The following is a 55,454-nucleotide window of genomic DNA, read 5'->3' as shown; positions in this document are numbered from 1 at the left end:
TCCAGCGAGTGATGAATCAGGGTGGCGAACAGCGGCCATAGCCACAGCAGCCACAACGCCAGCGGACCGAGGCTCGGGCTCTGCGGGTCGAAGCGATAGCCGCCCAACGCCGCCAGCGAGCCATCGATCACGACCCCAGCCAGCAGAAACCCCAGCAACCAGCGCCATTCTCCGGGCTTGGCCAACCAGCGCAGGTGAGCCACGATCACCGCCAGGGCAATGGCTCCGCCGGCCCAGGCGCCCATCAGCACACAGCCGAACCAGCCCAGCTGGAAGCCCGCCACATTGAGCAGCGAGGCCTGCCAGCGGGGGGGCATCGGTCCCCTGATCACGGCTTGCCGAGCCGAGTTCGCGGCCGCGCATCGGGCTTGGCCAGCAACAGGTGGCAGGTGCTGATGGTGCGCTCCGCGAAACCCGCCTCGCAGTAGCACAGATAGTAGCGCCACATGCGCACAAAACGCTCGTCGTAGCCCAGCTTGCCGACCTGATCGAGGCTCGCCTCGAAACGCTGGCGCCACTCACGCAGGGTGCGGGCGTAGTGCGGGCCGATATCATCCAGATCGACCAGGTTCATCGAGGTGTGTTTCGTCAGGTTCTGCAGCAGTACCGTGGGCGATGGCAGAAAACCACCGGGAAAGATGTAGCGCTTGATGAAGTCCATCTCTCTGCGCGCCGCTTCATAGCGCTGGTCACGTACGGTGATGGCCTGCAGCAACGCCAGCCCCTGGGGCGCCAGCAACTGGTCCAGGGTCTTGAGGTAGCGCGGCAGGTAGTCGGCGCCGACCGCCTCCACCATCTCCACCGAAATCAGCCGGTCATAGCGCCCGCTAAGTTCGCGGTAGTCCTCGTTGAGCAGGGTGACCTGGTCCTCGAGTCCCTCCTCGGCCAGGCGGCGAGCGGTATGCTCGTATTGCTCGCGGGAGATGGTGGTGGTGGTCACCCGGCAGCCGCGGGTACGGGCGGCATGGATCGCGAGTCCGCCCCAGCCGGTGCCGATCTCCAGCAGGTGGTGGTGAGGTCTGACGTCTAGCTTGTCGAGCATGACATCGAGCTTGTGCGTCGAGGCCTGCTCGAGGGTAGCCTCCGGGGAGGGGAAGATGGCACTGGAGTACATCCAGTGTTCACGGTCCAGAAAGGTCGCGAACAGGTCATTGCCGATGTCGTAGTGGGCCGCAATGTGGCGCCGGGAGCCCTTGCGGGTATTGCGCTGCAGACGCAGCAGCGTGGACAGCAGGGCGCGTCCCAGGCCGGCCAGGCCGCCTTCCACATCGTCATTGACCCGGTCGATGTTGCGCGCAAACAGACGCACCAGTCCGACCAGATCGTCCACGTCCCAGTCACCGTCCATGTAGGCTTCTGCCGCCCCCAGGGTGCCGCCCAGCGCCATGCGCTTCCACACCCGACTGCGGCGTACCACCAGGGTTACGCTCAGTTCCCCCTGTTCCCCAAGCTGATGGCGCTCATGGCCGTCGACAAGGGTGATGCTGCCGTGGCGCAGTTGGCCCAATTGCGCCAGCACCCGAGGCTTGAGCCAGTGGCTGAGCCTGTCGCCGCGTCGGCTGATGGTGACGCCTTGTTCGCTCCTGAGTGTGGTCAAGACGGAGTCTCCTCGGATCTGGATGAGAGGCCTTCGGCCGGCGGTGGGTGATCGTGCAGCGGGACGCCCTTGAGCCACAGCCTGATTGCCTCCCAGTGGATGGCAGCCAGGGTCTTGGTGGCCATCCAGGGTTGCCGCGCAAGGCCGGCGAGCAGCGCCGGTCGGGTAGCCGGCCGGCCTGCCAGGGTCAGGGTGGCATCGAAGTGGCGCTGGCCATCCCGCCAGGTCTCCATGTGCATGGCGAGCTCACGCCCCGGGCTGTTGAAGCGCCAGTGGTAAGTCATGCCCATGGGCAGAAAGGGCGATACGTGCAGGTCCTTGTCGAACTCAGCGCGGTGGCTGTGACGCTCGGGGTCTACCGCGGCAGCGTAACGGGTGCGCTCGCGCCAGGGGGTATTGGTGACTTCACCGAGTATCGCGCCCAGACGCTCGCGTCCCTCGCCGTCGGGTTCGTGGTAGAGGTAGTAGAGCGAGATGGGATTGAACGACACCCAGGGAGAGCCAAGCTGGGTCAGCAGGCAGACCCGGCCCTGGGGCGCCTGGCCCAGGCGCTCGCGGACCTCGGCCCTGGCGGCGTCGGCCAGGGTTATCTCGCTGCCCCGTGCCGGCAGGTAATCCTCGCGCCTGAAGCGGGCCAGCGCCGGCCTGCGGGCACTGAAGCCGGGCACCCGGTCGAACAGTTCGGGCAGCTCCTCCAGGTCGAGCCAGGCCATCCATACGCGATAGGCAAACTCGTGGGGTCGCGGCAGAAAGCGCCGATGGCGCAGGGTGCCGCGGTAGATCCGCGAACGCGGCTTGGCGATCATGGTGCCACCGCCTCCAGCCGCTCATGGTCGCTTTCCTCGCAGCCCAGCGCCTTTGCCACCCGCAGCGCGCTCCATACGCCATCCTCGTGAAAGCCGTTGCGCCAGTAGGCGCCACAGAAGTGAGTACGCAGCGCCGCAGAGGAGATCTCGGCATGACGCGCCTGGGCCAGGCTACCCTGGGCCGTGAACTGGGGATGGGCGTAGCGAAAGCGCCCGAGCACCTTGGCCGGGTCGATGCTGTCGGCGTCGTTCAGGGTCACGCAGAAGGTGTGCGGCGCGCTCAGGCGCTGGAGGATATTCATGTCGTAGGTGACCGAGACCCGGTCAGCGTCGCTGCGGCTGTCGAGGCGATAGTTCCAGCTGGCCCAGGCGCGCCGACGGCGCGGCAGCAGGCGAGTATCGGTGTGCAGTACCACCTCGTTGTCGGCGTAGGGCAACGCCGACAGCACCTCGCGTTCGGCGTAGCTGGGGTCATCGAGCAGCCCGAGCGCCTGGTCGGCGTGGCAGGCCAGCACCAGTTGGTCGAAGTGTTCCTCGCCGGCATCGGTGCGCAGCACCACGCCGTCGTGTTCCCGACGAATACCGCGCACCGGCGTCGCCATGCGGATGGCGTCGGCGTAGGGCGCCACCATGGCATCGATATAGCCGCGCGATCCCCCTTCCACGGTGTACCACTGGGGCCTGTCGTTGACCGACAGCAGCCCATGGTGGTGGAAGAAGCGCAGGAAAAAACGTGTGGGAAAGGCGCGGATATCGGCCAGGCTGGCCGACCAGATGGCGCCCCCCATGGGCAGCAGGTAGTGGCGCTGAAAGTCGTCGCTGAAGCCATGGCCATCGAGATAGTCGCCAAGGGGCATCAGCAGGGCATCGCTGGACGTATCCTGGCCCGGTCGCGCCAGATCGGCGATGGCCAGTCGGTTGAAGCGCAGGATCTCGCCCAGCAGGCGGTAGAACGCAGGGCGCAGCAGGTTGCGACGCTGGGCAAACAGCGAGGTCAGGGTGTGGCCGTTGTACTCGAAGTCGCGGTCGGTGCGATGCACCGAGAAGCTCATCTCGGTGGCCTGAGCGTTCACCCCGAGGTGTGCCAGCAGGCGCTGGAAGTGCGGATAGGTGCGATCGTTGAAGACGATGAAGCCGGTGTCGATGGCGTAGTCCCGTCCGTCCAGGCTGACATCCACGGTAGCGGTGTGTCCCCCCAGCCGGTCGGCGGCCTCGAACAGCGTCACCCGGTGACGCGCGCTCAAGTAGCGGGCGGCGGCCAGGCCGCTGATACCCCCACCGATCACCGCGATGCGCTGGGCCTCGAACGGCGGTTGAAGGCGAGTCACTGGTTGCGTTCCTTGTGGGGGGTGGAAGCGTCATCGTCTTCGCGCCTGACCAGGCGCTTGCCCAGGGCGATCCTCAGCCGCAGGGGCAGGATGCCCATGAACTTGACCAGGTAGGTGAAGCGCCGCGGGAAGTGGATGTCCCGTCGGCGTGCCGACAGTCCTTCGAAGATCGCCTTGGCCGCCTGTTCCGGCGTGACCGCCATGGGCATGGGGAAGTCGTTGCGTTCGGTCAACGGCGTCTTGACGAAGCCGGGGTGGATGACGCTGACGTCGATGCCTTGATGGGCCAGGTCGAGTCGCAGCGACTCGAGAAAGTAGCTCAGTGCCGCCTTGGACGCGCCGTAGGCTTCGGCACGCGGAAGCGCCAGATAGGCCGAAGCACTGGACGTCGCCACGATCTGCGGGCGGGCACCCTGGCGTCGGGCCTTGTGCAACAGCGGCAGAGCCACCTCGATGCCATGGATGGTGCCGAAGAAGTTGGGTTCGAAGTTGTCGCGAACCAGGGTGGTGTCGACGCGGCCGCCGTCGAGGTAGACGCAGGTCCCGGCGTTGAAGATCACCATGTCGAGGCCGTCGAAGGCCTCGTCGATGCGTGCGGCGGCGTCCTGCATCGACGCGCGGTCGGTGATGTCGGCGGGGACCGGCATGGCATTCTCGTGATCCTTGGCCAGTCGTTCGAGGCCAGCCTTGCCGCGCGAAGTCAGGGCGACGCGATGGCCATCGTCGAGCAGGCGTCGTGCCAGTGCCTCGCCGATGCCGGAGGTGGCGCCGGTCAGCCAGATGCGCTGAGGGTTGGGGTCGCGTGCCATCTACTGTCGCTCCTTTTGCGGTGCGGCCTTGCTGTCTGAGCTTGCTGTGGGCTCGATTCAAGCTCGCTGCGATTCACGCTTGTCGAGATTCACTCTTGTTGTACAAGGTCGGATCAGAATTCTGGGCCTGCTGTCAGCTACGTATCGGCGCCGTCCATGGTTTCAGCCGACGGTGCGTATATTTACCGAAGGCGCGGGCATTGGCCGGCGCTGCCAGCCTCAACCGGCGGCGTATCGCTTGATGCTGCGTATCACCGCGCCGAGCAACGGCAGGCGCTCGTAGAGCAGCGCACCGGCGTCGAAGTGGTCCTGGTGGTGGACCACCTTGCCGCCGTCTGGTGAGGCGAAGCGCAATACCGAGCAGCCTTCTACGTCGATCTGGCGGCCTTTGCAAAGGCGCCGGTGGCGCAGCGCCATGGTCCAGCACACGAAGCCCCGGTCGCCGTCCCGCAGGCCATGGTGAAAGCGGAAGCGGCAGTCGATCACGTTGGCGTATAGGGCGTCGAAGTCGCGCTTCAGTGCCTCTATGCCTTCCACCCGATGCAATGGGTCGATAAAGACGATGTCACTAGAATATATACTGTATAGCTTTTCTGTACAGGTATTGTCTAGTTTATTGAAGGTGTCGCAAAAGGTCGCCAGCACAGGGTCCTGGATCATGGGGTGCTCCTTGTCGGTGTTGTTGTCGTCGGCAGATCGGACTGAGGTGGATCGGGCTTAGGTGGATCGGGCTTAGGTGGATCGGTCTGAGGTGGTCAGGGCTTAGGTGGTTCGGGCTTAGGTGGTCAGGGTTTAGAGGGTTCGGGCTGGTGCGGATCAGCAAAGGGACCTCAGAATGACTCTGGCTTGTGCCGGGCTATCTCACGCCAGGCCAAGCCAGACAGTGTCCTTATCCCGCGTCCTTCGACAGGCTCTTGAAGGCGTCGAGTGCGCGCTCGCGGGCGGCGCGGTGGTCGACGATGGGGGCGGGGTAGTCGAGGTCGGTGAGCAGATCCCGGGTCGGGGCATGTCGCTTCTTCGGCGCCAGTGACGCAAGCTCCGGCACCCAGCGCGCGATGAACTCGCCTTCGGGATCGAAGCGTTCGGATTGGGTGGTGGGGTTGAAGATGCGGAAGTAGGGCGCGGCGTCGGTACCGGTGGACGCCGCCCACTGCCAGCCGCCGTTGTTGGCGGCGAATTCACCGTCGACCAGGTGCTCGAGGAAGAATCGCTCTCCACGTCGCCAGTCGATCAACAGATGCTTGGACAGGAACATGGCGGTCACCATGCGCAGGCGATTGTGCATCCAGCCGGTGGCGACCAGCTGGCGCATGGCGGCATCGACCAGCGGATAGCCGGTGCGTCCTTCGCACCAGGCGGCAAAATCCTCGGGGGCATCGCGCCAGTCCAGGGCCTCGGTGTGGCGTTGAAAGGCCCGATGGCGGCATACCCTGGGGAAGCCTGTGGCCACGTGCTGGTAGAACTCTCGCCACACCAGTTCGCTGACCCAGGCGGTCAGGCCGGCGTCGCCGTCGCTCAAGCTACCGTCGTTGACCGCCATCACCGCCTGCATGCACTGACGCCAGGAGATCATGCCCAGCGCCAGATAGGGCGATAGCTCGCTGGTGCCGCGTCTGGCCGGGAAGTCCCGCTGCTCCTTGTAGCGCTTCGCCGGGCTGTCAGGGAAACCTCGCAGAAAGCGCGACAGGCGGTCACTGGCGGCCTCCTCGCCGGCCGGCCAGTGGCGACCATCCACGCTCTTGTTCGGATAGTCGGGGCGCTGGCTGGCGCTGGAGGACAGCTCCAGCGGCGCCTGGCGCTCCGGTGGGTCCAGCACCTCGAGTCGCTCGGCGCTGATGGCCTTGTGCCAGGCCTTGGCGAAGGGGGTGAAGACGCCGTAGTAGTCGCCCTTGCCGGTGAGCAGCTCGCCGGGACTGAAGGCCACGGCGTCGCGCAGGGCACGCGCCTCGAGGCCGCTGTGCTCGGCCTGCGCCAGCACCGCCTGGTCGCGCTTGACCTCATCGAGGGGGTACTCGCGATTGAAATAGAGGGCGTCGGCGCCGAGCTCCTCGGCCAGCGCCATCAGTGCCTGGGGGGCGTCATCGAAGCGCGGCACCTGACGCTGGATCAACGGGATATTGCGCTCGGCCAGGGCTTCGCCCAGGGCCTCCACGCCACGACACAGAAAGTCGAGCTTGTTGTCGCCGTGGCCGTGTTCGCGCCACTGCTGCTCGGCGTGCAGAAAGACCCCGATGACCGGGCCGCGTCGGGCGGCGTGGTAAAGCGCAGTATTGTCGTGAATACGCAGATCGCTGCGAAACCAGACCAGAGTGACAGGCATGGGGAGCTCCCGCGAATCGTGTCGTGGTTAGAGGGGGCATCGCGCCGCGACGGGGATGATCAGGCTGTCTTGTCGTGGCTCAGTGCTGGCGAATCAGTGGCCTCAGCCGGTCCAGCGCCATGGGGATGTCGTCACCGAGCACCTCGATCTGGCTGTCGGCCAGTTCGGCGGCGCGGATGCGTGCCACCGGGCCGCACAGCGCCAGCGGAGTGTCGAGCTGTTCGGCCAGGCGAGGCAGCAGTCGACGGACCACGTCGGAGCGTTCAGCCTTGCCGCTGCACAGCACCACCGCACCGGGGCGCAGGCGCTCCAGCGCCAGCGGCAGATCGGTGAACGGCAGCGGCGCATCCATCAGGGCGATGCGGTAGCCGCGTTCACTGGCGGCGAGCGCCAGCATCAGGGTCCACAGCGAACCATCATCGTCTGGCAGGGTGTCCAGCAGCAGGGTGGAACCACGGGCGGTGCGATTGGCGTGAAACAGGCGAATACCGATGCGCGTGCGCAGGAAGCTCTCCAGACTGCGTCGCTGCAAGGCCGCGCCAAGCTGCCCTTCCCAGCGCTCCTCGAGTTCCTGGACCACCGGCTGCCATAGCTCACTGATGCAGGTGCCGACCGGGTAGAGGGCCAGGGACTGCTGGTACAGGCCGTCCAGATGATCCATGTCGAGGGCATCCACCGCGCCCAGCATCTGGCGGCGCTGCGAGGTCCAGTCACCGGCGGCGGGCGGTGCCGTCTCGGCGGGCTCGGGCTGGGTCAACAGGTCCTTGACCTGACTGACCGGGACACCGCGGTTGAGCCATTGCAGAATACGCTCGACCCGCTCGATGTCTTCCCGAGCGTAGAGGCGATGCCCCTTGGGCGTGCGGCGCGGCTCGATCAGTCCGTAGCGCCTCTCCCAGGCACGCAGGGTCACCGAATTGACCCCGGTGAGCCGCGACACTTCGCGGATGGGGTAGAGAGGAGATTCGGTGGGGGGCGCCGTATGACTCATGAGGGCCTCGATGCGTGTCCTGGTGCGATTGTGAAGGCGCAAGCTGCGCCCTGTCCCTGGAAGTTGTCGATGGCGTAGGTGACTCGACGTTTCCGTAGCTGTACAGACGCTACAAAGTGTACAACAGTTTTACCGCTTTTCGCTCACGCTGATTGAACGTCTAGGCTTAGTCTGAAAAGTCGGCGAGCGAAGGTTAGACAAGGCAAAAATCGGTGAGACAGCGCAGTTTACGGGGTGTAAATGAGCATGTTGATCCGATTTTTAACGCCGTATTACCGAGCGTAGGCACTTTTCAGACAAGCCCTAGGGGGCTGATCAGGGGGCGGGTGACAGCGTCTCGCCGACCTGGTCGGCCACTGCGCTTGCCAGCGCCTCGACGAACACGGGGTGTTCTCCTACCGGCGCCAGCAGCGTCAGCTCGAGCCCCGGGTGTTCGCTGCGCAGGGCGTCGATCTGGGCAGGCACATCCTTGCGCAGATGACGACCGGCGGCGAAGAACAGCGGCAGCACCTCGATGCGGGTAGCACCGGCTGCGCTCAGTTCGGCCACGGTGGACTCCAGCGACGGCTCGCACAGCTCCATGTAGGACAGCCGGATCGGCGTGCCAAGGCGTGGCGCCAGGGCGTCGCGGAAGTGCTCGAAGGGCGCCCGCCAGTTGGGATCGCTGGAGCCGTGTGCAAGTAGTACCAGTGCGTATGACATGTTCGGTTTCCTGATGACCTGAAAATGGGTAAGCCTGCGACTGGCGCCCGCTTCAGGCGTCGGTGGCAGTACGATGCAGGGCCTCGGCGACGTGCACGCCCGACAGCCAGGCATCCTCGATACGTCCGCCGCGCAGACCGTCACCGGCCAGTGCCAGGCCATCCTCGCCGAGACGGTGATCGGGCGCCGCCAGCGTAAGGTCCGCGGTGGCGTAGCGCCAGCGATGGGCACCGCTGGCCGTGATCTGGGGCAGAGAGGAACCTGTCGGCAACCGGGTTGCGAGGGCCTTCTGCAGGGCTGCCGTCAGCCTGCTGGCCACGTCCTCGGCGTCGTCCTCGAGATGGCGCTGACTCCATTCGTCCCGGGCCAGCAGCGAAAGCGTCTCGCTCTGGTGCTCGCGCCCGGGCTTGCGATTGTGGCGAACCGCCAGGCGCAGCGGCCCCTGGTCAAAGCGTACCACTGGCCAGTCGGCGTCGATGCCCTCGAGCGTCAGCGCTGTGTCGAAGCGCACCCAGGCACTCCAGCAGGGCAGCATGCGGATCTCACGACAGGCCTTCGCCAGCGCCTCGTCGTGGGGGCGCAGCAGGGGTTCGGCCTGGGCCGCCGGCGCGGTCACCACCACCCGGTCGAAGGGGCCGTAGCTGTCGCCCTGCGGGTCCTCTAGCCACCAGCCGTCCAGGCGATCGGTCAAGCGGGTGACGCGAGTCGCCGCAAACAGCTCATGGGGGGCGGCCAGGTGGCGGGTGATGGCGCTCATGCGTGGAGTGCCGCAGTAACGATGTTGATCGTCGCCTTCCTCATGCCAGGCGCCCGAGGCGTCGACCCGATAGCTGGAGGGCGGCCAGGGCGTGGCCACCCCTGCGGCTTCCCAGCGGTCGACCTCGGCGGCGAAGGCAGCGTCACGCACGCTGAAGTATTGAGCACCCAGGTCGAGGGATTCGTCTCCCTCCCGGCGAGAACTGGCGCGCCCACCGGGTCCTCGGCCCTTGTCGAACAGCACCGCACGGTGACCGTGTCGGCGGAGCTGGCCGGCGCAAGCCAGGCCGCTGAACCCCGCTCCAATGATGGCGACCTGCAGCATCGACGGAAGCCCTCCTCGAGTCTGTGGTGTCAGTATCTTGGATGTAGCGTATAAGTGATGTACAACTTGAGTCAAATGAAGTCCTAGGCTCTGTCCGAAAAGTCGACGAGCGAAGGTTAGACAAGGCAAAAATCGGTGAGAAAGCGCAGTTTACGGGGTGTAAATGAGCATTTTGACCGGGCTGGCGCACCAGCCGATTTTTAACGCCGTATTACCGAGCGCAGGCACTTTTCAGACAAGCCGTAGACCGGCCAGCGCACAACCGACTAGGCTGAAATCAGGCTGGTCGCACGCTGCGGTGGTCGCTGCCGTCAGAGAGGGCCGACGGTATGTGGTCGGGACCAGGGATCGTTGTGTATTGCGAGAGGACAAGCTATGCGAGTACTGATCACCGGTGGCAGTGGCTTTGTGGGCCAGCGTCTGTGTCGACGCTTGGTGGACGCCGGTCACCGCGTACAGGTGGTCTCCCGCTCACCGGCGCAGGCGGCGAAGGTGCTGCCCGAAGGAGCGGATGTACGGGTCAGCGCGCTGGACTTCGTCGACGCGCCGCCGGGGGTGCTGGTCAACCTGGCAGGCGAGCCCATTGCCGACAAGCGCTGGAGTGACACTCAGAAGGAAAGACTTATCGATTCGCGCATCAACGCCACCAGGGAACTGGTGATGCTGTGCGAACAGCTGTCGCAGACCGCCAAGGCCCCCAGGGTGCTGGTCAGTGGTTCGGCCATGGGCTTCTACGGCGATCAAGGCGGGGGCGAGGATGCGCCGACGGTAACCGAGCAGACAGCGCCCCATGATGAATTTGCCCACCGCCTGTGCAAGCGCTGGGAACAGGCCGCCGCTGGAGTGAAGGACTTCGGCGTGCGCCTGGCGATCCTGCGCACCGGCCTGGTGCTGGATGAAGGCGGCGGCATGCTCAAGAAGCTGCTGCCACCGTTCAAGCTGGGGCTGGGGGGGCGGCTCGGCAAGGGCGATCAGTATATGCCCTGGATCCATCGCGAGGATCTGGTGGAAATGATCCTGTGGTTGATCGAGAAGGAGCACCTGAGCGGGCCCTTCAACGGCAGTGCCCCGGAGCCCGTCACCAACCGCGAGTTCACCGAAGCGATCGGGCGTCACCTGAAGCGCCCGACGCCCTTTCCGGTGCCGGCGATGGTGCTGGAGACCGCCTTCGGCGAGATGTCGCGGCTGCTGCTGACCGGCGCGCGCATGGTGCCGCAGCGCTTCGAGGAGGAGGGCTTCAGCTTTCGCTACCCGACCCTGGACAAGGCGCTGGACGACATTCTTTAAGACGGCGCGAGTTCCGCTGTTCGACACCGGCGGTCGCTACTGCCGGTCGATACCCCAGGCGACTCACGTTACGCCAAGGCCTTGCACCGGACACATCTCGCAAACAGCAGGAGCCCCGCGCTGTCGGTCGCAGCGCGGGGCCACCCTTAGCGGCTGTCGTCGTCGATGGTCACGATCACACGCACGGCGTCCAGGCGCAGGCGGGTGCCTTCGATGGCCTGGTCCAGCGCCTGGCGCTCGTCGCGCAGGGCGGTGATCTCGTCCTCGCGTACCGACGGGTTGCGCTGTGCCAGGGCCTCGAGTCGGGTCAGCTCGTTGTCCAGCGTCTGGCGCATGCGCACCTGGGCGGCCTCGACGATCGTCGGCAGCTCTCGCTGGGCCTCGGCCTCGGCGCTGTCGAGCAGGTCTCGCAGCTGGTCGTGACGACTCTTGATCAGGTCCCGCGCCACCGCCTTCTTGACCTTCTTGAGGTTCTTCGAAAGACCGGTGAAAGACACCTTGTCGGTGAGGTTGGCGCCGGACTCGTCGAGCAGCACCCGCACCGCGGTGGGCGGCAGGAAGCGATTGAGGTGCAGGCGCTTCGGTGCCGGACAGTGGGTGCGGAACACCAGCTCCGCCATCAGCCGGCCGGCAGGGATCGCCGGATGCTTGAGCAGGGCAAGGGCGGTGTTGCCCATGTTGCCGTCGAGGATGCGGCCCATCATCTCGCGCAGCAGCGGGTGTTCCCAGGACAGCCGCTGGACGTCGTCCCGGGCCAGCGCGCGGGAGCGCGAGGTGGTCACGGTGAAGCCTTCCTCGCCCTTCACCAGCCCTGGCAGGCCGTCGAGCATGTGCGAGCCCGGTGACAGCAGGGTCAGGTCGTTGCCAAGTTCGCGACTGTCGACGCCGAAGATGTCCAGCGCCTGGTCGAGGTAGCGTGGCAGGGCGCGGTCCTCGTCGAGTTCGACGATCCCCTGCTTGACCGACTCGACCCGCTCGGGACGGCAGGCGTTGAGCTCCAGCAGGCGATTGCGACCGGCGTCGCGTTCCGCCAGCTTGGCGTCGAACAGCGCGCGGGTCTCGCCGATGACTTCTTCCAGGGCCTCGTCGTCGAGCAGGCTCTCGGCCAGGTCGTCGCCGAAGGCGTCGAACAGGTCATTGCCGATACCGTGCGGCGCACTGAAGGCGTCCATCCCCTCCTGATACCAGCGCAGCAGTTTCTCGCCGGGGCTGCCTTCGAACACCGGCACATGGATCTCGATGGCGTGGCGCTGGCCGATGCGATCGAGACGGCCGATGCGCTGCTCGAGCTGGTCCGGGTGGAGCGGCAGGTCGAACATCACCAGATGACGACAGAACTGGAAGTTGCGGCCTTCGGAGCCGATCTCGGAACACACCAGCACCTGGCAGCCGTCCTCGTCATCGGCGAAGGCGGCGGCGGCACGGTCGCGCTCGACCAGCGACAGGTCCTCGTGGAACACCGGCGCCTGTACTCCGCCGAGCACGCGCAGGCCGTCGGACAGCCCCTGGGCGGTCTCGCGGTCGTGGGCGATCACCAGTACCTTGTCGTCGCCCATCTCGGTCAGCCGTTCAAGCAGCCAGGTCACCCGGGGGTCGAACTGCCACCAGGGTTCGGCGTTGAGAGGGTCCTCGGTCAGGGCGCTGTACATGCCGTCCAGATAGACCATCACCTCGGGGTGGTCGAGGCCGGTCTCGATCAGCAGCTCGTCGAGGTAGTCCTCGTCCCGCGCCAGGCGACGCAGCACTCGGCGATAGGACGACGGCAGCTCCAGCTTGTCGACGTGCAGGCGACGTTCAGGGAAGCCGCCTACGTGGCGACGGCTGTTGCGGAACATCACCCGGCCGGTGCCGTGGCGGTCGAGCAGCTGGTCTCGCAGCTGGGCGCTGGCCTGCTGGCGCTGTTCCAGGCTGCATTCGGGGTTGGACAGGGTCGCCAGCAGCGCCTGGCTGTCGCCGTCGTCGGCGACCGCGCCGATGGTGTCCCGGGCGCCGGCATCCAGCGGCCCGTCGACATCGCCCAGGGCGTCGATGGCCTCGGCCACCGCCACATAGCCCTGCTCTTCGGCGCGGAAGGCCTCCAGGTCCGAGTAGCGTTCGCGATCGAGCAGGCGCAGCCTGGCAAAGTGGCTGGCCAGCCCCATCTGTTCCGGCGTCGCGGTCAGCAGCAGCACGCCGTCGGTGGCGCCGGCCAGGCGCTCGACGCAGGCGTAGCCGGGGCCGACCTCGTCCTCGCTCCACTCCAGGTGGTGGGCTTCGTCGACGATCAGCAGGTCCCACTCGCAGGCTTCGGCCTGTTGCTGACGGTGGGTGTTGGCGAACAGCCAGTCCTGGCTTGCCAGCACCAGCTGGCCGGCCTCGAAGGGATTGGCATCGCCATGGGCCTGGCTCTGCTGTTCGTCGAGCAGGGTCACCGACAGCGAGAAGCGTCGCAGCAATTCCACCAGCCACTGGTGAGTCAGGCTCGCCGGCACCAGGATCAGCGCGCGCTCGACCCGCCCGGTCAGCAGCAGGCGATGCAGGATCAGTCCGGCTTCGATGGTCTTGCCGAGGCCGACTTCATCGGCCAGCAGCACGCGAGGCGCCTGACGCGAGGAGACCTCGTCGGCGATGTACAGCTGATGGGGGATCAGATCGATGCGTGGGCCGGCCAGACCCAGCGCCGGGTTCTGCTCGATGCGATGGTAGTGATGCAGGGTGCGAAAGCGCAGGTCGAACCAGTCGTTGCGATCGACCTGGCCGGTCAGCAGACGATCTCGGGCCTGGTCGAACTGCATGCTGTCGGCCAGCCGGGCCTCCGGCAATTCGCACAGCTCGCCCTTGTCGTCTTCGCCGATATAGACGATCAGGCCATCGATTTCCTTGGTGTCGTCCACCGTCATCTGCCAGCCCTCGGCGGACTGGATGCGATCACCACTGCCGAAGGCGACTCGGGTCAACGGGGCAAGACGGGTACTGTAGGTGCGGGTTTCCTGGCTGGCGCCGAAGAGCACGGTGACGCTGCGCGCGTCGCAGTTCAGGATAGTGCCCAGGCCGAGTTCGGCCTCGCCGTCGCTGATCCAGCGCTGGCCGGGAGAGAAGTCGCTCATGATGCCTCGGGAGATGCGTCGTTACGGTTCGTGGTCGCGGGCCAGGCCCGCCGCCGACAGGGCGCGGTATCTTACAGCAATCTTCAGTCTGGCTTAAGCGCCATCGTCATGCCCGTGATCAGATGTCGCATGGCGGCTGAAACCTTCGCATCGAGGCGTTCCCGAAACGCCCCCGCGCTTGCCGCCGTGCCCGGGCCAGCGATGAGCTCGGCCGTGAGGTGGGGGATTCAGGCTACGTCAGTGCAGGAAAAGACAGGTTGGGCGGGCCGAGGCGGGGTGTCCCCCTCGGCCCTGAGACTGCGGGTGCGGTTCACCTGCAGTATGTGCTCAGGTTGGCAAAGTTTCAGCGCGCCAGCCAGTCGTCCAGCAGAGGCAGGGTCAGCTCCCCCACATGGCGCTCGAGCAGCTTCCCTTCGGCGTCGAACAGCAGTGTCGTGGGTAGCCCGGGAGATTGACTCGCTGCCAGCAGTTGCTGGCGCGGGTCGAGCAGGGGGTAGCGAAAGTCCAGGCCGGCCTCGTCCAGGTAGCGCGCGACCTGAACCAGCGGCTCGCCCTGATTGGCCACGACCACGGTGACGTCGTCGCGTTGGTCGATGTCGGCCAACAACGGCATCTCGCGCCGGCAAGGCGGGCACCAGGTAGCCCATAGATTGATGATCAGCGGCTTGCCGGTGGGGCCGCCTGCCAGCGAGGCCAGTTCGATGGGGGCGCCATCGACGTCTTCCAGGGTCAGCTCTGGCACGCGTTGTGGCGCCGGATTTGCCGACAGCGGCGCCCAGCTGACCAGCGCCAGCCAGGCAAGCGAGGCGACCAGCGTCAGACCCAGGGCACCGAGCAGGGCGCCGAGGCGATCACGCAGTGACCACAGGGTCCACAGGGCGGCGGCGACCAGCCCCCAGACCCCGCTGTAGCCGGGCAGCCACAGTTTGATGATATCCAGCCAGTTGTCCTGATAGGCGGCCCAGTGCGGCAGCACGTGCCCGAGGCGAGCGCCGACCAGCCAGGCCAGCATCAGGCCGTTGAACCAGCGACCGTGGCGGCGGCGGGGCAGGCCCATCAGGAAGGCGCTGGCGGCCAGCAGCAGCAGGGTGACGACGAGGGCGTAGAGACGCGGCAGGCTCACTAGCACCGGACCGATGGCGATGGCATCCATGGATGGGGCGAACTCCATTGGGGAAACGCGAAAGCACGAAAATGCGCAGGCGAGCAGGTACACTTGGTGGGCTCGATCCGGCAAGGCTACTGCGCCCGATGCGCGCTGTCATCTCGAGCCGCCTGCCGGGCCATCGGTTTTCGAGCCATCTCTCTGATCAGGATCTGTGATGTCACCACCCAAGACCTTCGACCCCCTGCGCGCCCTGGCCATCGGCAGCCAGGCCCTCGGCTTCGTGATGATCTTTGTGCTCGGCACCACCCTGGACCACCCGCGCCCGTGGCAGGGGCTCACCCTGGGGCTGATGCTGGTGGTGGCGTTGGTAGTAGCGATCGTCCGGCGCTACCGCAACAACCGCCTGCAGAAGTTCCGTGACGAACGGCGCCAGCGGCTGTTGGGTGATGATGAGGGCGATGACGAGGGGGACGAGGGACATGACTGACCAACAGCGTCAGGCCCGGACCTCTCGGGTCGATGAGGCGCAGCGGGCCGGATCGATGGCGGTAAGCCTCAGCCAGTGCCCCTCCGGCATCCGGCACAGCACCACCCGAAAGGCGCACTGACGCGAGGTGCTGTTGTCTCCCTCCCAGCTCTGTACAAAGCCGCACTCGTGTCCGCAGTCTTCCAGGCGTCGACGCAGCGCAGGAAAGCTGGCGGCGTCGACCTCGAGATTCAGTGTTCTCGGCGGCGTCGGGGTGTGGCTCGCCAGCAACATCAGCACCTGGGTGTTCTCGCCGCCCCCCAATTCCAGGGTCACCCCAGTGTCGCTGGCGACCAGCACCCGAAGGCCCAGTGTCGTCTCGAAGAACCGACGCATTCCCGCCAGGTCGCTGACCTCCAGGGCGCCCGGCTCCAGACTGAGATGCTGCATGACATGCCTCCGTGGGATCATGTGTCGGATTCAGTCTGGCGCCGAAGCCGCCGGTTTTCCCTTCAAGCCTGTTTATGGCCTCTATCGCCTGGCGCTATGGGCGTGGCGATTGGCCGCTTGCGGGTGCCTCCTTGCAGCCCTTTCCAGGGCGTCTTGTCCAACTTCCTTTTCGTACAAGTGGACGACGTCTTCGTCGACAGGTCGCCCTGCCTGAGTATGACGAATCGGCGGCAATGACGTGACCGCTGCATGACAGCCAACCCCAACTCCTTGTTTTTTATACCTCTGGCGAGGTAATGCCGGAGCGCTTGCTCCGTGTGCAGGGAAATTTGTCATCTCAATGACATTGTCTAGACAACTGGCCTTCATCTTTGATGTCCAGACTGGCGCCATTCCTAGAGGAGAGGCGTCATGTCCATTCCCACCATCATCGTCGAGCGGCTCAACAAGAACTTCGGCCATAGCCGAGTGCTCGAGGATGTCAGTTTCGAGATCACCCCGGGGGAGATCGTTGCGCTGATCGGCCCATCCGGCTCCGGCAAGTCCACCCTGATGCGTCATCTGGTCGGACTGACCTGCTGCAACCGTGATCGCGGTGGCCGAGTCAGCCTGCTGGGGCGCGAGATCCAGGCCAGCGGTCGCCTTCGCCGGGCCAGCCGTGGCCAGCGCTGCCGGGTCGGCTACATCTTCCAGCAGTTCAACCTGGTCAATCGCCTCAGCGTGCTGACCAATGTGCTGATTGGCCAGCTCGGGCGCATGCCGCGGGCGCGGGCGCTGCTCGGTCGTTTCAGCGACGAGGAACGCCAACGGGCCCTCAAGTGCCTGGCTCGGGTCGGCCTCGAGGGCATGGCCTACCAGCGTGCCAACACCCTTTCCGGCGGTCAGCAGCAGCGGGTGGCCATCGCCCGGGTGCTGATGCAGGACGCCGACGTCATCCTCGCCGACGAGCCCATCGCCTCGCTGGACCCGCGCAGCGCCCGGGAGGTGATGGAGATCCTCGAGCGGATTCACGCCGAGGATGGCCGCACCGTGGTCATCACCCTGCATCAGGTCGATATCGCCCGGCGCTACTGCCACCGGGCCATCGCGCTCAAGGATGGGCGCCTGTACTTCGACGGCAAGACCTCCGAGCTGACCGACGCACGCCTCAAGACCCTGTACGAGAACGCCGGCCTCGACGAGCTGCGTGCCGGCAGTCAACCCGACCTGCCGTCACCGCTGCGTGAGCCGAGCTACACCCAGGCCCAGACGGCTGTGTCGGCGCAGGTCGTCCATAGCTGAGCCACCACATCCTGCGACACCTGTTCCCACAACGACCGATAACCTTCAGGAGAATCCCATGTCTCTCGCATCCTTTCGTCGCCTGTCGCTGCCATTGATCGCCGGTATCGGCCTCGCCGCCAGTGCCCAGCTGGCCGCCGCCGAGACCGAGACCCTCAAGTTCGGCATCATCTCCACCGAGGCCAGCCAGAATCTGGCGCCGCTGTGGGACCCGTTCCTGGCCGATATGTCCGAGCAGATCGGCATGGAGGTCGAGCCCTTCTTCGCCACCGACTACGCCGCGGTGATCCAGGCCATGCGCTTTGATCAGATCGACCTGGCCTGGTACGGCAACAAGTCGGCCATGGAAGCCGTCGATCGTGCCGACGGCGAGATCTTCGCCCAGACCGTGGCGGCCAACGGAGCCCCGGGCTACTGGAGTCTGATGATCACCCACAAGGACAGCGACATCGAAAGCGTCGATGACGTCCTGGCCAACGCCTCCGAGCTGGTGTTCGGCAACGGCGATCCCAACTCCACCTCCGGCTATCTGGTGCCGGGCTACTACGTCTTCGCCAAGAACGGTGTCGACGCCTCGTCAGCCTTCAAGCGCACCCTGAACTCCAGCCACGAGACCAACGCCCTGGCGGTGGCCAATCAGCAGGTCGACGTGGCCACCTTCAATACCGAAGGCATGGAGCGTCTGGAAGTGACCGCGCCGGACAAGGCCGAGCAGCTGCGGGTGATCTGGAAGTCGCCGCTGATCCCGTCCGACCCGCTGGTGTGGCGCGGCGACCTGGACGACGCCACCAAGGAAAAGCTGCGTGAGTTCTTCCTGAACTACGGCGATGACGCCGAAGAGCAGCAGATTCTCGAGCCGCTGCAGTGGTCTGGCTTCGATGCCTCCGACAACGACCAGCTGTTGCCGATCCGTCAGCTGGCGCTGTTCAAGGAGCGCTCCGAGGTGGCAAAGGACGAAAGCCTGGACGAAGGCGATCGCGAGGCCCGACTGGCCGAGATCGACAGCCAGCTCGACGATCTCGATGCGCGCATGAAGGAAGTGCAGGCCGCCGAGGCGATGCCCGAGGATGCCGCCACCAACGCCGGCTGATGTGACGCCAGGCCGCGCCGGGACGAAGGCCCGGCGCGGCCTGGACCGCTCACGCTGTCACCGCTTTCTCAAGTTCCCCCAGGAAAACGCATGACCACCCAGACACAACTTTCCGGCATCAGCCTGCCGCCCAAGCGTAGCTGGACCACCCTGGCGCTGTGGGGCGTCGGCCTGGCGGTGCTGGCCTGGTCCTGGCAGGGCGTCGAGATGCGCCCGAGCCTGCTGGTGACCAACGCCGACAATATGGCGACCCTGGCCGGCGACTTCTTTCCCCCGGCCTTCGGCAACCTCGGCCACTACATCGAGCAGATGCTGGTGACCATCCAGATCGCCATCTGGGGCACCCTGCTGGCCATCCTGGTCGCCATTCCTGCGAGCCTTCTGTGCTCCGAGAATCTGGTGCCCTGGTGGGTCTACCAGCCGGTGCGCCGACTGATGGACGCCACCCGTGCCATCAACGAGCTGGTATTCGCCATGCTGTTCGTGGTGGCGGTGGGGCTTGGGCCTTTCGCCGGAACCCTGGCGCTGTTCATCCACACCACCGGGGTGCTGGCCAAGCTGTTTTCCGAAGCGGTGGAAGCCGCCGAGGCCGGGCCCATGGAAGGCATTCGGGTCACCGGAGCAGGGCGCATCGAGGAGATCGTGTTCGGTCTGATTCCCCAGGTGCTGCCGCTGTGGATCTCGGTGAGCCTGTATCGCTTCGAGTCCAACATCCGCTCGGCCACGGTGCTCGGCATGGTCGGTGGCGGCGGTATCGGGGTGGCGCTGTGGGAGACCATGCGCGGATTCCAGTACGCCGAGACGGCCACCATCATGCTGGTGATCATCATCGCCGTGACGGCGCTGGACATGGCCTCGCAGTTCGTACGCAAGCGCTTCATCTAGGCTGACACAGCAGAGCCGAGTAAGCAGACCAGAACGGCTGGTCTGCCGGTGGCTTCGGCCACCACCCGATACCTTCTTTTTTGGAGCGAAGATGTCTAGACAAGTGACCGAGGCAGGCAGCCCGCCGCGCTATCGCCAGTTGGCCGATGTCCTCTCGCGCGAAGTCCGGGCGCAGTACTCTCCCGGCGATCTGCTGCCCAGCGAAGCGGCGCTGTCCAGGCGCTTCGGCGTCAACCGCCACACCGTACGCCGGGCGCTGGACGAACTGGTGGCCGCCGGCATGGTGACCCGTCACCAGGGCCGTGGCACCCAGGTGGTGGACCGCCGCCTGGACTATGCGGTCAACGCCGCCAGCAAGGTCACCCACAACCTGGCGGAACTGGGCCTGGCCACCGAGACCTGCTGCCTGACCCAGGGCCTGGCGGTGCCGCCGGAGGCCATCGCCCAGCGCTTTGCGCGTGGGCCGGGCGAGAGCCTTCTGTGTGTCGACACCATGCGCCATGTCGACCGGGCCCCGCTGTTGCGGCTGCGCCACTGGTTCGACCCCGAACGGGTGCCGGGCTGGCTAGATCGCTATCGCGGTGGTTCGACCCGGGCGCTGCTGGACCAGCACTACGGGCTGCGCCTGAGGCGCTCCCGGGTGCGCCTGGAAGCGGTCCAGGCCGACGCCGACGACAGCCGCATGCTGCAGTGCGCCCGCCTGGCGCCGCTGGTGGTGCTGACCAGTGACAACGTCGACGCCGATGGTCGTCTGGTGGAGATCTCCGTCAGTCGGGCACGGGCCGATCGGCTGGCCTATCACTTCGACTTTCCCGCGGACGAGCGTCCGCAGTCCCACGACGACGAGGGCTTCTCATGACACCGACCATGACCCCGACGCAACGTCATCGCCTGCTCGCGTTGACTCCTTTCGACCGTCTTGCGCAAGGCTGGCAGTCCCTGGGCATCCAGGCGAGCCACCGCTGCGTGCGTGGCCCCGAGACCGGCATGGCGATGGTCCGTGGCCGCATGGGCGGCAGTGGATCGGCCTTCAACCTGGGCGAGATGACCCTGACCCGGGCCAGCGTCGCCCTCGATGACGGCACCCTTGGCCATGGCTGGGTGCGTGGTCGCGACAAGGCCCACGCCGAGCTGATCGCCCTGGTCGACGCCTGCGCTCACCACGACCACTGGGCCAGGCGTATCGACAGCGAACTGATGGCACCGCTCGAGCAGGCACTCGATGAGCAGCGCAACCAGGCCTCGCAGACCGCCGCCGCCACCCGCGTCGACTTCTTCACCATGGTAAGGGGCGAATGAACATGACCCAGCAGACCTCCGAGGCCGTCCGGCCCCACGACTGGCCGGGACTCGTCGATCCCGTTCACGACAGCCAGCGGCTGTTTCGTCAGCTGCTCAGCGCCATGTCCGAGCCCGGCACTCTGACCGAGCTTGTCTTGCCGGAGCTGCCGGCCGGCGCGGCGATCTCGCCCGCCGCCTGGGGCGCGCTGCTGGCACTGTGCGACCTCGATACCCGGGTGTGGGTGGACCAGGAGCTGGCTGGCGCCAACCTTGCCGCCGCCCTGGCCTTCCACACCGGGGCGCGACTGACCGACGACCCGGCCCAGGCCGACTTCGCCCTGGTGACCCCCGACACCCTGTCCCGGGAGGACGGCTTCGCGCTGGGCTCGGACGCCTGGCCCGATCGCAGCACCACGCTGATCGTGACGGTCGAGGCACTTGCGCAGGGCGAGGACTGGTGGTTATCCGGTCCCGGGGTACCCGGTCAGCGCGGCCTTGCGCTGGGTAACGCCGAGCGCGTGCTGCCGTTGATGCGTGTGCTCGCCGCCAATCGTGCCCACTTCCCCCGGGGGCTGGACGCCTTTATCAGCAGCGGGACGCGACTCACTGCCATCGCCCGCAGCACCCGTCTGTCGGGAGCTGGCTTGTCCGGAGCTGGATTGGCGGAAACAGACGACGCCGAACATCAAGAGGAGACCGCCTGATGTATGTCGCCGTGAAAGGAGGCGAGAAGGCCATCGCCAATGCCCATCGCTGGATGGCCGATCGTCGTCGTGGAGAGCGCGACCAGCGCGAACTCGAGGTGTCCCAGGTCCAGCAACAGCTGGGGCTGGCGGTGGACAGGGTGATGGCCGAGGCCTCGCTGTACGATCCCGAGCTCGCCGCCCTGGCGCTCAAGCAGGCCAGCGGCGACACCGTCGAGGCGGTGTTTCTGCTGCGCGCCTATCGCACCACCTTGCCGAGGCTGGCCGAGACCCTGCCGGTGGATACCGGCGCCATGTGCATAGAGCGTCGCATCAGCGCCACCTTCAAGGACGTGCCCGGCGGCCAGGTGCTGGGCCCGACCTACGACTACACCCACCGGCTGCTCGACTTCATGCTGCTGGCCGGCGAGGAGGTCGAGAACGCCACACCGGCGCCGCCGCGTGCCGAGGAAGGTCTCGAGGCCTGCCCCCAGATCCTCGACTGTCTCAACCATGAAGGCCTGATCGAGCGGGAAGAGGACGATGGCAGCGAGCCCTACGACATCACCCGCGATCCCCCCGACTTTCCGGTGGATCGCGCCACCCGGCTGCAGATGCTGGCGCGTGGCGACGAGGGCTACCTGCTGGCGCTGGGCTATTCGACCCAGCGGGGCTACGGGCGCAACCACCCCTTCGCCGGCGAGATCCGCCAGGGTGCGGTGGAGGTCGAGATCGAGGTCGAGGGCTTCGACGGACCGGTGTGCGTCGGCGAGATCGCCATGAGCGAGTGCCAGATGATCAACCAGTTCGCCGGCAGCGGTGACACCGCCCCCCAGTTCACCCGGGGCTACGGCCTGGCCTTCGGCCGCAACGAGCGCAAGACCATGGCCATGGCGCTGGTCGACCGCGCCCTGCGCGCCGATGAGCTTGGCGAGCCGATCCAGAGCCCGGCCCAGCAGGCCGAGTTCGTGCTGGCCCACGCCGACAGCGTCGAGGCCTCGGGCTTCGTCTCGCACCTGAAGCTGCCGCACTACGTCGACTTCCAGTCGGAGCTTGAGCTGATTCGCCGCCTGCGTCGTGAGCACGCCGAGCGTACCGCCGCCACAGCCGAGGCCGTGTCCGACACCCAAGCCGCCAGCGCACGTCCTGCACCAGGCGATGGCGACAAGGCCGATCCCGAAAAAGCCCAGACCGCGAACGCCCAGGCCAAGAACGTCCAGGAGAACGTCCGATGAACACCGCCATCGACAGCGGCTACAACTTCGCCTACCTGGACGAGCAGACCAAGCGCATGATCCGTCGCGCCCTGCTCAAGGCGGTGGCGATCCCCGGCTACCAGGTGCCCTTCGGCGGGCGCGAGATGCCGATGCCCTACGGCTGGGGCACCGGTGGCATGCAGCTGACCGCCAGCGTGCTGGGCGCCGACGACACCCTCAAGGTGATCGACCAGGGCGCCGACGACACCACCAACGCGGTCAGCATCCGCGCCTTCTTCGAGCGCGTCGCCGGGGTCGAGACCACCACCGCCACGGCAGAGGCCAGCGTGATCCAGACCCGTCACCGGATTCCCGAGAAGACCCTGCGCGCCGACCAGATCCTGATCTTCCAGGTGCCGATCCCCGAGCCGCTGCGCTTTATCGAGCCCAGCGAGGAGGAGACCCGGGTCATGCACGCCCTCGAGGAGTACGGGGTGATGCACGTCAAGCTCTACGAGGACATCGCCCACCACGGCCATATCGCCACTACCTACGCCTACCCGGTGAAGGTCGACGGACGCTACGTGATGGACCCCTCGCCGATTCCCAAGTTCGACAACCCCAAGCTGCACATGAGCGAGGCGCTGATGCTGTTCGGCGCCGGCCGCGAGAAGCGCCTCTACGCGATTCCGCCACACACCCGGGTGGAGAGCCTCGACTTCGAGGACCACCCCTTCGAGATCCAGGCCTGGGACGAGCCCTGCGCCATCTGCGGGGCCACCGACAGCTACCTGGACGAGGTCATCATCGATGATCAGGGCGCACGCATGTTCGTGTGCTCGGATACCGACTACTGCAACTCCCGCAGCGAGGAGAAGGCATGAAGCGCCCACAGCTTGAACGTCCCGCCCTGCTCGAGGCCCGCGCCATCCAGCGCCTGTACGGCCCCGGCAAGGGCTGCGAGGAGATCGATTTCACCCTGCACCAGGGCGAGGTGCTGGGCATCGTCGGCGAGTCCGGCTCGGGCAAGTCGACCCTGTTGCGGGTGCTCTCCGGGCTCGAGGCGCCGGATCGCGGTCAGGTGGTCTATCACGCCGGGGAAGCCGGCTCGGTCGGCGGCTCCCCCGGCAAGGACGAGGCGCTCGACCTCTACGCCATCAGCGAGGCACGCCGCCGCGCCCTGCTGCGCATGGAGTGGGGCCTGGTCCATCAGAACCCCCGGGACGGCCTGCGCCTGGGCGTCTCCGCCGGGGCCAACGTCGGTGAACGACTGATGGCGCTGGGCCAGCGTCACTATGGCGAACTGCGCGCCGCCGGACAGGACTGGATGGGCCGGGTCGAGCTCGACCCCGCGCGCATCGACGACGCGCCCCAGACCTTTTCCGGTGGCATGCAGCAGCGCCTGCAGATCGCCCGCACCCTGGTGACCCAGCCGAGGCTGGTGTTCATGGACGAGCCCACCGGCGGCCTCGACGTCTCGGTCCAGGCGCGGCTTCTGGACATGCTGCGCACCCTGACCCGGGAGCTCGGCCTGTCGGTGATCCTGGTCACCCACGACCTGGCGGTGGCCAGGCTGCTGGCCCACCGCCTGATGGTGATGCGCCGGGGCAGGGTGGTGGAGGCCGGGCTGACCGATCAGATCCTCGACGATCCACAGCATCCCTACACCCAGCTGCTGGTGTCCTCGGTGCTGACGCCATGAATTCGCTTGCTCAGGAGTCCAAGATGACGTCCCCCTTTCTTACCGCCCGGCGGCTCGACAAGACCTTCGTGCTGCACGCCCAGGGCGGCCAGGCGCTGCCGGTGATGCGCGGTCTCGATCTGTCCCTGTCGCCGGGCGAGTGCCTGGTGCTGGCCGGGCGCAGCGGCATCGGCAAGAGCACCCTGTTGAAGATGGTCAACGGCAATTACCGGGTCAGCGGCGGGCAGCTGACGCTGCACTTCGAAGATGGCGAGCTGGAGCTGTCGGCGCTGCCGGCCCATGCCTGGCACCTGCTGCGGCGCGACGTGATCGGTTACGTCAGCCAGTTTCTGCGGGTGGTGCCCCGGGTCTCGGCCCGGGAGGTGGTGATGGAGCCGCTGCTGGCCCGGGGCTGTGACGTGTCCGAGGCCCGCGCCCGTGCCGAGGCCCTGCTGGCGCGGCTCAACCTGCCCGAGCGGCTGTGGGAGCTGGCGCCAGGCACCTTCTCCGGCGGTGAGCAGCAGCGGGTCAATATCGCCCGTGGCTTTATCGCCGAACACCCGCTGTTGCTGCTCGACGAGCCCACGGCGTCGCTGGACGCCGCCAACCGCGAGGTGGTGGTGCAGTTGATCGAGGAGGCCAAGGCCCGTGGCACCGCCATGCTCGGCATCTTCCACGACGAGGAGGTGCGCGAGCGGGTCGCCGATCGCCTGCTTGAGCTGGAAGGGCATATGCTGCTTGGTGGCACCGACGCTGACCGCACCGCGTCAGACCATACCTCATTTCGTCAGACCGACTCCGGGGAGTCCCTTTCATGAACCAGGATCAGATTCTGACCAACGCCAGGCTGGTGCTCGACGACGAGGTGGTGCACGGCAGCCTGGTGATCAAGGACGGCGTGATCAAGGCGCTGGAACGTGGCCCGGTGTCGCTCCCGGGGGTGACCGACTGCCAGGGCGATATCCTGATGCCCGGCATGATCGAGCTGCACACCGACAATATGGAAAAGTACTTCCAGCCAAGGCCCAAGGTGTCCTGGCCGGGCCGCCAGGCGGCGCTGGCCCACGACGCCCAGATGGCCGCCAGCGGCATCACCACGGTGTTCGACGCAGTGTCGATCGGTGACGTCGACGAGCAGAGCATGCGCCACGGGGCCCTCGACGAGATGGTCTCCTCGCTGGCTGCGATCAACGACAACGGCATGGCCCGGGTCGACCACCGTCTGCACCTGCGCTGCGAGGTGTGCCACCCGGATACTCTGGCGCGTTTCAAGAGCTTCATGGACTCGCCGCTGCTGGGGCTGGTGTCGCTGATGGATCACTCGCCGGGCCAGCGCCAGTTCGCCAGCCTTGACGCCTACCGGGTCTACTACCAGGGCAAGTACGGCCTGGACGATGCCAGCCTCGAGGCCTTTATCGAGAAGCAGCTGGCCAACAGCGCCGCCTATTCCAGCGCCCACCGTCGCGCCATCGCCGAGCTGTGCAGCGAGCGCGGCCTGGCCCTGGCCAGCCATGACGACGCCACCGTCGCCCACGTGGCGGAAAGCCTCGAGTACGGCACCCGGGTAGCGGAGTTCCCCACCACCCGGGAGGCCGCCGAGGCCTCCCATCGTCACGGCATGGCGGTGATGATGGGCGCCCCCAACGTGGTCCGCGGCGGCTCCCACTCCGGCAATATCGCCGCGGCCGAGCTGGTGCGCCTGGGCGTGCTCGACATCCTGTCCTCCGACTACTACCCGGCGGCGCTGCTCGATGCGGTATTTCGTATCGCCGCCATGGAGGACGGCTACGACCTGCCCCGCGCGGTGGCCACGGCCTCGCGTAGGCCGGCCGAGGCCGTGGGCCTGGACGATCGCGGGCGTATCGCTCAGGGGCTGCGCGCCGATCTGGTGCGGGTGCGCGAGGTCGACGGCCATCCGCTGGTCCAGCGCGTGTGGTGCGCGGGCAGGCAGGTGCACTGATGCTGGTCTACCTGATCGGCGCCAGCGGCGTGGGCAAGGACAGCCTGCTCGACGCCGTGCGAAAGCGGCGCCCGGACCTGCTGGTGGCGCACCGCTACATCACCCGGCCAAGCGGCGTCGGCGAGGACTCGGTGGCGCTGTCGCCGGCCGAGTTCGAGGCCCGGCGGGCACGCGGCCTGTTCTGCCTTGACTGGGTCGCCCACGGGCTTCACTACGGCGTTGGCATCGAGGTGGAGGCCTGGCTCGCGGCCGGGGCCACGGTGCTGCTCAACGGCAGTCGTCGCGAGCTCGCGGCCGCCCGCGCGCGCTTCGGCGAGCGCCTCACGCCGGTGGTGGTGACCGCCCCGCCCGGGGTGCTGCGTGAGCGGCTCGCCAGGCGCGGGCGCGAGAGCGTCGATCAGATCGAGGCGCGCCTTGCGCGCCACGCCGAGGTGGAGGCCGAACTCGAGCGCTGCCATCCGGCACTGGATCGCGTCGACAACGGTGGCAGCCTGGACGAGAGCGTCCGGGCGCTGGAGGCGATCATCGCCTCCCGCCACTGACGGAGCCGGCGTCGAGCCTGTCGGCGCCGGCCTTGTGTCGATCGCCGACTACAGCGGCAGTGCGTACCACCTCACCAGCGCAAGCGGCTTGTGCCCCTTGCTTCAGCTCGGAGACTTCCATGGAGTTTCGCTTCAACGGCACCGGAGACAGCGCCCAGGTGCCTCGCTTCGGCTGCGACTGTCGCGCCTGCACTCGGGCCAGGGTGTTCACCAGCCATCAGCGTGGCCCCTGCTGCGCCGAGCTGAGCGTGGACGGCCGGCGCTACCTGCTCGACGCCGGGCGCATGGACCTGGCCCATAGCTGCGAGCTGGAGCGTCCCGCCGCCTTCTTCGTCACCCACTACCACGCCGACCATGTGCAGGGGCTGTTTCACCTGCGCTGGGGGACCGGCACGTCGATCCCGGTCTACGGCCCCAAGGACCCCAACGGCTGCGCCGATCTCTATCGCAACAGCGGCATCCTCGACTTTCAGCCGGGGCTCAAGCCGTTCAAGCCGCTGGACTTCGACGGGCTGACGGTGACCCCGGTGCCGCTCAATCACAGCAAGCCGACCCTCGGTTACTGCCTGGATGATGGCGGCACCCGCCTGGCCTACCTGACCGACACCCAGGGCTTGCCCGGCGCCACCGAGCGCTTTCTGCGCCAGTGGGACGCCGACGTCGTCGTGCTCGACGCCTGCCACCCGGCCAGCCAGCTCGAGACGCGCAACCACAACAGCATCACCCAGGCGCTGGAGATCATCACCCGGCTCGACCCGCCCCGGGCCTATCTCACCCACATCAGCCATGAACTGGACGCCGAGCGTCTGGACCAGCCGACCCCCTTGCCGCCCAAGGTGCGCATCGCCCGGGATGGCGAGACGTTGGAGGACTGGGATCGCCTGGACGCCGTCTGCTAGGGCTTGCAGGAAAAGTGTCTGCGCTCGGTAATACGGCATTAAAAATCGGCTGGTGCGACAGTCCGGTCAAAGTGCTCATTTACGCCTCGTAAACTGCGCTGTCTCACCGATTTTTGCCTTGTCTAACCATCGCTCGCCGGCTTTTCGTACTAAGCCCAGGCAAGGCGTTGCTCCAGTTGCGGCCTTGGCTTCCTTCATGCTGACTTATCTGCGAGAGCACCCCTGATCATGTCCGATATCCCCACGCCGTCTGTGTCTGACGGCTCCTTATCTTGTGACTCGCCCAGTGGCTCACCCAGAGACTCATCCAGCGCGCTGGCCCAGCCGACGTCCCCGCGTCTTTCCGAGCGGCCCAACGTCGCTACCGACGCTCGCCTGCACCACAGTGAGCTTGGGCGCTTCACCGAGGTCGGCAGTCGCTGCGTTTTCAACCATGTCAGTCTCGGCGACTACAGCTATATCGAGCGTGACGGCGACGTCATGTTCGCTACCATCGGCAAGTTCACCTCCATCGCCGCCAGCGTGCGCATCAACCCGAGCAACCACCCTTGGTGGCGGCCGACCCTGCACCACTTCAGCTATCGCCCCGGCAAGTTCGGCTTCAGCGACGAGGCCCTCGACGGCGAAGTATTCGCCTGGCGCGAGGCCGACCGGGTGGTTATCGGCCACGACGTCTGGATCGGCCACGGCGCCATCGTGCTGCCCGGCGTGACCATCGGTCACGGCGCCATCGTCGGCGCCGGCAGCGTGGTGACCAGAGACGTGCCGGCCTACCACATCGTGGTGGGCAACCCCGCCCGGGTGCTCAGGCCACGCTTCGACGACCCCACCATCGCCGAGCGCCTCGAGCGCCTGGCCTGGTGGGACTGGCCGGACGAGCGTATCAAGGCCCATCTGAAGGGCTTTCAAGGCAACGTCGAGGACTTTCTGGCCGAGGCGGAGCGGGGGACATCCAGGTAGGGACAAGAGGGGCAGGCGGTGTGGGGGAGGCTTCATGACCCCTAGTCGGTTGGACATTGACGTTATAGGGCGCCGACATACGCCAGCGACTTTGCTGAATTGAAACGATTGATGACGCTTTGATGGCAGCGTTGTGAATCGCCGCCTAGCTTTCCTGAATCGTCGGGGGGAGCGCTCGAGCAGTGGCCAGGGCTCGCAGATTCTCTCCGGCTCTGTCGGCGACCGACCCTGCTCAGGAGTGCCCCTTTTGATCCACCGCCTCTTTTCCCCAGTGCAGCGCCCCCCGACCCTGACGGAGGCGCTGGTATCGCTGATCGCCCTGGTGGTCGGCATCGGCGTATCCATCGTCGTCTACGGGCTCGATCCGCAGATTCCCATGTTGCTGGGGGTGATCGTGGCAAGTCTGGTGGCGCTGCGCTGCGGCTACCGCTGGGACGATATCCAGGAAGGCATGGTGCGAGGCATCCACAACGCCCTGCCGGCGCTGATCATCCTGATGGTGGTGGGGGTACTGATCGGGGTGTGGATTCAGGCCGGGGTGGTGCCGACGCTGATTTCCTATGGCCTCAAGCTGCTGTCGCCGACGATCTTCCTGCCGGCGGCGGTGGTCATCTGCGCCATCTCGTCGCTGGCGACCGGGTCGAGCTGGGGCACCTCCGGCACCCTGGGGGTGGCGCTGATGGGGATCGGCGGCTCGCTGGGGATTCCGCTGCCGCTGGTGGCCGGGGCGGTGCTGTCCGGGGCCTACTTCGGCGACAAGATGTCGCCTCTGTCGGATACCACCAACCTGGCACCGGCCATGGCCGGTACCGACCTGTTCACCCATATCAAGCACATGTCCTACACCACCGGGGTCAGCATTGGCCTGACCCTGGTGATCGAGATGGCGCTGAGTCTTTACTACTCGGGCACGTCCGGCGGGCTCGAGCGGGTCGAGGTGATGCAGCAGACCCTGGCGGCGCACTACGTCATCAACCCGGTGCTGCTGCTGCCGCCCTTGCTGGTGCTGTTCGTATCCTACAAGCGGCTGCCGGCGATACCCGGCATCACCCTGGGGGTCATCGCCGGTGGTCTCTGTGCGCTGGGCATGCAGGGGGCCGACTACGCTGAACTGATGCAGGTGGCCTTTGGTGGCGTGACCTCCGATACCGGTGTCGAGGCGGTGGACAGCCTGCTTAGTCGCGGCGGCCTGAACTCGATGTTCTACACCATCAGCCTGGTCATCGTGGCGATGATGTTCGGTGGGGTCATGGAGCGTACCCAGCAGCTCAGGACCATCGCCGAGACTATTCTGAAGGCGGCAAGGACCCGGGGCTCGCTGATCCTGTCCACGGTGCTGACGTCGATCGGCGCCAATGTGGTGCTGTGCGATCAGTACATGGCTATCGTCATGGGCGCACGCACCTACGCCGAGGCCTACCGAGAGCGGGGACTGGCGCCGGAGAACCTGTCCCGGGCGGTGGAGGATTCGGCCACCGTCACCGCCAATCTGGTGCCCTGGAACTCTGGCGGCGCCTACCAGGCGGCGACGCTGGGGGTCGCGACGATTGCCTATCTGCCGTTCAACTTCTTCTGCTGGCTGTCGCCGCTGGTCACCGTGCTCTACGGCTACACCGGCTGGACGATCAAGCCGCTGGCAGCACCCGAGGACGACGCCACGCCAGCGGTACCAGGCGCCAAGGAGTGAAGACAGCGCCAAGGGAGCGGTAGCGCGGCCGCCCGGCGAGAGGGGAGGCGGGACGGGGTTATCCAGTGACCGCCTCCATTGCCGCCGGTACGTCAAGGATCAGTGGCTGATCATCCAGGGGCGCGCAGACGGAAAGGTCTTGTGACCGTCGGCGGTGTAGAACAGCCTGGGCTTGTCTCGCGGTCGATGCCGGCAGCCGCCGTCCTGCTCGCTTGCGTGGTTGCCGTGGCGTGGCTCATGGGCCGCGCGTTCATTTCTGTCCATGGCCTGACGACGCTCCGGCGCCATGTCGAGCAGCCCCGGTGACACCAGCAACACCCTTGGTGCCAGGTCGCCGCACTCTGGGCAGGGCTGGGTATCGCCGCTGGCATCCATCGCGACCAGTTCATGAAACAGACCGTGCGCAGGGCACTTGTAGTCGTAGACGGGCATCTGTCAGCTCCTCCTCAATGGTCCTTGTCCGATGTCTGGTCCGAGGCCTTGTCGGGCGCCAGCGGCAGGTCCTTGCCGTCGACCTGCTTCGTCGGGCCATCGGCACCGGGCTTGATGTCGAAGTCGAAGATATCGGTGGGTAGCCAGAGCGTGGCGCAGGCGTTGGGCACGTCCACCACGCCGCTGATGTGGCCCTGGGCCGGCGCGCAGCCGAGCAACGAATAGGCCTGGGAGCGGCTGTAGCCGAACTTGGTCAGGTATTCGATTGCGTTGAGGCAGGCCTGACGGTAGGCGATGTGAACGTCGAGGTAGTGCTGCTTGCCCTGCTCGTCGACGGAGATTCCCTCGAAGATCAGGTAGTCGTCGTAGCGCGGAGCGATCTTCGACGGCTTGAAGATGGGGTTCCTGATGCCGTACTTGGCCATGCCGTCCTTGATCAGCTTGACCCTCAGGTGAATCCAGCCGGCCATCTCGATGGCGCCGCAGAAGGTGATTTCTCCATCACCCTGGCTGAAGTGCAGGTCGCCCACCGACAGTCCCGCATCCTTGACGTAGACCGGGAAGTACACCGTCGAGCCGCGAGACAGGTCCTTGATATCGCAGTTGCCGCCGTGCTCGCGTGGTGGCACCGTGCGGGCACCCTCGGCGGCGGCGCGGTCGCGGGCATCACCGTTTAGCTTTCCCATATGGGCGGTGTCGGCGTAGGGCAGGTTGACCAGGCCCGGCACACGGTCAGGGTCGCTGTCGTAGAGCGTCTTTTCGCGTCGGTTCCACTCCTCGAGCAGGGACCGGGACGGCAGGGTGCCGATCAGGCCGGGATGGATGAGTCCGGCGAACTCGACGCCAGGAATGTGGCGAGAAGAGGTCATCATGCCGTTGAAGTCCCAGATCGACTTCTGGGCCTGGGGGAAGTGCTCGGTCAGGAAACCGCCGCCGTTCTGCTTGGAGAAGAAGCCGTTGAAGCCCCACTGGCTGTCGCCAAAGGCACCGATGTCGAGGATGTCGACCACCAGCAGGTCGCCGGGCTCGGCCCCTTCGACGCCCACCGGACCCGACAGAAAGTGCACCTGGGAAAGGTCCACGTCGCGCACGTCCTCGGCGCTGTCGTCGTTGTGGATCTGGCCTCCGGTCCAGTCGTGACACTCGATGATGAAGTCGTCGCCAGGCTTGACCATGGCGGCCATGGGGATGTCCGGATGCCAGCGGTTGTGCACCTGGGCGTTGTCGTAGGGGGATTGGTGCAGATCGATCTTGATAAGAGTATCGGCCATGATGCGCGTGCTCCCGTGAAGACGATAAACGAGTGACCCCGTGGTCGACCCGTGACTTCACTATCGGAAACATTTGCTCGACTCACCATGAGGTGGGCCAGGTGATGCCTGGATTGTCACGTCTGTGGCTTCGGGAGGTATGCCGGAAAGCGATCCCACAGCTCGATCTGCGCCTTGGGCATGGCAGGCTGGAGACGAATGGCACCGAACTGGCAGGGCAGGTCGCGTCAAGGCGACACAGGTCAGGAGCTACACCGGAAAGTCGTGCTGGCTGCCATCCGCCAGCTCGATGGTCAGGCTGACCTTTCCACCGATGGCTTCGACATAGCGCTTGATGGAGCTCAAACGCACGTCCTGGCCGCCTTTTTCCAGTCCTGCGATGGTGGGTTGCTTGACGCCCAGCGCATCCGCCATCTCGCGCTGGGTCATCTCCGCCAGTTTGCGAATGTCAGCGATCCTGAGCTCGAGCAGCATGGCGTCGGCTTTCTTCCTGGCTCTTTCGACGAGCGCTGGATCTTCGCGGGAGATCAGCGTCTCCAAATCTGTGGCCATGGGGTTGCCTCATTTCAGTGAGTTCAGATGGGCTGTGTATTCGCGGTCCGCTATCGCGATCATTTCAGCGTAAAAGCGCTTGTTGCCGCTCTTGTCACCCGCGCACAGCAGAATACCTGTCCGCTGAGGATCGAAAGCGAAAAAGGCGCGTAGCGGTTTTCCCTGGCTCTGAATTCTCAGTTCCTTCATGTTGCGGTGGATTGAGCCACTGACGGTATCGGCGTATGGCCGAGTGAGAGCCGGTCCTCTTTCCTGCAGCACCAGAATGGCCGCCAGGACGTTCTCCCTATCGGCCTTTCCCAAGGAGAAGTACCACCTCTCGAAGATTTCTGTCTGCGCTATCCGCCACATGGTGGCCCTTCTCCAAATATAGCTCAATGGCTATATAGGCTAAAGCCTATTTTTTTGTAAGCTCAGATGCATCGGTCATGACGTGCGAGCCCCATGAAGACGATAAACGAGCGGTCCCGTAGTCGACCCGTGGCTTTACTATCGGAAACGATCGCCCCGTGGGCTACAAGACAGGCCATTTGCGCCTAGATTGTCAGACCCTGTGCCAAGACACCTGACGCAAGAAGCGAAAAAAGGCGCCACCTGCGGTAGTAACCTCAGGTGGCGCCTTTGGTCAGGTCTGATCGACGATCAACCCATCAAGAGATCAGCGATGGCAGCGTCGGTCTGCCGGTCTACTGGTCCCACTTCGGTGCGAAATCGGGGCTGGCGACACGCTCGCCCCTATCCAGCTTGGCGATGGCGTCCATGTCCTCCTGGGACAGCTCGAGCTTCAGCGCCTCGAGATTGCTCTTGAGGTTCTGCTCCTTGGTCGAGGAGGGGAAGGTCGGGATACCGAGCTGGTTGAGCCAGGCGATGGCGACCTGGGCCGGATTGGCGCCATGCTTCTCGGCGATGGCCTTGAGCGTCTCGTCCTCGAGCACCTTGCCCACGGCCAGCGGCATGAAGGCGGTGGGGATGATGCCGTGGCGTTCGCAGTGGGCGATCAGTTCGCGGTTCTGCAGGAAGGGGTGGACCTCGATCTGGTTGGTCAGGATCTCTCCCTGGCCGAGGATATCCACCGCCTGATCGATGTGCGCCTTGGTGAAGTTGGACACCCCAATGTGGCGCGCCTTGCCGGCGTCCTTCACTTCCTTGAGGGCGGTCAGGTAGTCGCGCATGGGGACTTCATCGTCCGGCGACGGCCAGTGGATCAGCAGCAGGTCGACGTAGCCGGTGCCCAGCTTGGACAGGCTCTCCTCGACGCTTGCCTTGAGTGATACCGGATCCAGACGATCCCACCACACCTTGGTGGTCAGGAAGATCTCGTCGCGGGGGACCGAACTCGCTTCGATGGCGGAGCCGACCTCGGCTTCGTTGCCGTAGAACTGGGCGGTATCGATATGCCGATAGCCAAGCTTCAGCGCGGTGGTGACCGCGTGACGCAGGGTGTCGCCCGTCAGGCGAAAGGTACCGAGACCGGGGTTGGGGATAGGCTGAGACATCTTGGCTCCATTGTCGTGGCGAGGCCCGCACAGCGGGACCCTGGATTCCTTTGTCACCGGCAGGCCGGTGTTTTGCCGATACGTGCTTCGATGTGTCGTTAATGACATGCGGGGAGACCCTTGCGACTTCAAGGGGTCGTCAAAAAAATTTAGCAGGCGAAGCAATGATGCGACAGCCACGAGGCTCTCCCGTTCGCTCGGTGGCTGTCGCGTGACGCGGGTCGCGGGTCGCGGGCTTCAGGCGCTGGCCAGGCGAGCGGCGCGACGCTGATCGAGCCTGCCGGACAGTCGGGTCAGCACCAGCGCCGCCAGCACGATGATGGCGCCGATCCAGGCGGTGTCGGTCAGTGCGAGGTGCGTGACCACCTGGCCTCCGACCACCGAGCCCAGCGCGATGCCGATATTGAAGGCAGCGATATTGAGCCCTGAGGCCACGTCCACCGCTTCGGGTACATAGCGCTCGGCCAGCTTGACCACGTAGACCTGCAGGCCCGGCACGTTACCGAAGGCGAAGGCGCCCCACACCAGAATCGTCAGCACCGCGGCGACCGGGTGGACGGCGCTGACGCTGAGCACCAGCAGGATGGCGACGAGTCCGGTGAAGATCAGGGTCAGGGCGGGGATGGGGCCGAGACGGTCGGCCAGCCTGCCGCCATAAAGGTTGCCGATGGCCACCGAGGCGCCGTAGACCAGCATGATCAGGCTGACCATGGACGGCGCGAAGCCGGTGGTCTGCTCGAGGATCGGGGCGAGGAAGGTGAAGGCGGTGAAGGTGCCGCCGTAGCCCAGGATGGTGATGGCGTAGACCAGCAGCAGTCGCGGATGGGTCAGTACCTTGAGTTGCTGGCCCAGCGTCGCCGGAGCCGAGCGCTTGAGGTTGGCAGGAATCAGCAGGGCGCTGCCGATCAGGGCGAGCAGGCCAAGCGCCGAGACCACCAGGAAGGTCGCGCGCCAGCCGAAAGTCTGGCCGATCCAGGTGCCCAGCGGCACGCCGGTGACCAGCGCCACGGTCAGGCCGGTGAACATGATGGCGATGGCGCTGGCTTCCTTGTCCTTGGCGACCAGGCTGGTGGCAATGGTGGAGCCGATCGAGAAGAACACGCCGTGGGCGAGGCCGGTCAGTATGCGGGCGGTGATCAGTAAACCATACCCGGGGGCCTGCCAGGCCAGTAGATTGCCGGCGATGAACAGCGTCATCAGGCCGAGCAGGACCCACTTGCGATTGAAGCGGCCGGTCAGGGCGGTCAGTACCGGTGCCCCTACCGCGACACCGGCAGCGTAGAGGCTGACCAGCAGTCCCGCAGAGGGCAGGCTGACACCCAGGTCCTGGGCGATGGTGGGCACCAGTCCGACGATGACGAACTCGGTGGTACCGATGGCGAAGGCGCTGAGGGTCAGCGCAAATAGCGCGATGGGCATCTGTTTCTCCTGTCGAGATGGCGTCGTCTCGGGAGACGACTTGACGACGCGGAGTCTGGGGGAGGAGACTTTTGCGATAAACGCGTCTAATCGAGAAATACCTTTGTCGCTATCGAGACAATTGCGCGCTAAACAGAAACGAACTCAGCAGCGCCGAACCGAACAGGAACCGCAACGATGAAGACCCGCTCAGAAGATCTGGAACTGCTGCTGGCGGTGGTCGATAGCGGCGGCTTCAGCGCCGCGGCGTCGCGTCTGGACGTCCCGGTGGCGCGGGTCTCCCGGGCGGTGCAGCGCCTGGAACAGCGCCTCGAGGTCCCGCTTTTAAACCGCACCACGCGAAGCGTCGCCCTGACCGATGAAGGCTGTCGCTTTATCGAGCAGGTGCGCGTCGGGCTCGAGCGCTTGATCGCCGCCGAAGAGTCGCTGGCGCTGGGACGCGGCGAGCCCCGCGGGCGCCTGCGGGTGGATGCCGCCAGCCCCTTCGTGCTGCACCAGCTGGTACCTCTGGTGGGAGAATTTCGTCGTCGCTATCCCGGTATCGAGCTGGAGCTCTCCGCCAGCGACGGCATCATCAATCTGCTTGAGCAGCGTGCTGACGTGGCCATTCGCATCGGTGCCCTGGCGGACTCCACTCTGCATGCCCGGTTGCTGGGGCGCTCGCGGCTGTACCTGGTGGCGAGCCCCGCCTATCTCGAGCGGGCCGGACGGCCAGCCTCGGTGGCGGAGCTGGCCGATCATCAGCTGATTGGCTTTCTCGCCCCGACAGCGCTTAATCGCTGGCCGGTGGAGGGCCTGGATGAGGAGATCACGCCCACGCTTGCGACTTCCAGCGGCGAGGTGATGCGAAACCTGTGCCTGGCCGGGGAGGGCGTCGCCTGCCATTCGAACTTTATGGTGGGCGATGATATCGCCAGCGGACGCCTTGAGGTCATCCTGCCTGACGCCATGCGCCACGGAGGTCCCCGGGAACTGGTGCAGGCGGTGTACTACCGCAATACCGCCCTGTCTGCCCGCATTCAGGCGTTTCTTGATGTCATCCAGCCCAGGCTGCGGCTGTAGTAAGGGAGCGTCGGAGCTGACTTCGTCCAGGCTTGAGATACCGCAAGGTGTTTCAGAGTAGTCCTGGCTGCACGAACGGACTTAGCGTAGAAAGAAGGTGGGGTGGATGTCTTCTAAGGGGGGAAGGGATGCCTGTTAATTTCGACAGTTTGGAGAAGGGCGAACGCTATGAGCGCCCACAACTTGCCGAGCATTGGGGATTTAAGAGCTTCCAAGCAATATCTCGAGGCGTAGTAACGCCCAAGGAAAGCAAGTTTATCGTGCTTTTCGTCACCAAGGAAAAACAAAGCGCACTCACCCAGTACCATGACCATATTGAAGGCAGTAGGCTCTACTGGGAAGGCGAGCGTAAGCACGGGTCCGACAGTCGTATCGTTAGCGCACACAGCAATGGCGATGAGATCCATCTGTTCTATCGTGATATTCACCACTCGCCGTTCGAGTACTTTGGCGAAATTTTTCTTGAAGAATTTGAGCTTCTCGAAGACTCCCCAAGTCGCTTTGTTTTCACCTTGCACGATACCGTCGAGCAAAACCCTTTCATTGATGTGGAGGCCCATAGTGAAGAACTTGAAGGCTTAGAAAGCACTGAGCGCCAAGCCATCGTTTCTAGCCGAGTGGGTCAAGGCGCTTTTCGCGCAGGAGTCATTTCACTATGGCGAGGCTGCGCAGTCACCGGTGTTAAGAAATGCGATTTTCTCAGGGCATCACATATCAAGCCATGGCGGGATAGCTCTAATACTGAACGTCTTGATCCCATGAATGGGCTGCTCCTTACTCCTACATTGGATCACCTGTTTGATGCGGGTTTCATCTCTTTCGATGATGGTGGCCAGGTGTTGATTAGTTCGGAATTGAGTGAGGATGACGCTCGATTGTTGCATGTGGATCGTGATATGAAGCTATCGAAGATTCCTGCAAGAGTGAGGCAGTATCTTCGCTATCACCGAGTTAAGGTGTTTTTCGGGGAGTAGAAAGCTCTCGTCTTCTTGAAGGGTCGGGGGCCTCCTTTATTCGGTGTGGGTGGTGTTGTAGGAAGGTGTTGACGCAGAGACTTGATTTGAAAAACCAAAGTCGACACCACCGCCCTGCTGGACTAATTCTTCTACCCCGCCTGCACCTCGGCAAACCGATGCCGAAAGCGCTGAACAAACTCCTCGGCCAGCCGCGACAGCGGCTGGTCCCGGGGTGTCAGTAGGTAGAAGGTCTCGGTCAGGGGCTCTTGCAGCGGTAGCGCAATGCTGTCGCTGCCGCCCATGGCGCGGGCGTTGAGGGCGTCGACGATGGCGATGCCTGCGCCCTGGCCAACCAGCCGGGTCGCCTGCAGCGCCAGCGACACCTCCAGCCGCGAGCGCGGCGTCACGCCTCGCTCGGCCAGGGCACGCTCCAGCGTCTGGCGGCTGGGGTCTCCCGGTTCATAGTGGATCAGCGTCTGGCCATCGAGATCCTCAAGGGCGATGCTTTCGTGCCTTGCCAGCGGATGATCCCGGGGCAGCAGGCAGACGCTATCGAGGGTGAAGGCTGACGCACCAAGGCGCTCGTCCTGGCCGCCCAGCAGGGAAAAACCGATCTCCGAGCGCTGGGTGACCACGTCTTCCACCACCTGCTCGGAGCGGAAGGTGGACAACCGCAGGTGCTGGTCCGGGTGATCCTTGGCCATCCCGGCGATGACGTCCGGGACAAAGGTCAGGCCGAGCAGCGGCATGGCGCTGATGCCGAGCCCGCCAAGCTCGCGCTGGCGAATCCGCCTGGCGCTGTCTCTGAGGTGCTCGAGTCCCTGCCACAGGCGCTGCTGTTCGCGATAGAACAGGCGCGCCTCCGGCGTCGGCACCAGACGTCCCTTGATCCGCGAGAACAGCGCAAAGCCGAGGTCGTGTTCGAGCTGCTTCAACAGCCGAGTGACGCCTGGCTGGGCGATGCGCATGCGGCTGGCGGCGGCGGTGACGCTGCCGCTGTCCATGGTGTGTTGAAAGGCCTGCAACTGGCGGTCACTGAGCCGGGGGCTGTCCATCGCTGTCCTCCATCGAAACCTCCACTGAACCCACCCATCAGCCCTGCATCCAGCCCTGCATCGAAAGGAGCCATAACATCAGGGCATGGGTTTGCCATTGATTGGTATTGGATCGTATGGGATGTGGGTTCTATCGTCGAGTCATCGGCAATCGACGGCTAGGGGTCCAAGGCTTCCATGGCACACGAGGTAATGATCATCGGCGGTGGTGTGGTCGGCATGGCGGTGGCCTACGGTCTTGCGCGCCGTGGCCGTCGCGTCTGCGTTCTCGATGAGCACGATACCGCCCTCAAGGCCTCCCGGGGCAACGCGGGCCTGGTCTGGGTCCAGGGCAAGGGCGCCGGCATGCCCGCCTATGCGGCGATGTCGCTGGCCTCGAGTCGAGCCTGGCCGAGATTTGCCGGCGAGCTTGGCGAGCGCACCGGGGTGGATCTGGAATTCGAGCAGCCCGGAGGCGTCGATCTGTGTCTTGACGACGACGAGGTGCGTAAGCGTTGCGCCGAGTACCAGGCACTGTACGACGCACCCTGGGCCCGAGAGGCCGGCGTGCGCTGGGAGTACCTGGAAGGCGAGCGGCTACAACGGCTGCTGCCGGGCCTTGGCGGCGACGTCCCGGGGGGCATCTGGACACCCCACGACGGCCACTGCAATCCGCTGTTTCTGCTGCGCGCACTCTACAGCGCCTGCCAGGCGCTTGGCGTGGACGTACGGCCTCATCATCCGGTCGCCTCGATCGACCCCGGTGAGGCGGGCTTTGTTGCCCACACCGCCCGTGGCGTCGTGTCTGCCGAACGGCTGGTACTGGCCTGCGGACTGGGGGCGGCGCGGCTGGCACCGCCGCTCGGGCTCTGCGGTCGGGTCACGCCGGTGCGCGGCCAGGTGCTGGTCAGCGAGCGCCTGCCCGCCGCCGGCCGCCTGCCGACACCGCAGATTCGCCAGACGGCGAGCGGCGGCTACCTGATCGGCGACGTGCTCGAGCACGTCGGCCACGACACCCGGGTCACCCTCGATACCCTGCACGCCCTGGCGCGGCGGGCGGTGACCATCTATCCCGATCTGGCGTCGGCGCGGCTGGTGCGCAGCTGGGCGGCGCTGAGGATCATGACGCCGGACGGCTGCCCCGTCTACGAGGCCTCGCAGCGCTATCCCGGGGCCTACAACCTGAGCTGCCACAGCGGCATCACCCTGGCCGCCTTTCACGCCGATGAGCTGGCCGCAGCGCTGGACGATGATCGGCTCACCGAGCGCTATCCGCTCTTCTCGGGAGGACGCTTCGATGCTCAAGCGGCATGAAAGGGCCACGGCCACACCCGAGGTCACCATCACCATCGACGGCGCACCATACCAGGTGCCCTCGACGCTTAGCGTGGCGGCCGCGGTGCTGATGCACCAGGGCGCTGCTGGCTACCGCCGCCACGCCGCCGGTGGCCATCGCGCGCCGCTGTGCATGATGGGGGTGTGCCACGACTGCCTGATTACCATCGACGATGCCCCCAATCGGCAGGGCTGTCTGGTCACGGTGGAGCAGGGCATGCGGGTACGCCGTCAGCTCGACGAAGAGACAGCGACGGCTTCCCGGTTGGACACCACCAACCATGCCAGTGGTGACGACCTAAGGGGGCGCGACGATGCAGACCTGTGAGCCGAAGGAAACCGACGTCACCGACGCCACCGACGGCAGCAAGGACCGCGCCCGAGTGGTGGTGCTCGGCGCCGGCCCTGCCGGCATGGCGGCGGCCCTGAGACTGGCCGAGGCCGGCCTGCGCGCGCTGGTACTGGATCAGGCCAGGGCGCCGGGCGGGCAGATCTATCGCGATCTCGACCAGCCCCAGCTCGACGCCGCCGTTATGGGCAAGGACTACCATCGCGGTCGGGCCCTGGTCGGCGCCTTCCTGGATGCCGCCAGGCGGGGCGAGATCGACTATCGCCCGGGCACGCGGGTGTGGTGGATCGAGGCGCTGGGCGATGCCCTGAACGACGCCCTGAACGACGCCCATCGGCTAGGCGTGCGGGGGCACGATGGCATCAGCCGGGAACTGGTTGCGGAGCGTCTGATCATCGCCACTGGCGCCATGGAGCGGGGCTGGCCCTTCCCCGGCTGGCAGCTACCTGGGGTGATGCAGGCCGGCGCCGCCCAGATCCTGATGAAGCAGGGCGCACTGCTGACCGAGGAGCCGCCGGTGCTGGCGGGCAACGGGCCACTGCTGTACCTGCTGGCCTGGCAGTACCTCAACGCCGGCTGCCCGCCCCGGATGATCCTCGATACGGCGCCGAATCTGGGCCTGGCGCGGACCCTGCGTCACCCGCTCAGGGCCTGGCGGGCGCGCGGCTACCTCGCCAAGGGCGCGCGCATGCTGGCGGCGTTGAGGCGCGCTGGGGTGCCGGTCGTGCGTGGCGTCCAGTCGCTGGCCGCCGAGGGTGACCAGCGCTTGACCGGGGTGCGCTATCGCCGGCGTGGCGACAGCGACGAGCACAGGCTCAAGACCGATTGGCTGTTGACCCATATGGGGGTGGTGCCCGAGCCGCAGCTCCCCCGAGGGCTGGGCATCGAGCACCGCTGGCAGGAGGCGCAGCAGGCGTTCGTGCCCGATCGTCGCGACAACCTGTCGGTGCGCCCGGGCGTGTGGCTGGCCGGTGACGGCGGTGGCATCGGCGGCGCCGCGAATGCCGAGCGCGAAGGGCGACTGGCGGCGCTGTCCGTGCTGGATGAGCTGATGGCTGACCTGATGGATAAGCCGCTGAACGACCTGATGGCTGACCCGCTGGACACGCCAGCCGATGCAAAAGGCGCCGCGGCGCCGATACCAGACGCCGATAATCGCCGGGCGATCGCCAGGGAGAGCGCCAGGGAGAGCGCCAGGGAGAGCGCCGCGCTGAGGCGTCGACGCCGCCGGGATCTGTCCGGTCGGCGTCTGCTGGATGCGCTGTTCACCCCACCGGCGGACTGGGTCGAGCGACAGCCCGGCGAGACCCTGATCTGTCGCTGCGAAGGAGTGAGCCAGGCCCAGCTCAAGGCGGCGCTGGAAGCGGGGCCCGCCGGGCCCAACCAGCTCAAGGCCTTCACCCGCTGTGGCATGGGCCCCTGCCAGGGACGGCTATGCGGCACCAATGTGTCGCGGTTGATGGCCCGCGAGCAGGGCCGCGACATGGACGAGGTCGGCTACTACCGCATTCGCCCACCGTTGACCTCCATCACGCTGGGCGAGCTGGCACTGGCGCCCTCCGATCACCTGACCACACAATCACAATAGAGCGAGAAACGACCATGAAAATTAACGCTTCGCTGTCTGCCTCCCTTTGCCTGGCGATGGCCCTTGCTGGCGCCAGCGCCGCTGTTGCCACCACCGCCCAGGCCGACGATCGTCCGCTGCGCATCGGTGTCGACGTGCCCTATCCTCCGTACCAGGAAAAGCTGCCCGACGGCAGCCTGACCGGCTTCGAGGTCGAGCTGGTCGAGGCCGCCTGCGAGCGCATGCAGCGCCAGTGCGAGTGGGTCGAGCAGGGCTGGGACGGCATCATTCCGGGGCTGCTGGCGCGCAAGTATGATCTGATCGCCTCGGCCATGAACATCACCGACGAACGCGCGAAACAGGTGCTGTTCTCCGATCCCTACTATCAGGTGCCCTCGGTGTGGGTCGGCCAGGCCGACGCGGAGATCGATCCCGAAGGCGACCTGTCGGACATGACCATCGGTGTGCAGCAGGGCACCATCCAGGACGAGTACGTGACCACCTACCACGGCGAGGCGGACATTCGTCGCTACTCGGACTCCGGCGGCGTGGTCAACGACATGTTCACCGGTCGGCTGGACCTGGTCTTTACCGCCTTCCCGTTGGCCCAGGAGCGGCTGTTCAGTGATGAGCGTTTTGCGCGCAAGGGCGAGCTGGTGACCGGCCCCGAGTCGATCTACGGGCCCGGCGTCGGCGCCGCCTTCCGCCAGCGCGATCGCGAACTGGCCATCGAGTTCAGCGAGGCCATCCAGGGGCTCAAGGACGACGGCGACTACCAGGCGCTGTGGGCCCGCTACTTCGAGAAATAGCACCGGCGGAGTCGACCTACCGCGTGGGGGGAGACGAGAGGCGTGACAGCCCGCTATGCGACGAGCCCATCATGCGACGAGCCCACCATGCAACGAGCCCTCCATCGGAGGGCTCGTTGGTGTCGGGGGTTCGGCCATTCGTGCCATCGGCGGCTACGGTGCAATTGGCGGCTAGGGTGTCACCGGTAGCGCTGCGTAGGCCACCATCTCGACCAGCATCTCTTCCCGGGCGAAGCCGGAGACGATCACCGCCGCGCGGTTGGGGTAGGGCTCGCTGACGTACTCGGAGTAGACCCGGTTGACCGTAGCCAGGTCCTCGCGTCGGGTCACGTAGATCAATACCTGAGTCAGCGATTCAACGCCGCCACCGGCGCAGGTGAGGGTGTGTACCAGATTGTCCAGCGTCTGGCGGGTCTGGGCCTCGATGCCGCCGTCGACCACCTCGCCGCTCTTGTCGATGGGGATCTGGGCGGTGAACAGGATGCCGTTGCCGACGCTGGCCCAGGACAGTGGGGCGCGGGAGGCGAACAGCTCGGTCTTGACCGGGTGAACCATGGGGTATCCTCGAACGTTGGAAGTCGGGGGTAGTAGGGCAAAGAGAGTGCCAAGGGGTGGGGGTTGTGTGTCAGTCGTTGTCGTGGGTGCCGGCGCCGGCGCCGCTGCGAGAGGCCTCGGTAGATTCCACCAGCAGCCGGGTGGCCAGCGCCTTGAGCTGCGCCCACAGGCCGTCGTCGACCTCGATGCCTTGCTGCATGGCACGCTCGCGGCAAGCCAGCAGGTCGGACTCCTGGTGACGTGCCAGCAGGTCGAGCTGATACTCGGAGCGCAGCGACGGCAGCAGGTCCACGTGGTTGGCCATGATCAGCGTCACCCCGTCGTTGGGTTCGTTTTCCTCGGGCACCTCGTGCACCGCGTAGACGCGGATCTCCGGCACCGAACTTCCCGCACGAAAGCCCACCACCTGCTCGATCAGCGGGGTGGCTGCCGCCTGCTCTGCGCCAGCGGTCCGGGCCTCACCGTCAGGCGCCTGGGCATTGCGCCAGAAGGCGGTGACGTTCATCCCGCGCCCGGCCAGCCGCGCCAGGTAGCCCATGATCAACTGGCGGTTGTGGCAGTGGCGGATCTTGATCACCGCAAGGCCTCGCGCCCGGGCCTTGGCAAAGCCCAGTTCCAGTGCCAGGGTCGAGCTCTTGAGCACGCTGGCGCCGTGGCTGTCGAGCACCGCCAGGTCGCCGTCCGAGTAGACGAGTTCCGGGGGGCGCTCGCCCTGATCCGCGAGCAGAAAGTCGAGGCCTCGTCCCAGCGCCGCCAGTCCACCGAGCTCGTAGAGCTGCATCCAGGCCACCATGTCGGCGGCGTCGCTGGCGTCTCCGTCCTCGAAGCCCATGGCCTGGAAGGCCTTGCGGCAGAGTCCCTGGAGTTCGTTGTAAGACACCTTCATGAGTTGGCTCCGGCGTGCTGGCGGGGTTGGGCATCGGCTTCCTTGAGCGTGCCGGCGGCGTCCTGGTCGGGCTCCAGCGGGAAGCTCCAGTCGTCGAAGTCGATCAGGTCGCTGGGCTCGGCGTTGAGTTCTTCGACCAATGGCGCGCCCTGGAACAGGGTGATGCGCACCCAGCGATCGGACTTGGGATCGAAGCGACTGGCGCCGAAGAACGACAGCTTGGTGCGAAGCAGGTGCATCGGCTTCATCTCGCGGGCCCACAGGTTGGCGCGGATCTCGCCGAAGGGCGTCTCGGCCATGCTCTGGATGCGCCGGATGATGTCCTTGTGACGCGGGTGGTGAATCAGGAACTCCACCACCAGGGCGCGCGGATGGGCGCTGAGGAAGTCGTCGATGACCCCATGGGTATCGGCCACCCGAGGCGCGATGGCGAGCTTCAGTTCACGGTCGGCGCCGGGTTCGACGTCGCGCACGCCCAGGCGCGGCTCCTCCTTCTCGACCGATCGATACCAGAACCAGTAGCGCTCCTCGGGGTCGCCGAAGTCATGACGCAGGGCCCAGTCGTAGTGGGTCTCGATCAACTGCTTGAGTCTGACCAGCGGCATGTCCGGGGTCAGCTCCAGGCCCTCCTCGACCCCCATCTGGTCCTCGAAGGGATCGACGATCTCCGGGTAGAGCTCAAGCAGCAGGGTGTGGATCAGCTCCTGGGCTTCCAGGCTCAGGGTCTGGCGGCTCCAGTCGATCAACTCCTGCCACAGCTCCTCGGCCAGTGGTACCTGCTCGAGCCAGGCGCGCACCGCCGGCAGGGCGCTGGCGGTCTCGCGGTTGCGCGCGCTCTGCTCGCTATCCTCGGTCACGGTCTGGGCCAGGTGGCGCTCGGCCCGGGCGACAAGCGCCACCAGGCGCTGTCGCTCCGGTTCACCGGGAACCTGACCACTGACCTGGGCCAGTGCCTTCTCGCGGCTCTCGACCCAGCGCTGGATCAGCTGCGGGTGGTTGATCAGAAAGGGCGCCATGCCCAATCCGGTGGAATTGCCGATGCCCAGATAGCGGCGCAGCGGTGCGGCCATGGCGACGGCGCTGCCCGGCGCGCGGGCTCGGGCCATATGCTCGATCTGCTCGATGGAGAAGTGGCGCAGCAGGTAGACCGCCAGCATCTGGGCCGAGAAGGGACGCTGGAAGTCCGGGTTGTGCTTCAGCCGATCGAAGTCGGCGATGCCGAACTTGCCATTTCCGTAGACTGCGGTGGTGCGATACAGATAGCCGACCCGGGTCAGCCAGGCCGGGTCCGGCTGGCGCCCGGCGCACAGCGCGTCGAGAAAGGCGGCGAAGTTTCTGAGGCTGCGGTTGGCCCGGGACAGCACCAGCAGACGTGGATGCTGGCGCCCGGCCTCCTGCAGCGGCACATTGGCGGCCATCTGTTCGAGCAGCGAGTCGTCCACGTCACCTTCGACCACCCCGAAGGTGACGTCCCAGGCCTCGGCGATGACCCGGTCGGAGCGGGTGGCGTCGTCCAGTGGCTGGGAAAAGATCACCCCGTGGTAACGGGCCTGGGGCGTCTGCAGACGATAGATGGCGACACCGTGGCCCTCGGCGTCGAGCTCGAAGCGGGTGGTGCTGATCTGCCAGCGCTGGCGCGCCATCTGGCGCACCAGGCTACGCACGAAGCTCAGCCGGCTGGCGTGCAGGCTGCCCAGGCGATCGAGTTGCATCACCTCGTCGGGCGCGCGCAGACGCAGGCGCTGCTCGACGTCGGAAAGGCGGCTGGCGAGGTCTTCGCGTCTCATCTCAGGCCTCCCCTGTAGCGCTGGCTTTTTGGCTGGTGATGCCCTGGGCGCGGGCCATGGCGAGGGCGGCCTGGGGGCCGGTCCACAGCGACGGCAGCAGCACCAGCGACACCGGGATGGCAGTCAGCACGATGAACTGCTGCAGCGCGCTGATCTGCCCCGCGCCCATGTACAGGAGGATAGCCGCCATCAGTGCCATGGCGATGCCCCAGAAGGCACGAACCAGAGGGCTCGGCTCGTCGTGGCCGGCACCCACCACGGCGATGGCGTAGCTCATGGAGTCACCGGTGGTGGCGACGAAGATGGTGGTCAGTACCAGGATCGCCACCGCCATGACGGTACCGCCGGGCAGCGCCTGGGCCACGGTCAGCGTAGCCACGTCGAACTGGAAGTTGTTGAGCGCCTCGGTCAGGTCGATGGCTCCGGTCATCTGGTAGAAGATGCCGGAACCGCCCAGCAGGGTGAACCAGATGGCCGTGGCCACCGGTGCCAGCACCGCCACGGTGAGCACCATCTGGCGAATCGTGCGGCCCCTGGAGATGCGCGCGACGAAGATCGCCATCAGCGGACCATAGCCGATGAACCAGGCGAAGAAGAACACCGTCCACCACTGCATCCACCAGTCCGGCGCGCTCTGGGCGGTCATCGTCGACATGGCGAAGAAGGACGTCAGGTACTCGCCGAAGCCCTGGGTGAAGGCGTTGACCATGAACAGCGTCGGGCCGAACAGGAAGATCACCGCGGCGATGGCGAGCGCCAGGAAGACATTGAAGCGCGACAGGAACTGGATGCCCTTGTCGATGCCGGTAACCGCCGAGGTGACGTAGACCGCGCCGAGGCCGATCAGGATGATCAGTTGGGTCATATAGGTGTTGGCCACACCGAACAGCTCGTGCAGACCGAAGCTGACCTGGGTGGCGAGAAAGCCGATGGGGCCGACGGTACCGGCCACCACCGCAATCACGCACAGGGCGTCGACCACGCCGCCCAGCGGGCCCTTCATCATCCGTTCGCCGAGTACCGGATAGAGCAGGGTGCGCGGCTGCAAGGGCTGGCCCTTGTCGTAGTGGGCGTGGGACAGCACCACCGCGGTCAGGCTGCCGAGCACCGCCCAGGCCAGAAAGCCCCAGTGCATGAACGACTGGGCCAGGGCCGGGGCGATGGCGGAGTCGCCGCCGGCCTCGATGGCCGCGCTGCCGGCAAAGGCCGGCGGCGTGACCACGAAGTGGTAGATCGGCTCGCCGGCGGCGAAGAACACCCCGCCCCCTGCCAGCAGGGTGCACATGATGATCGACACCCACTTGAAGGTGGACAGCTCCGGCGTGCGGGTGTTGCCGATGCGTGCACTCGCCGCCGGGGTGGCGATCAGCCCCATGGCGATAAAGAAGGTCAACAAAAGCAGGATCTGGAAGTAGCTGCCGAGCGCCTTGGCGGTCCAGGCGAAGCCCGTGCCGATGGCCCCGGCTACGCCGTCGATGTCGTACAGCGACAGGCCGACGAACAGCAGGATAAAGCCGATGCTGAGACAAAGCACGACGGGGTCGCCCAGGCGATACTGGCCGGCGGGCAAGTCCGCGGTCGCTGGCGCCGAGCGATCGGCGGGGGACGAGGTGCCGGTGGTGGAGGTGGTCATGGCGTGAACCTCTGGCGTGCGGCACCGTCGGGGCGGTGCCTGTTATGGTGGTTGATGACCGCCGGCATTCGGTTGTTGTTGAGATCTGGGATGCCGGCGGGTCGGTGACTGACGGGTGGTTGGTCTAAGGTTGGTCGGGGCCTGTTCTGAGGGTCGCCTCAGGCGACCTTGGCGATACCCTGAGGCGTGGCGGCGCGCTCCAGCAGCGCCACCCAGTTGCGGCCCATGATGCCGGCCACTTCGTCCTCGTTCATACCAACGTCGCGCAGGCCCTGTATCAGGTTGGGGAAGTCGCGGCTGTCCTTGAGCCAGGCCAGTGGCCGCGGCCAGCCGGCGTTGGCGGCGCTGCCCTCGCCATAGTCCATGTCCTTGGACCAGCGGCCGTTGCGCATCCAGTCGAGCACCGAGGTGGGCTGGTTCTGACACAGGTCGGTACCGATGCCCAGGTGTTCGACCCCCATCAGGTCGGCGGTGCGGGCGATCATCTCGCAGTACTCGGCAAGGGTGCAGTCCGGGCCGTTGCGTAGGTGGAAGGGGTAGGCGGAGAAGCCCAGCAGGCCGTCGCACTCGGCGATGGCCCTGAGTACCCGATCGGACTTGTTGCGCTTGGCCGGATGGAAGCTCTCGGGGTTGGCGTGGGAGATGATCACCGGGCGGCTCGACAGTTCGATGGCCTCGAGGGTCGAGCGCTCGGCGCTGTGGGACATGTCGATGACCATGCCGACCCGGTTCATCTCGCGGATCACCTGGCGCCCGAAGCGGGTGATGCCGCTGTCTTCTGCCTCGTAGCAACCGCAGGCCAGCAGGCTCTGGTTGTTGTAGGTGAGCTGCATGATCAAGAGGCCGAGATCGCGCATCACCTCGACCATGTCGATGTCGTCCTCGATGGGCGAGCAGTTCTGGGCGCCGAGAAAGACCCCGATGCGCCCGCTGGCCTGGGCCCTGGCGATATCGCCGGGCCCGCGCACCGGCATGATCAGGTCAGCGTTGGCCTCGAAGCGGCGGTTCCACTCGCCCAGGCGCGACAGCGTCTCGCGGGTGGTCTCGTGGTAGACCAGGGTGGCGTGGACGGCGTCCAGGCCGCCCTCGCGCATCTGCTCGAAGATCTCCCGCGACCAGTTGGAGTACTGCAGGCCGTCGATGGTCAGCATTTCTCGGGACATGACGTCTCTCCTCAGGCCTTGACGTAGCAGGTCTTGACCACGGTGTAGAACTCGCGGGCGTAGCGGCCCTGCTCGCGGGGGCCGAAGCTCGACGCCTTGCGGCCGCCAAAGGGCACGTGGTAGTCGGTGCCCGCGGTGGGCAGGTTGACCATCACGCAGCCGGTCTCGGCGCGGGCCTTGAACTCGCTGGCAAGCTTCAGCGAGTCGGTGATGATGCCGGCGGTCAGGCCGAAGTGGGTGTCGTTGAGCACCTCGATGGCCTCGTTGGCGTCGGCGACCTTGATCACGCAGGCGATCGGGCCGAACACCTCCTCGCGATTGATGGCCATGTCGTTGGTGGTGTCCACCAGAAGTGCCGGCGCCATGAAGTAGCCGTCGCTTGCCGCGCTGACGCGCTCGCCGCCGAACACCAGCCGGGCGCCGTCGGCCTGGGCGCGCTCGACCCATGCCAGGTTGGAGGCAAGCTGGCGGGCGTCGGCCGCCGGGCCGATGTGCACGCCGTCTTCCAGGGCGGGGCCGACACGCACCTGTTTCAGGCGCTCGATCAGCCGCTCGACGAAGGCGTCGTGGACCTTCTCGGTGACGATCAGCCGCGACGAGGCGGTGCACTTCTGGCCGGTGCCGGAGTAGGCGCCGTTGAAGGCGGCCTCCACGGCGAGGTCGAGATCGGCGTCGTCGGCCACGATCAGGGCGTTCTTGGAGCCCATCTCGAGCTGGCACTTGACCAGGTTGGCGGCGGTGGCGCCGGCCACCCGGCGACCGACCTCAAGCGACCCGGTAAAGGTCAGGGCGTTGATTTCGGGACTTGCGATCAGGGCGTCGCCGACGCTCGATCCCGGTCCCATGATCAGGTTGAAGGTGCCGGCGGGCAGCGCCTGGCGGCTGAGGATCTCGGTCAGCGCCCAGGCGCTGCCCGGGACCAGGTTAGCCGGCTTGAACACGACGGCATTGCCGAAGGCCAGCGCCGGGGCGATCTTCCACACCGCGGTGGCCATGGGGAAGTTCCAGGGGCTGATGACGCCGACCACCCCCACCGGCTCACGGCGCACCTCCACTTCCACGCCGGGGCGCACCGACTCGGCGCGCTCGTCGATCTGGCGCAGCACCTCGGCGGCGTAGTAGTGGAAGAACTGGGCGGAGCGGTGGACCTCGCCGACCGCCTCGGCCAGGGTCTTGCCCTCTTCACGGGCCAGCAGCTCGCCGAGCTCGGCCTTGCGCGCCATCAGTTCGTCGCCCACCGCCATCAGCACGCCGTAGCGCTGCTCCAGGCCGCTCTTGGCCCATTCGCGGCCACCCCGGCGGGCGGCGGCGATGGCGTCCTTGACCTGCTCGGTCGAGGCCTGGGCGTAGACGCCGATCAGGTCGCTGGTATCCGACGGGCTGCGGTTCTCGATCTGGTCGACGCCGTCGATCCACTGGCCGTCGATATAGAGTGGGTAGGCTGACTGCTGAGACATGATGACCTCCTGTGACGAATGCGACACAGCCTAGGAGAGTCACCAAAATAAAGATAATCAATAATAACGAGCATATGATAAATAAGGCTTACCGCCTGTCTGTGTGACGGCCCGTGTGAGGAAATGCCATGCTCCCCGACCTCAAGATCCAGCCGCTGCGCTACGTGCTGGCGATCGTCGACCACGGCGGCTTTCACGCCGCCGCGCGCCAGCTTCACCGCAGCCAGCCGGCGGTGTCGATGGCGGTGCGCGAGCTGGAGGCGCGCCTTGGTGAGGCGCTGTTCGAGAAGGGTGCCCAGGCGAGCCTCACCTCCTTCGGCGAGTACTGCGTGCCGCGCTTTCGCGAGCTGATCCTCCAGCATGATCGCCTGAGCCGTGACCTGCTCGCCCAGGTCGAGCGCCAGGCGGGGCATCTAGATATGGCGGCGGTACCGTCGGTGGCCAGCCGCCTGATGCCGAGCTTGCTGTCGGAGTTCGTCGAGCGCTATCCGGGCATCCGCGTGGCGCTGCACGACGGCAACGCCGACTTCGTGCGCGAGCAGGTGCTGGGCGGTGAGGTGGATATCGGGCTTTCAAGCCTGTGGCAGCCTGACGATGCCCTGGCGTTCACCCCTTTGCTGCGCGACAAGGTGGGGGTGGTGTGTCGCGATGACCATCCCTTCGCCGGGCGCGAGAGCCTGCACTGGCGCGAGCTTGCCGGCGAGACCCTGATCGGCAACGGCACCTCGCGGCTGCTCGAGGGCACCGAGGCCGAGGCGCTGCTGGCAAGTCCCACCTTCTTCATCTCCAACATGATCTCGCTGACCGCCAGCCTGGTGGCGGGGCTCGGTATCACCACCCTGCCGCGACTGGCGTTTGCCGAGGAGTACGAGCGGCTGAGGTTCGTTCCGCTGGAGTGCCCGGTGGTGGAGCGCCAGGTGGGACTGGTGCGCCTGGCCGGTCGCAGCCTGTCGCCGGCCGCGGCTGCCATGGCGGCCTTTATTATCGAGCGCCTGGAGGAGGGGCAGGGGCAGGATGGCCATGCGCCGAGCAGCCAATAGCCGTTCAGCCAATAGCCGATAACGCCAGGCGGGCTCGCCGTCCGTCAGCCGTTGCGGTCGAGTTCGCCGGCGTCCATGCCGTTGCGTCGCCGGACCTCGAGCAGCAGGGCGCTGTGGTCGAGGTCAGCACCACCTGCGTTGACCAGATCGCCGAACAGGCGGTCGGTCAACTCAAGCAGCGGCAAGTCGAGGCCGAGTTCCCGGGCGACGTCGCAGGCGGCGCGAGTGTCCTTCAGCTGATGCCTGGCCGGTCCGCCGGGTGCGAAGTCGCCGTCCAGCATGCGTTGGCCATGCTGGTCGAGAATCCGCGAGTAGGCGAAGCCCCCCAGCATGGCCTGGCGCACCTTGGCGGGGTCGGCGCCGCCGGCTTCGGCCAGCACCAGGGCTTCCGACACCGCCGCGATGGTGCTGGCCACCGTCAACTGATTGACCAGCTTGGCCAGGGCGCCGCTGCCTGCCGGGCCAATATGCAGGGGATGCCCCATGGCCTCGAGAATGGGCTTTGCCCTGTCGTAATCGGCGGCGTCTGCTCCGGCCATGATCGAAAGAGATCCTTCGCGCGCGCCCTTTTCGCCGCCGGAGACCGGGGCGTCCACCCAGCCAAGGCCAAGCTCGCGACAGCGTTCGGCCAAGGCGATTGCTTCACTGTGGCCAATGGTCGACATCACGATGAGCAGGGTACCGGGAGACAACTGACGGGCGATGCCGTCGTCGCCGAACAGCAGCGTCTCGCATACCGCGCCCGAACTTACCATCATCACCACCGCCTGGGCGTTTGCCGCTGCCTCGATGGGTGTCTCGGCCAGAGTGGCGCCAAGTTCGCCCAGCGGGGCTGCCTTGTCGATGCTGCGATTCCAGGCACGCAGGGGGAAGCCTGCACGGATCAGATGACGGCCCATGGGCAGGCCCATGATACCGGTGCCCAGCAGGGCGATGGTGGCAGGAGAGGTCATACGGGCGGCTCGTTGTAGATTAGAAAGTAGGTAACAGCCTAACCTCTTCCGCCCGGTGCCTCCACGCTCAGTCGACCTGCCGCCACCACTGTACCGGCCAGCCGCGCTCGCGGGCGGTGGCGTCAAGCGTCGAGTCGGGGTTGATGGCGAAGGGACGGTCGACGAATTCCAGCAGGGGCAGGTCGTTACGCGAGTCGGAGTAGCCGAAGCTCACCACCGGGGTGTGCTCGGCCAGCCACTCGCGCAGCGCCTCGAGCTTGCCGCCTTGGAAGGTGCGGATGCCCTCGGCCTTGCCGGTGTAGCGCCCGCAGGAGTCAAGTTCGAGAGCGGTGGCCAGCGCCTGATCGGCACCGAGGCGCTCGGCCAGCGGCCCGACCACGTGGATCGGCGAGGCCGAGATGATCACCACCCGATGGCCCTGGTCACGGTGCCAGGCCAGGCGTTCGTGGCCCTGGGGGAAGAGCCGGGGCACCACCTTGGCCTCGAGGAAGGCGTCGACCTGTTGCCTGACGTCGGCCTCGCTGCGGCCCGCCAGCGGCGTCAGCAACAGCGCCAGATGGGCTTCCATGTCGAGTGTCCCGGCGGCGTAGGCGGCCATGTGTTCGGCGAAGGCGGCGCGGTAGGCGTCGCCGTCCTCGATCCAACCGAGGTCGATCAGCCACTGGCTCCAGAGTCCAGTGATGTCGCCGTCGAGCAGGGTGTCGTCGAGATCGAACAGGGCCAGGGTCATGGGCGCGACGGGGGCCTTGGCGGCGTCGCCGTGGCAGGCGTCAGTGGTCATGGTGACAGGGCTCGTCAGGTCGTTCATGCATCCAGCTCCTGGACCTCGTCGAGATCGACGTGGATCGTCACCTCGCAGCCGGCGGGCAGCAGGCTGCGAGCGGAGCGATTGAGGGTATCGACGGCGAGGCTGGTGCCATCGCAGTCGATGTCGTAGCGCACGATGTTACCGAGCAGGCGATGTCGACGCACACGACCGCTGACGCCCGGTCCCACCCGCGCCGGCCGCTCGCCACCCAAAGGGCGGCCCTGCACGCTGAGATAGAGCGCCTCGGGGCGCAGCGCGACACGCCCGGCCTGGCTGCGAAAGCCCAGCAGTGGCGCGGCCTCGACGGCGTCGAGCAGGCAGTAGTGGCCCATGAAGCCGGCGGCGTTTTCGTCCCGGGGCCGGGTGTAGAGCACCTCGGCGGTGTCCTTTTGCAGGATCCTCCCCTGGTGCATCAGGAACACCCGGTCGGACATCAACATGGCCTCTTCCTGATCATGGGTCACGAACAGGGTGGTCAGGCCGAGGGTCTTCTGAATTTCGCGGATCTGGTCGCGCAGATGTCGACGAATGCGGGCGTCCAGCGCCGATAGCGGCTCGTCCATCAGCAGTACCTTGGGTTCCACCACCAGCGAGCGTGCCAGTGCCACCCGCTGGCATTGCCCGCCCGACAGCTGGTGGGGAAACTTGTGCGCCTGGTCCTGCATCTCTACCAGGCGCAACACCTCGTCCACCCGGCGCGCGCGCTCGTCATCGGGGACCTTCTGCATGCGCAGGCCGAAGGCGACGTTGTCGGCGACCTTGAGGTTGGGAAACAGCGCATAGTGCTGAAACACCATACCGACCCCGCGCCGCTGGGGCGGCAGGCGGGTGATCTCGTCACCGCCGATATGGATGCTGCCGGCGTCCAGCGAGGTCAGCCCAGCGATGGCCCGCAGCAGGGTCGACTTGCCGCAGCCGGACGGCCCCAGCAGGGTGATGAACTCGCCGTGCTCGATATCGGCGTCGATGTCGGCGAACACCGAGGTCTTGCCGAAGCGCTTGGCCAGCCCCCTCAGCGAGACCGCGTTGCCGCTTTCCTGGTGGCCTGGCGCTGACGGGGCCGTGGTCTGGACCGAGGACGGAATAGTGGACGGGACCGTGGACGGGGCGGCGCGCTGGGTGGCAGGTGTGGTGGCAGCCATCATCGTGTGGCCTCCGTGATGGTGTGCTCGGCCTGGCGATTGCCCAGCCAGGTCAGGATCAGGGTAAAGGCGAACAGGGTGATCACCAGGGCGCTGGTGAAGTGGCCGCTGGCGCCGCGCATATTGTTGAGGTAGACCTGCAGCGTCTCGAAGCGGGTGCCCACCAGCATGTTGGCGAAGACGAACTCGCCGACCAGGAACGAAAACGACAGGAAAATGGCGATCTGCACCCCGCCACGCAGGTTGGGCAGGATGACCAGAAAGAAGGCCTTCAGCGGCCCGGCACCCAGCAGCTGGGCGGCGTCCATCAGGCTTTGCACGTCCACCGCACGCAGGCTGTTGGCGATGGCGCGGTACATGAACGGCAGCACGATGGTGAAGTAGGTGGGAATCAGGATCCAGGGGGTGCCCACCAGCGGCAGCGGGCCGCCGGCGTAGAGCTTGAGTAGCCCCACCGAGGACACCACCGGGGGCACCGCGAAGGGCATCAGGATCAGGGTGTTCATCCAGCGGTCCAGCCACGGATAGCGGGTGTGGGCCAGCAGGGCCACCGGCATCACCAGCACCAGCGACAGCGTCAGGGCACCCACGGCGACGGCCAGCGACCGGACGAAGGCGGCCACAAAGCGCGGAGTGGTCCATAGCTCCACGAACCAGGCCAGGGTCAGGCCATCGGGGACCAGGGTCGCGCCCCAGCGGGTGGCCAGGGCGTAACCCAGGGTCGCCACCAGCGGCAGGGCCAGCACCGCGAAGACGCTGCCGACGATCCAGGCGTAGGGATTGAAGGTCGCCGACAGCGACGCTGCGGTTGGCCCCTTGTGAGCCGGCAGGGTTTCAGCGTGAGCCATGCTGTGCACTCCTTCTCAACAGCCACTGCTGGACCAGGGTGACCAGCACCAGCAGCAGCACCAGGATCAGCGCCAGGGCGCTTGCCAGATTGGGCTCGAGGAACAGGTCGCCGGCCACCAGGTTGGCGATACGAATGGTCATCAGGTTGTAGCTGGTGTTGACCAGCGCGTAGACGGTGGCGTAGGCGCCCATGGCGTTGGCGAACAGTACCGTGAAGGTGCCGGCCAGGGCCGGCCACAGCACCGGCAGGCCGATGCGCTGCCAGTAGGCGATGCGCCCGGCGCCGAGCAGGCTGGCGGCATCACGCCATTCGGCCTTGAGGCCGGCGAAGGCCGGGAACAGCAGCAGGATGCCCAGCGGAATCTGGAACCAGGTGTAGATGACGATCAGCCCGCCGGTGGAGTAAAGACGCACGTCCTCGATGATGCCGAGTCGTTGAAGCGCCAGGGTCAGCACGCCGTTGGCCCCCAGCAGGATGATGAAGGCGAAGGCCAGCGGCACGCCGGCAAAGTTGGAGGTCATGTTGGTGAAGGCGATCATCGCTCGCCTCAGGCGTCCGCCGGAACGCACCAGGGCGTGGCAGGTCAGGGTGGCGATGACCAGGCCGATGGCGCTGGACACCAGCGAGATGGTCAGGCTCTTCCAGATCGCCTGGCGGAAGAACGCCGACTGGGCGATCTCCTGAAAGTGGCCAAGGCCCCAGTCGCCGTTGACGTTGAAGGC

The 55,454-nt window shown here is 66.2% G+C and carries 55 protein-coding genes (2 of these 55 only partly in view); 24 read left to right on the top strand and 31 right to left on the bottom strand.

The window, feature by feature from the left end; all coding sequences use genetic code 11:
* The 10 genes from KUW00_RS17060 to KUW00_RS17015 all read right to left on the bottom strand — a co-directional run.
* Window positions 1–317, bottom strand: the 5' portion of a protein-coding gene (locus KUW00_RS17060) for a DUF2878 family protein (protein WP_222569678.1). It extends 184 nt beyond the left edge of the window; the window shows 317 of its 501 coding nt (coding positions 1–317); its start codon is at window positions 315–317; its stop codon lies off the left edge, out of view.
* 11 nt (window positions 318–328) lie between these two features.
* Window positions 329–1,597 carry an SAM-dependent methyltransferase gene (locus KUW00_RS17055; protein WP_108133432.1) on the bottom strand — a complete coding sequence of 423 codons (1,269 nt, stop codon included), beginning with the start codon at window positions 1,595–1,597 and terminating at the stop codon, window positions 329–331.
* Entirely contained in the window at window positions 1,594–2,403 is an 810-nt protein-coding gene (locus KUW00_RS17050) for a DUF1365 domain-containing protein (protein WP_045990823.1), read from the bottom strand. Before KUW00_RS17050 ends, KUW00_RS17055 begins: the two co-directional genes overlap by 4 nt.
* Window positions 2,400–3,731, bottom strand: coding sequence for an NAD(P)/FAD-dependent oxidoreductase (locus KUW00_RS17045; protein ID WP_222569677.1), 1,332 nt, complete (start codon window positions 3,729–3,731; stop codon window positions 2,400–2,402). The genes KUW00_RS17050 and KUW00_RS17045 overlap by 4 nt, the downstream gene beginning before the upstream one ends.
* Entirely contained in the window at window positions 3,728–4,540 is an 813-nt protein-coding gene (locus KUW00_RS17040) for an SDR family NAD(P)-dependent oxidoreductase (RefSeq protein ID WP_045990821.1), read from the bottom strand. Before KUW00_RS17040 ends, KUW00_RS17045 begins: the two co-directional genes overlap by 4 nt.
* 219 nt (window positions 4,541–4,759) lie before the next feature.
* Window positions 4,760–5,200: a nuclear transport factor 2 family protein gene (locus tag KUW00_RS17035; RefSeq protein WP_045990820.1), complete on the bottom strand. Its 441-nt coding sequence runs from the start codon at window positions 5,198–5,200 to the stop codon at window positions 4,760–4,762.
* A 229-nt stretch (window positions 5,201–5,429) separates the two neighbouring features.
* Window positions 5,430–6,860, bottom strand: coding sequence for a deoxyribodipyrimidine photo-lyase (gene phrB, locus KUW00_RS17030; RefSeq protein ID WP_108449192.1), 1,431 nt, complete (start codon window positions 6,858–6,860; stop codon window positions 5,430–5,432).
* Window positions 6,861–6,939: 79 nt separating this feature from the next.
* Complete coding sequence (locus tag KUW00_RS17025; RefSeq protein WP_045990818.1) at window positions 6,940–7,851, bottom strand: MerR family transcriptional regulator; 912 nt, start codon at window positions 7,849–7,851, stop codon at window positions 6,940–6,942.
* 315 nt (window positions 7,852–8,166) lie between these two features.
* Window positions 8,167–8,553: a sirohydrochlorin chelatase gene (locus KUW00_RS17020; RefSeq protein WP_108449193.1), complete on the bottom strand. Its 387-nt coding sequence runs from the start codon at window positions 8,551–8,553 to the stop codon at window positions 8,167–8,169.
* 52 nt (window positions 8,554–8,605) lie between these two features.
* Window positions 8,606–9,634: an NAD(P)/FAD-dependent oxidoreductase gene (locus KUW00_RS17015; RefSeq protein ID WP_108449194.1), complete on the bottom strand. Its 1,029-nt coding sequence runs from the start codon at window positions 9,632–9,634 to the stop codon at window positions 8,606–8,608.
* A gap of 375 nt (window positions 9,635–10,009) precedes the next feature.
* On the opposite strand from KUW00_RS17015, the gene KUW00_RS17010 reads away from it, so the two are divergent.
* Window positions 10,010–10,921 (top strand): TIGR01777 family oxidoreductase, encoded by a 912-nt coding sequence (locus KUW00_RS17010; RefSeq protein ID WP_045994219.1) that lies wholly within the window; start codon window positions 10,010–10,012, stop codon window positions 10,919–10,921.
* A 146-nt stretch (window positions 10,922–11,067) separates the two neighbouring features.
* On the opposite strand, the gene rapA is transcribed toward KUW00_RS17010, so the two are convergent.
* The gene (gene rapA / locus KUW00_RS17005; protein WP_108449195.1) at window positions 11,068–14,007 is read right to left on the bottom strand and encodes an RNA polymerase-associated protein RapA; all 2,940 of its coding nucleotides are present in this window, start codon (window positions 14,005–14,007) and stop codon (window positions 11,068–11,070) included.
* Between the two features lie 343 nt (window positions 14,008–14,350).
* A complete protein-coding gene (locus KUW00_RS17000) occupies window positions 14,351–15,160 on the bottom strand; it encodes a TlpA family protein disulfide reductase (protein ID WP_222569676.1) in 810 nt (269 codons plus the stop codon).
* Window positions 15,161–15,329: 169 nt separating this feature from the next.
* Here KUW00_RS17000 and KUW00_RS16995 point away from each other — a divergent pair, with 169 nt between their 5' ends.
* Window positions 15,330–15,602, top strand: coding sequence for a hypothetical protein (locus tag KUW00_RS16995; protein WP_045994222.1), 273 nt, complete (start codon window positions 15,330–15,332; stop codon window positions 15,600–15,602).
* Window positions 15,603–15,611: 9 nt separating this feature from the next.
* Here the strand turns inward: KUW00_RS16995 and KUW00_RS16990 are convergent, their stop codons facing one another.
* Window positions 15,612–16,031: a glyoxalase/bleomycin resistance/dioxygenase family protein gene (locus KUW00_RS16990; RefSeq protein WP_045994223.1), complete on the bottom strand. Its 420-nt coding sequence runs from the start codon at window positions 16,029–16,031 to the stop codon at window positions 15,612–15,614.
* A 411-nt stretch (window positions 16,032–16,442) separates the two neighbouring features.
* Between KUW00_RS16990 and phnC the strand changes: the two genes are divergently transcribed.
* The 15 genes from phnC to nhaC all read left to right on the top strand — a co-directional run bounded on the left by phnC (window position 16,443) and on the right by nhaC (window position 30,176).
* Window positions 16,443–17,312, top strand: coding sequence for a phosphonate ABC transporter ATP-binding protein (phnC, locus tag KUW00_RS16985; protein WP_045994224.1), 870 nt, complete (start codon window positions 16,443–16,445; stop codon window positions 17,310–17,312).
* A 58-nt stretch (window positions 17,313–17,370) separates the two neighbouring features.
* Entirely contained in the window at window positions 17,371–18,402 is a 1,032-nt protein-coding gene (gene phnD / locus KUW00_RS16980) for a phosphonate ABC transporter substrate-binding protein (protein WP_045994225.1), read from the top strand.
* A gap of 90 nt (window positions 18,403–18,492) precedes the next feature.
* The gene (phnE, locus tag KUW00_RS16975; protein WP_045994226.1) at window positions 18,493–19,287 is read left to right on the top strand and encodes a phosphonate ABC transporter, permease protein PhnE; all 795 of its coding nucleotides are present in this window, start codon (window positions 18,493–18,495) and stop codon (window positions 19,285–19,287) included.
* A gap of 91 nt (window positions 19,288–19,378) precedes the next feature.
* Entirely contained in the window at window positions 19,379–20,146 is a 768-nt protein-coding gene (gene phnF, locus KUW00_RS16970) for a phosphonate metabolism transcriptional regulator PhnF (RefSeq protein WP_083970561.1), read from the top strand.
* Window positions 20,143–20,586 (top strand): phosphonate C-P lyase system protein PhnG, encoded by a 444-nt coding sequence (gene phnG / locus KUW00_RS16965; protein WP_239452594.1) that lies wholly within the window; start codon window positions 20,143–20,145, stop codon window positions 20,584–20,586. The genes phnF and phnG overlap by 4 nt, the downstream gene beginning before the upstream one ends.
* A 2-nt stretch (window positions 20,587–20,588) precedes the next feature.
* Window positions 20,589–21,272, top strand: coding sequence for a phosphonate C-P lyase system protein PhnH (gene phnH / locus KUW00_RS16960; RefSeq protein ID WP_083970564.1), 684 nt, complete (start codon window positions 20,589–20,591; stop codon window positions 21,270–21,272).
* Window positions 21,272–22,486, top strand: a complete 1,215-nt coding sequence (locus KUW00_RS16955; protein WP_083970562.1) for a carbon-phosphorus lyase complex subunit PhnI — start codon at window positions 21,272–21,274, stop codon at window positions 22,484–22,486. Before phnH ends, KUW00_RS16955 begins: the two co-directional genes overlap by 1 nt.
* Complete coding sequence (locus tag KUW00_RS16950; protein ID WP_045994227.1) at window positions 22,483–23,331, top strand: alpha-D-ribose 1-methylphosphonate 5-phosphate C-P-lyase PhnJ; 849 nt, start codon at window positions 22,483–22,485, stop codon at window positions 23,329–23,331. The genes KUW00_RS16955 and KUW00_RS16950 overlap by 4 nt, the downstream gene beginning before the upstream one ends.
* Window positions 23,328–24,149: a phosphonate C-P lyase system protein PhnK gene (gene phnK / locus KUW00_RS16945; protein WP_045994228.1), complete on the top strand. Its 822-nt coding sequence runs from the start codon at window positions 23,328–23,330 to the stop codon at window positions 24,147–24,149. The genes KUW00_RS16950 and phnK overlap by 4 nt, the downstream gene beginning before the upstream one ends.
* Window positions 24,150–24,172: 23 nt before the next feature.
* On the top strand, window positions 24,173–24,946 hold the full coding sequence (phnL, locus tag KUW00_RS16940) for a phosphonate C-P lyase system protein PhnL (protein ID WP_083970563.1): 774 nt from the start codon (window positions 24,173–24,175) through the stop codon (window positions 24,944–24,946).
* Window positions 24,943–26,088, top strand: a complete 1,146-nt coding sequence (locus KUW00_RS16935; protein ID WP_045994229.1) for an alpha-D-ribose 1-methylphosphonate 5-triphosphate diphosphatase — start codon at window positions 24,943–24,945, stop codon at window positions 26,086–26,088. The genes phnL and KUW00_RS16935 overlap by 4 nt, the downstream gene beginning before the upstream one ends.
* Window positions 26,088–26,630, top strand: coding sequence for a ribose 1,5-bisphosphokinase (gene phnN / locus KUW00_RS16930; protein WP_045994230.1), 543 nt, complete (start codon window positions 26,088–26,090; stop codon window positions 26,628–26,630). Before KUW00_RS16935 ends, phnN begins: the two co-directional genes overlap by 1 nt.
* A gap of 119 nt (window positions 26,631–26,749) precedes the next feature.
* Entirely contained in the window at window positions 26,750–27,529 is a 780-nt protein-coding gene (gene phnP / locus KUW00_RS16925) for a phosphonate metabolism protein PhnP (RefSeq protein WP_045994231.1), read from the top strand.
* A gap of 228 nt (window positions 27,530–27,757) precedes the next feature.
* A complete protein-coding gene (locus tag KUW00_RS16920; RefSeq protein WP_083970507.1) occupies window positions 27,758–28,489 on the top strand; it encodes a DapH/DapD/GlmU-related protein in 732 nt (243 codons plus the stop codon).
* Between the two features lie 247 nt (window positions 28,490–28,736).
* The gene (gene nhaC / locus KUW00_RS16915; RefSeq protein WP_204248967.1) at window positions 28,737–30,176 is read left to right on the top strand and encodes a Na+/H+ antiporter NhaC; all 1,440 of its coding nucleotides are present in this window, start codon (window positions 28,737–28,739) and stop codon (window positions 30,174–30,176) included.
* 99 nt (window positions 30,177–30,275) lie between these two features.
* Here the strand turns inward: nhaC and KUW00_RS16910 are convergent, their stop codons facing one another.
* The 6 genes from KUW00_RS16910 to KUW00_RS16885 form a co-directional block, all read right to left on the bottom strand.
* The gene (locus KUW00_RS16910; RefSeq protein ID WP_045993676.1) at window positions 30,276–30,608 is read right to left on the bottom strand and encodes a zinc ribbon domain-containing protein; all 333 of its coding nucleotides are present in this window, start codon (window positions 30,606–30,608) and stop codon (window positions 30,276–30,278) included.
* 14 nt (window positions 30,609–30,622) lie between these two features.
* Window positions 30,623–31,879, bottom strand: a complete 1,257-nt coding sequence (gene fmdA, locus KUW00_RS16905; protein WP_045993675.1) for a formamidase — start codon at window positions 31,877–31,879, stop codon at window positions 30,623–30,625.
* Between the two features lie 249 nt (window positions 31,880–32,128).
* Entirely contained in the window at window positions 32,129–32,431 is a 303-nt protein-coding gene (locus KUW00_RS16900) for a helix-turn-helix domain-containing protein (RefSeq protein ID WP_045993674.1), read from the bottom strand.
* Window positions 32,432–32,440: 9 nt separating this feature from the next.
* Window positions 32,441–32,782, bottom strand: a complete 342-nt coding sequence (locus KUW00_RS16895) for a type II toxin-antitoxin system RelE/ParE family toxin (RefSeq protein WP_045993673.1) — start codon at window positions 32,780–32,782, stop codon at window positions 32,441–32,443.
* A gap of 335 nt (window positions 32,783–33,117) precedes the next feature.
* A complete protein-coding gene (gene dkgB, locus KUW00_RS16890; protein WP_222569675.1) occupies window positions 33,118–33,927 on the bottom strand; it encodes a 2,5-didehydrogluconate reductase DkgB in 810 nt (269 codons plus the stop codon).
* Window positions 33,928–34,164: 237 nt separating this feature from the next.
* On the bottom strand, window positions 34,165–35,346 hold the full coding sequence (locus tag KUW00_RS16885; protein ID WP_222569674.1) for an MFS transporter: 1,182 nt from the start codon (window positions 35,344–35,346) through the stop codon (window positions 34,165–34,167).
* A gap of 177 nt (window positions 35,347–35,523) precedes the next feature.
* Between KUW00_RS16885 and KUW00_RS16880 the strand changes: the two genes are divergently transcribed.
* Window positions 35,524–36,408, top strand: coding sequence for a LysR family transcriptional regulator (locus KUW00_RS16880; RefSeq protein ID WP_222569673.1), 885 nt, complete (start codon window positions 35,524–35,526; stop codon window positions 36,406–36,408).
* Window positions 36,409–36,536: 128 nt separating this feature from the next.
* A complete protein-coding gene (locus tag KUW00_RS16875) occupies window positions 36,537–37,382 on the top strand; it encodes an HNH endonuclease (RefSeq protein ID WP_222569672.1) in 846 nt (281 codons plus the stop codon).
* A gap of 131 nt (window positions 37,383–37,513) precedes the next feature.
* Here the strand turns inward: KUW00_RS16875 and KUW00_RS16870 are convergent, their stop codons facing one another.
* On the bottom strand, window positions 37,514–38,419 hold the full coding sequence (locus tag KUW00_RS16870) for a LysR substrate-binding domain-containing protein (RefSeq protein WP_222569671.1): 906 nt from the start codon (window positions 38,417–38,419) through the stop codon (window positions 37,514–37,516).
* A gap of 177 nt (window positions 38,420–38,596) precedes the next feature.
* Here KUW00_RS16870 and KUW00_RS16865 point away from each other — a divergent pair, with 177 nt between their 5' ends.
* The 4 genes from KUW00_RS16865 to KUW00_RS16850 are packed head-to-tail and all read left to right on the top strand — an operon-like array spanning window position 38,597 to window position 42,458.
* The gene (locus KUW00_RS16865; RefSeq protein WP_222569670.1) at window positions 38,597–39,712 is read left to right on the top strand and encodes an NAD(P)/FAD-dependent oxidoreductase; all 1,116 of its coding nucleotides are present in this window, start codon (window positions 38,597–38,599) and stop codon (window positions 39,710–39,712) included.
* A complete protein-coding gene (locus KUW00_RS16860) occupies window positions 39,696–40,061 on the top strand; it encodes a (2Fe-2S)-binding protein (protein ID WP_222569669.1) in 366 nt (121 codons plus the stop codon). Before KUW00_RS16865 ends, KUW00_RS16860 begins: the two co-directional genes overlap by 17 nt.
* The gene (locus KUW00_RS16855) at window positions 40,048–41,670 is read left to right on the top strand and encodes an NAD(P)/FAD-dependent oxidoreductase (protein ID WP_222569668.1); all 1,623 of its coding nucleotides are present in this window, start codon (window positions 40,048–40,050) and stop codon (window positions 41,668–41,670) included. Before KUW00_RS16860 ends, KUW00_RS16855 begins: the two co-directional genes overlap by 14 nt.
* 14 nt (window positions 41,671–41,684) lie before the next feature.
* A complete protein-coding gene (locus tag KUW00_RS16850) occupies window positions 41,685–42,458 on the top strand; it encodes a transporter substrate-binding domain-containing protein (RefSeq protein ID WP_222569667.1) in 774 nt (257 codons plus the stop codon).
* A gap of 171 nt (window positions 42,459–42,629) precedes the next feature.
* On the opposite strand, the gene KUW00_RS16845 is transcribed toward KUW00_RS16850, so the two are convergent.
* From KUW00_RS16845 to KUW00_RS16820, 6 genes are all read right to left on the bottom strand, one after another.
* A complete protein-coding gene (locus KUW00_RS16845) occupies window positions 42,630–43,013 on the bottom strand; it encodes a RidA family protein (RefSeq protein WP_222569666.1) in 384 nt (127 codons plus the stop codon).
* Window positions 43,014–43,083: 70 nt separating this feature from the next.
* Window positions 43,084–43,899: a DUF3726 domain-containing protein gene (locus tag KUW00_RS16840; protein WP_045993663.1), complete on the bottom strand. Its 816-nt coding sequence runs from the start codon at window positions 43,897–43,899 to the stop codon at window positions 43,084–43,086.
* Window positions 43,896–45,686, bottom strand: coding sequence for a hypothetical protein (locus KUW00_RS16835; RefSeq protein WP_261392239.1), 1,791 nt, complete (start codon window positions 45,684–45,686; stop codon window positions 43,896–43,898). Before KUW00_RS16835 ends, KUW00_RS16840 begins: the two co-directional genes overlap by 4 nt.
* Before the next feature lies 1 nt (window position 45,687).
* Window positions 45,688–47,319 carry a BCCT family transporter gene (locus KUW00_RS16830; protein ID WP_222569665.1) on the bottom strand — a complete coding sequence of 544 codons (1,632 nt, stop codon included), beginning with the start codon at window positions 47,317–47,319 and terminating at the stop codon, window positions 45,688–45,690.
* 158 nt (window positions 47,320–47,477) lie between these two features.
* Entirely contained in the window at window positions 47,478–48,482 is a 1,005-nt protein-coding gene (locus KUW00_RS16825; protein ID WP_222569664.1) for a dipeptidase, read from the bottom strand.
* 11 nt (window positions 48,483–48,493) lie between these two features.
* Window positions 48,494–49,939, bottom strand: coding sequence for an aldehyde dehydrogenase family protein (locus tag KUW00_RS16820; protein ID WP_222569663.1), 1,446 nt, complete (start codon window positions 49,937–49,939; stop codon window positions 48,494–48,496).
* A gap of 128 nt (window positions 49,940–50,067) precedes the next feature.
* On the opposite strand from KUW00_RS16820, the gene KUW00_RS16815 reads away from it, so the two are divergent.
* The gene (locus KUW00_RS16815) at window positions 50,068–50,979 is read left to right on the top strand and encodes a LysR family transcriptional regulator (protein WP_222569662.1); all 912 of its coding nucleotides are present in this window, start codon (window positions 50,068–50,070) and stop codon (window positions 50,977–50,979) included.
* Window positions 50,980–51,023: 44 nt separating this feature from the next.
* Here KUW00_RS16815 and KUW00_RS16810 read toward each other — a convergent pair whose 3' ends face one another.
* The 5 genes from KUW00_RS16810 to KUW00_RS16790 form a co-directional block, all read right to left on the bottom strand.
* Window positions 51,024–51,932, bottom strand: a complete 909-nt coding sequence (locus KUW00_RS16810; protein WP_045993659.1) for an NAD(P)-dependent oxidoreductase — start codon at window positions 51,930–51,932, stop codon at window positions 51,024–51,026.
* A gap of 67 nt (window positions 51,933–51,999) precedes the next feature.
* A complete protein-coding gene (locus KUW00_RS16805; protein ID WP_222569661.1) occupies window positions 52,000–52,740 on the bottom strand; it encodes an HAD family hydrolase in 741 nt (246 codons plus the stop codon).
* Window positions 52,737–53,885 carry an ABC transporter ATP-binding protein gene (locus KUW00_RS16800; protein ID WP_222569660.1) on the bottom strand — a complete coding sequence of 383 codons (1,149 nt, stop codon included), beginning with the start codon at window positions 53,883–53,885 and terminating at the stop codon, window positions 52,737–52,739. The genes KUW00_RS16805 and KUW00_RS16800 overlap by 4 nt, the downstream gene beginning before the upstream one ends.
* Entirely contained in the window at window positions 53,882–54,730 is an 849-nt protein-coding gene (locus tag KUW00_RS16795; protein WP_222569659.1) for an ABC transporter permease, read from the bottom strand. Before KUW00_RS16795 ends, KUW00_RS16800 begins: the two co-directional genes overlap by 4 nt.
* A protein-coding gene (locus KUW00_RS16790; RefSeq protein WP_108449221.1) for an ABC transporter permease crosses the window boundary here: on the bottom strand, window positions 54,717–55,454 show its 3' portion. Its footprint extends 96 nt past the window's final position; the window shows 738 of its 834 coding nt (coding positions 97–834); its start codon lies off the right edge, out of view; the stop codon is at window positions 54,717–54,719. The genes KUW00_RS16795 and KUW00_RS16790 overlap by 14 nt, the downstream gene beginning before the upstream one ends.

This window comes from Halomonas sp. DP5N14-9, assembly GCF_019802175.1.
Lineage (GTDB): Bacteria > Pseudomonadota > Gammaproteobacteria > Pseudomonadales > Halomonadaceae > Halomonas > Halomonas litopenaei.
Note: the sequence above shows the minus strand (reverse complement) of the source record. Positions and strands in the feature narration are given on the sequence as shown.

Excerpts from the sequence above, each read along its gene's own strand:
- KUW00_RS16820 (WP_222569663.1), bottom strand. The coding sequence starts at position 49,939 with ATGTCTCAGCAGTCAGCCTACCCACTCTATATCGACGGCCAGTGGATC.
- KUW00_RS16885 (WP_222569674.1), bottom strand. The coding sequence starts at position 35,346 with ATGCCCATCGCGCTATTTGCGCTGACCCTCAGCGCCTTCGCCATCGGT.
- KUW00_RS17000 (WP_222569676.1), bottom strand. The coding sequence starts at position 15,160 with ATGGATGCCATCGCCATCGGTCCGGTGCTAGTGAGCCTGCCGCGTCTC.
- KUW00_RS16955 (WP_083970562.1), top strand. The coding sequence starts at position 21,272 with ATGTATGTCGCCGTGAAAGGAGGCGAGAAGGCCATCGCCAATGCCCAT.
- phnD (WP_045994225.1), top strand. The coding sequence starts at position 17,371 with ATGTCTCTCGCATCCTTTCGTCGCCTGTCGCTGCCATTGATCGCCGGT.
- KUW00_RS16860 (WP_222569669.1), top strand. The coding sequence starts at position 39,696 with ATGCTCAAGCGGCATGAAAGGGCCACGGCCACACCCGAGGTCACCATC.
- phrB (WP_108449192.1), bottom strand. The coding sequence starts at position 6,860 with ATGCCTGTCACTCTGGTCTGGTTTCGCAGCGATCTGCGTATTCACGAC.
- KUW00_RS17020 (WP_108449193.1), bottom strand. The coding sequence starts at position 8,553 with ATGTCATACGCACTGGTACTACTTGCACACGGCTCCAGCGATCCCAAC.
- KUW00_RS16875 (WP_222569672.1), top strand. The coding sequence starts at position 36,537 with ATGCCTGTTAATTTCGACAGTTTGGAGAAGGGCGAACGCTATGAGCGC.
- KUW00_RS17040 (WP_045990821.1), bottom strand. The coding sequence starts at position 4,540 with ATGGCACGCGACCCCAACCCTCAGCGCATCTGGCTGACCGGCGCCACC.
- KUW00_RS16990 (WP_045994223.1), bottom strand. The coding sequence starts at position 16,031 with ATGCAGCATCTCAGTCTGGAGCCGGGCGCCCTGGAGGTCAGCGACCTG.
- KUW00_RS16995 (WP_045994222.1), top strand. The coding sequence starts at position 15,330 with ATGTCACCACCCAAGACCTTCGACCCCCTGCGCGCCCTGGCCATCGGC.
- KUW00_RS16855 (WP_222569668.1), top strand. The coding sequence starts at position 40,048 with ATGCAGACCTGTGAGCCGAAGGAAACCGACGTCACCGACGCCACCGAC.
- KUW00_RS17025 (WP_045990818.1), bottom strand. The coding sequence starts at position 7,851 with ATGAGTCATACGGCGCCCCCCACCGAATCTCCTCTCTACCCCATCCGC.
- KUW00_RS16835 (WP_261392239.1), bottom strand. The coding sequence starts at position 45,686 with ATGAGACGCGAAGACCTCGCCAGCCGCCTTTCCGACGTCGAGCAGCGC.
- phnF (WP_083970561.1), top strand. The coding sequence starts at position 19,379 with ATGTCTAGACAAGTGACCGAGGCAGGCAGCCCGCCGCGCTATCGCCAG.
- phnG (WP_239452594.1), top strand. The coding sequence starts at position 20,143 with ATGACACCGACCATGACCCCGACGCAACGTCATCGCCTGCTCGCGTTG.
- KUW00_RS16870 (WP_222569671.1), bottom strand. The coding sequence starts at position 38,419 with ATGGACAGCCCCCGGCTCAGTGACCGCCAGTTGCAGGCCTTTCAACAC.
- dkgB (WP_222569675.1), bottom strand. The coding sequence starts at position 33,927 with ATGTCTCAGCCTATCCCCAACCCCGGTCTCGGTACCTTTCGCCTGACG.
- phnP (WP_045994231.1), top strand. The coding sequence starts at position 26,750 with ATGGAGTTTCGCTTCAACGGCACCGGAGACAGCGCCCAGGTGCCTCGC.
- KUW00_RS16800 (WP_222569660.1), bottom strand. The coding sequence starts at position 53,885 with ATGATGGCTGCCACCACACCTGCCACCCAGCGCGCCGCCCCGTCCACG.
- KUW00_RS16795 (WP_222569659.1), bottom strand. The coding sequence starts at position 54,730 with ATGGCTCACGCTGAAACCCTGCCGGCTCACAAGGGGCCAACCGCAGCG.
- KUW00_RS16845 (WP_222569666.1), bottom strand. The coding sequence starts at position 43,013 with ATGGTTCACCCGGTCAAGACCGAGCTGTTCGCCTCCCGCGCCCCACTG.
- KUW00_RS16815 (WP_222569662.1), top strand. The coding sequence starts at position 50,068 with ATGCTCCCCGACCTCAAGATCCAGCCGCTGCGCTACGTGCTGGCGATC.
- KUW00_RS16935 (WP_045994229.1), top strand. The coding sequence starts at position 24,943 with ATGAACCAGGATCAGATTCTGACCAACGCCAGGCTGGTGCTCGACGAC.
- KUW00_RS17010 (WP_045994219.1), top strand. The coding sequence starts at position 10,010 with ATGCGAGTACTGATCACCGGTGGCAGTGGCTTTGTGGGCCAGCGTCTG.
- phnL (WP_083970563.1), top strand. The coding sequence starts at position 24,173 with ATGACGTCCCCCTTTCTTACCGCCCGGCGGCTCGACAAGACCTTCGTG.
- KUW00_RS16880 (WP_222569673.1), top strand. The coding sequence starts at position 35,524 with ATGAAGACCCGCTCAGAAGATCTGGAACTGCTGCTGGCGGTGGTCGAT.
- KUW00_RS16865 (WP_222569670.1), top strand. The coding sequence starts at position 38,597 with ATGGCACACGAGGTAATGATCATCGGCGGTGGTGTGGTCGGCATGGCG.
- phnH (WP_083970564.1), top strand. The coding sequence starts at position 20,589 with ATGACCCAGCAGACCTCCGAGGCCGTCCGGCCCCACGACTGGCCGGGA.
- KUW00_RS16825 (WP_222569664.1), bottom strand. The coding sequence starts at position 48,482 with ATGTCCCGAGAAATGCTGACCATCGACGGCCTGCAGTACTCCAACTGG.
- KUW00_RS17015 (WP_108449194.1), bottom strand. The coding sequence starts at position 9,634 with ATGCTGCAGGTCGCCATCATTGGAGCGGGGTTCAGCGGCCTGGCTTGC.
- KUW00_RS16850 (WP_222569667.1), top strand. The coding sequence starts at position 41,685 with ATGAAAATTAACGCTTCGCTGTCTGCCTCCCTTTGCCTGGCGATGGCC.
- KUW00_RS16895 (WP_045993673.1), bottom strand. The coding sequence starts at position 32,782 with ATGTGGCGGATAGCGCAGACAGAAATCTTCGAGAGGTGGTACTTCTCC.
- phnE (WP_045994226.1), top strand. The coding sequence starts at position 18,493 with ATGACCACCCAGACACAACTTTCCGGCATCAGCCTGCCGCCCAAGCGT.
- KUW00_RS16950 (WP_045994227.1), top strand. The coding sequence starts at position 22,483 with ATGAACACCGCCATCGACAGCGGCTACAACTTCGCCTACCTGGACGAG.
- rapA (WP_108449195.1), bottom strand. The coding sequence starts at position 14,007 with ATGAGCGACTTCTCTCCCGGCCAGCGCTGGATCAGCGACGGCGAGGCC.
- KUW00_RS17050 (WP_045990823.1), bottom strand. The coding sequence starts at position 2,403 with ATGATCGCCAAGCCGCGTTCGCGGATCTACCGCGGCACCCTGCGCCAT.
- KUW00_RS16805 (WP_222569661.1), bottom strand. The coding sequence starts at position 52,740 with ATGAACGACCTGACGAGCCCTGTCACCATGACCACTGACGCCTGCCAC.
- phnN (WP_045994230.1), top strand. The coding sequence starts at position 26,088 with ATGCTGGTCTACCTGATCGGCGCCAGCGGCGTGGGCAAGGACAGCCTG.
- KUW00_RS16830 (WP_222569665.1), bottom strand. The coding sequence starts at position 47,319 with ATGACCACCTCCACCACCGGCACCTCGTCCCCCGCCGATCGCTCGGCG.
- phnC (WP_045994224.1), top strand. The coding sequence starts at position 16,443 with ATGTCCATTCCCACCATCATCGTCGAGCGGCTCAACAAGAACTTCGGC.
- KUW00_RS16810 (WP_045993659.1), bottom strand. The coding sequence starts at position 51,932 with ATGACCTCTCCTGCCACCATCGCCCTGCTGGGCACCGGTATCATGGGC.
- phnK (WP_045994228.1), top strand. The coding sequence starts at position 23,328 with ATGAAGCGCCCACAGCTTGAACGTCCCGCCCTGCTCGAGGCCCGCGCC.
- KUW00_RS16900 (WP_045993674.1), bottom strand. The coding sequence starts at position 32,431 with ATGGCCACAGATTTGGAGACGCTGATCTCCCGCGAAGATCCAGCGCTC.
- KUW00_RS16910 (WP_045993676.1), bottom strand. The coding sequence starts at position 30,608 with ATGCCCGTCTACGACTACAAGTGCCCTGCGCACGGTCTGTTTCATGAA.
- KUW00_RS17035 (WP_045990820.1), bottom strand. The coding sequence starts at position 5,200 with ATGATCCAGGACCCTGTGCTGGCGACCTTTTGCGACACCTTCAATAAA.
- KUW00_RS16920 (WP_083970507.1), top strand. The coding sequence starts at position 27,758 with ATGTCCGATATCCCCACGCCGTCTGTGTCTGACGGCTCCTTATCTTGT.
- KUW00_RS16840 (WP_045993663.1), bottom strand. The coding sequence starts at position 43,899 with ATGAAGGTGTCTTACAACGAACTCCAGGGACTCTGCCGCAAGGCCTTC.
- fmdA (WP_045993675.1), bottom strand. The coding sequence starts at position 31,879 with ATGGCCGATACTCTTATCAAGATCGATCTGCACCAATCCCCCTACGAC.